Source organism: Shewanella sp. M16 (assembly GCF_018224605.1).
GTDB classification, from domain to species: Bacteria; Pseudomonadota; Gammaproteobacteria; order Enterobacterales; family Shewanellaceae; genus Shewanella; species Shewanella oncorhynchi.
Genome location: NZ_JAGTUL010000033.1, coordinates 1 through 49,317, shown reverse-complemented (window position 1 = coordinate 49,317; position 49,317 = coordinate 1). Strand labels below are relative to the sequence as shown.

At 44.3% G+C, this 49,317-nt stretch carries 35 protein-coding genes; 15 read left to right on the top strand and 20 right to left on the bottom strand.

Annotated elements, in window-relative coordinates; all coding sequences use genetic code 11:
- Positions 1-444 precede the first annotated feature (444 nt).
- Positions 445-1,212 (bottom strand): FKBP-type peptidyl-prolyl cis-trans isomerase, encoded by a 768-nt coding sequence (gene fkpA / locus KFE26_RS18535; protein ID WP_105250047.1) that lies wholly within the window; start codon positions 1,210-1,212, stop codon positions 445-447.
- Between the two features lie 154 nt (positions 1,213-1,366).
- Here fkpA and KFE26_RS18530 point away from each other — a divergent pair, with 154 nt between their 5' ends.
- The 7 genes from KFE26_RS18530 to KFE26_RS18500 all read left to right on the top strand — a co-directional run bounded on the left by KFE26_RS18530 (position 1,367) and on the right by KFE26_RS18500 (position 10,507).
- Positions 1,367-2,317: a WD40 repeat domain-containing protein gene (locus KFE26_RS18530; RefSeq protein ID WP_173246498.1), complete on the top strand. Its 951-nt coding sequence runs from the start codon at positions 1,367-1,369 to the stop codon at positions 2,315-2,317.
- Between the two features lie 9 nt (positions 2,318-2,326).
- The gene (locus tag KFE26_RS18525) at positions 2,327-2,539 is read left to right on the top strand and encodes a SlyX family protein (protein WP_006080410.1); all 213 of its coding nucleotides are present in this window, start codon (positions 2,327-2,329) and stop codon (positions 2,537-2,539) included.
- A gap of 64 nt (positions 2,540-2,603) precedes the next feature.
- Complete coding sequence (def, locus tag KFE26_RS18520) at positions 2,604-3,161, top strand: peptide deformylase (RefSeq protein WP_168824914.1); 558 nt, start codon at positions 2,604-2,606, stop codon at positions 3,159-3,161.
- The gene (locus KFE26_RS18515) at positions 3,161-4,564 is read left to right on the top strand and encodes a COG3014 family protein (RefSeq protein ID WP_113939848.1); all 1,404 of its coding nucleotides are present in this window, start codon (positions 3,161-3,163) and stop codon (positions 4,562-4,564) included. The genes def and KFE26_RS18515 overlap by 1 nt, the downstream gene beginning before the upstream one ends.
- Before the next feature lie 69 nt (positions 4,565-4,633).
- Positions 4,634-5,227, top strand: a complete 594-nt coding sequence (lpoB, locus tag KFE26_RS18510; RefSeq protein ID WP_173246506.1) for a penicillin-binding protein activator LpoB — start codon at positions 4,634-4,636, stop codon at positions 5,225-5,227.
- A 256-nt stretch (positions 5,228-5,483) separates the two neighbouring features.
- The gene (pepN, locus tag KFE26_RS18505; protein WP_105250049.1) at positions 5,484-8,117 is read left to right on the top strand and encodes an aminopeptidase N; all 2,634 of its coding nucleotides are present in this window, start codon (positions 5,484-5,486) and stop codon (positions 8,115-8,117) included.
- 497 nt (positions 8,118-8,614) lie between these two features.
- Positions 8,615-10,507 (top strand): methyl-accepting chemotaxis protein, encoded by a 1,893-nt coding sequence (locus KFE26_RS18500; RefSeq protein WP_212601311.1) that lies wholly within the window; start codon positions 8,615-8,617, stop codon positions 10,505-10,507.
- A 134-nt stretch (positions 10,508-10,641) separates the two neighbouring features.
- Here the strand turns inward: KFE26_RS18500 and KFE26_RS18495 are convergent, their stop codons facing one another.
- Complete coding sequence (locus KFE26_RS18495) at positions 10,642-12,069, bottom strand: GGDEF domain-containing protein (protein ID WP_212601310.1); 1,428 nt, start codon at positions 12,067-12,069, stop codon at positions 10,642-10,644.
- 291 nt (positions 12,070-12,360) lie between these two features.
- Here KFE26_RS18495 and KFE26_RS18490 point away from each other — a divergent pair, with 291 nt between their 5' ends.
- On the top strand, positions 12,361-13,314 hold the full coding sequence (locus KFE26_RS18490; RefSeq protein WP_212601309.1) for a DUF72 domain-containing protein: 954 nt from the start codon (positions 12,361-12,363) through the stop codon (positions 13,312-13,314).
- Positions 13,315-13,700: 386 nt separating this feature from the next.
- On the opposite strand, the gene KFE26_RS18485 is transcribed toward KFE26_RS18490, so the two are convergent.
- The 3 genes from KFE26_RS18485 to KFE26_RS18475 form a co-directional block, all read right to left on the bottom strand.
- Positions 13,701-14,549, bottom strand: coding sequence for an isocitrate lyase/phosphoenolpyruvate mutase family protein (locus KFE26_RS18485; RefSeq protein WP_212601308.1), 849 nt, complete (start codon positions 14,547-14,549; stop codon positions 13,701-13,703).
- 134 nt (positions 14,550-14,683) lie between these two features.
- Positions 14,684-16,153 carry an inorganic phosphate transporter gene (locus KFE26_RS18480; RefSeq protein ID WP_212601312.1) on the bottom strand — a complete coding sequence of 490 codons (1,470 nt, stop codon included), beginning with the start codon at positions 16,151-16,153 and terminating at the stop codon, positions 14,684-14,686.
- Positions 16,154-16,401: 248 nt separating this feature from the next.
- On the bottom strand, positions 16,402-17,217 hold the full coding sequence (locus KFE26_RS18475; protein WP_173248684.1) for a helix-turn-helix domain-containing protein: 816 nt from the start codon (positions 17,215-17,217) through the stop codon (positions 16,402-16,404).
- Between the two features lie 84 nt (positions 17,218-17,301).
- Here KFE26_RS18475 and KFE26_RS18470 point away from each other — a divergent pair, with 84 nt between their 5' ends.
- Positions 17,302-18,018, top strand: a complete 717-nt coding sequence (locus KFE26_RS18470; protein WP_212601307.1) for a type 1 glutamine amidotransferase — start codon at positions 17,302-17,304, stop codon at positions 18,016-18,018.
- 77 nt (positions 18,019-18,095) lie between these two features.
- Here KFE26_RS18470 and KFE26_RS18465 read toward each other — a convergent pair whose 3' ends face one another.
- The 4 genes from KFE26_RS18465 to KFE26_RS18450 form a co-directional block, all read right to left on the bottom strand.
- The gene (locus tag KFE26_RS18465; protein WP_212601306.1) at positions 18,096-19,784 is read right to left on the bottom strand and encodes a glucan biosynthesis protein; all 1,689 of its coding nucleotides are present in this window, start codon (positions 19,782-19,784) and stop codon (positions 18,096-18,098) included.
- Positions 19,785-20,154: 370 nt separating this feature from the next.
- Positions 20,155-20,589 carry a PaaI family thioesterase gene (locus KFE26_RS18460; protein WP_212601305.1) on the bottom strand — a complete coding sequence of 145 codons (435 nt, stop codon included), beginning with the start codon at positions 20,587-20,589 and terminating at the stop codon, positions 20,155-20,157.
- Between the two features lie 170 nt (positions 20,590-20,759).
- Complete coding sequence (gene katG, locus KFE26_RS18455; protein ID WP_212601304.1) at positions 20,760-22,925, bottom strand: catalase/peroxidase HPI; 2,166 nt, start codon at positions 22,923-22,925, stop codon at positions 20,760-20,762.
- A gap of 313 nt (positions 22,926-23,238) precedes the next feature.
- Complete coding sequence (locus KFE26_RS18450) at positions 23,239-24,711, bottom strand: carbon starvation protein A (protein WP_105250058.1); 1,473 nt, start codon at positions 24,709-24,711, stop codon at positions 23,239-23,241.
- Positions 24,712-25,672: 961 nt separating this feature from the next.
- Here KFE26_RS18450 and KFE26_RS18445 point away from each other — a divergent pair.
- Positions 25,673-26,113, top strand: a complete 441-nt coding sequence (locus KFE26_RS18445; RefSeq protein WP_105250059.1) for a DUF2846 domain-containing protein — start codon at positions 25,673-25,675, stop codon at positions 26,111-26,113.
- Positions 26,114-26,344: 231 nt separating this feature from the next.
- Here the strand turns inward: KFE26_RS18445 and lysS are convergent, their stop codons facing one another.
- Together lysS and prfB are read right to left on the bottom strand one after the other, a co-directional pair.
- Complete coding sequence (lysS, locus tag KFE26_RS18440) at positions 26,345-27,847, bottom strand: lysine--tRNA ligase (protein ID WP_212601303.1); 1,503 nt, start codon at positions 27,845-27,847, stop codon at positions 26,345-26,347.
- Between the two features lie 28 nt (positions 27,848-27,875).
- Positions 27,876-28,974, bottom strand: a protein-coding gene (gene prfB / locus KFE26_RS18435; protein WP_168824900.1) for a peptide chain release factor 2 whose coding sequence is annotated in 2 segments (ribosomal slippage) — positions 27,876-28,898 and positions 28,900-28,974 — 1,098 coding nt in all. Because the reading frame shifts where the segments join, the coding sequence is not laid out codon by codon here.
- 537 nt (positions 28,975-29,511) lie between these two features.
- On the opposite strand from prfB, the gene fdhF reads away from it, so the two are divergent.
- Positions 29,512-33,777 carry a formate dehydrogenase subunit alpha gene (gene fdhF / locus KFE26_RS18430; RefSeq protein ID WP_212601302.1) on the top strand — a complete coding sequence of 1,422 codons (4,266 nt, stop codon included), beginning with the start codon at positions 29,512-29,514 and terminating at the stop codon, positions 33,775-33,777.
- Between the two features lie 120 nt (positions 33,778-33,897).
- Here the strand turns inward: fdhF and KFE26_RS18425 are convergent, their stop codons facing one another.
- The 5 genes from KFE26_RS18425 to KFE26_RS18405 form a co-directional block, all read right to left on the bottom strand.
- Positions 33,898-35,562 (bottom strand): methyl-accepting chemotaxis protein, encoded by a 1,665-nt coding sequence (locus tag KFE26_RS18425; RefSeq protein WP_113939838.1) that lies wholly within the window; start codon positions 35,560-35,562, stop codon positions 33,898-33,900.
- A gap of 127 nt (positions 35,563-35,689) precedes the next feature.
- Positions 35,690-36,838, bottom strand: a complete 1,149-nt coding sequence (gene chrA, locus KFE26_RS18420) for a chromate efflux transporter (RefSeq protein WP_212601301.1) — start codon at positions 36,836-36,838, stop codon at positions 35,690-35,692.
- A gap of 200 nt (positions 36,839-37,038) precedes the next feature.
- Positions 37,039-38,211: a 23S rRNA (uracil(747)-C(5))-methyltransferase RlmC gene (gene rlmC, locus KFE26_RS18415; RefSeq protein ID WP_212601300.1), complete on the bottom strand. Its 1,173-nt coding sequence runs from the start codon at positions 38,209-38,211 to the stop codon at positions 37,039-37,041.
- 109 nt (positions 38,212-38,320) lie between these two features.
- A complete protein-coding gene (locus KFE26_RS18410; protein WP_212601299.1) occupies positions 38,321-39,496 on the bottom strand; it encodes a glycerol-3-phosphate dehydrogenase/oxidase in 1,176 nt (391 codons plus the stop codon).
- A 136-nt stretch (positions 39,497-39,632) separates the two neighbouring features.
- Positions 39,633-40,130: a MarR family winged helix-turn-helix transcriptional regulator gene (locus KFE26_RS18405; RefSeq protein WP_212601298.1), complete on the bottom strand. Its 498-nt coding sequence runs from the start codon at positions 40,128-40,130 to the stop codon at positions 39,633-39,635.
- A 139-nt stretch (positions 40,131-40,269) separates the two neighbouring features.
- Between KFE26_RS18405 and KFE26_RS18400 the strand changes: the two genes are divergently transcribed.
- Together KFE26_RS18400 and KFE26_RS18395 are read left to right on the top strand one after the other, a co-directional pair.
- On the top strand, positions 40,270-40,695 hold the full coding sequence (locus KFE26_RS18400; protein WP_212601297.1) for an organic hydroperoxide resistance protein: 426 nt from the start codon (positions 40,270-40,272) through the stop codon (positions 40,693-40,695).
- 275 nt (positions 40,696-40,970) lie between these two features.
- Positions 40,971-42,401, top strand: a complete 1,431-nt coding sequence (locus KFE26_RS18395; RefSeq protein ID WP_212601296.1) for a cytochrome C biosynthesis protein — start codon at positions 40,971-40,973, stop codon at positions 42,399-42,401.
- A 56-nt stretch (positions 42,402-42,457) separates the two neighbouring features.
- Here KFE26_RS18395 and KFE26_RS18390 read toward each other — a convergent pair whose 3' ends face one another.
- The gene (locus KFE26_RS18390) at positions 42,458-45,235 is read right to left on the bottom strand and encodes a TonB-dependent receptor domain-containing protein (RefSeq protein ID WP_198555537.1); all 2,778 of its coding nucleotides are present in this window, start codon (positions 45,233-45,235) and stop codon (positions 42,458-42,460) included.
- A 330-nt stretch (positions 45,236-45,565) separates the two neighbouring features.
- On the opposite strand from KFE26_RS18390, the gene KFE26_RS18385 reads away from it, so the two are divergent.
- Both KFE26_RS18385 and KFE26_RS18380 read left to right on the top strand, forming a co-directional pair.
- On the top strand, positions 45,566-47,542 hold the full coding sequence (locus tag KFE26_RS18385; protein ID WP_212601295.1) for a S9 family peptidase: 1,977 nt from the start codon (positions 45,566-45,568) through the stop codon (positions 47,540-47,542).
- A 173-nt stretch (positions 47,543-47,715) separates the two neighbouring features.
- Entirely contained in the window at positions 47,716-47,901 is a 186-nt protein-coding gene (locus tag KFE26_RS18380) for a hypothetical protein (RefSeq protein ID WP_028759392.1), read from the top strand.
- An 83-nt stretch (positions 47,902-47,984) separates the two neighbouring features.
- Here KFE26_RS18380 and KFE26_RS18375 read toward each other — a convergent pair whose 3' ends face one another.
- Genes KFE26_RS18375 through KFE26_RS18365 form a run of 3 tightly spaced genes read right to left on the bottom strand, consistent with a single transcriptional unit; the run spans position 47,985 to position 49,291 of the window.
- Positions 47,985-48,275, bottom strand: a complete 291-nt coding sequence (locus tag KFE26_RS18375; RefSeq protein ID WP_105250069.1) for a hypothetical protein — start codon at positions 48,273-48,275, stop codon at positions 47,985-47,987.
- Positions 48,276-48,305: 30 nt separating this feature from the next.
- A complete protein-coding gene (locus tag KFE26_RS18370; RefSeq protein ID WP_106651483.1) occupies positions 48,306-48,875 on the bottom strand; it encodes a class I SAM-dependent methyltransferase in 570 nt (189 codons plus the stop codon).
- Between the two features lie 5 nt (positions 48,876-48,880).
- Complete coding sequence (locus tag KFE26_RS18365; protein ID WP_113939830.1) at positions 48,881-49,291, bottom strand: hypothetical protein; 411 nt, start codon at positions 49,289-49,291, stop codon at positions 48,881-48,883.
- Positions 49,292-49,317 lie beyond the last annotated feature (26 nt).

Here is a 49,317-nt window from a genome sequence, read left to right as displayed (position 1 = left end):
AATCAAAAGTATTAGCCATGTAAAAACAAACAGTAAGAGCAATACACATAAGCTCAAAGCATTTGGCATCCTGCTTAAATAATAATCAATATTTTAATGTGATATTTTGATGATATTATTCGGTATGCGATACCCAATAAAATATAAGGAACACGGGTCCTTAAAAGGTAATGGATATAATTAAAACTTAATTTAGCATTCATTATTTTGAAATAAATATAACAGTCAAACTGCTAAAGTGGATGATTTATACCCTTGGTTATTGCAGCAGATTAATGTTGATGATGGGTATAAAAATGAAACACAGAGCCAGTCTGAGAACCAACGGCTGTAAGATAGTGAGCTAAATATTAAAACAATAATGCGAATTTACAGACAAAAAAATACCGCTCATTTAGGAGCGGTATTTTCAATTGCGGCGTATTACACGTCGCAGCTAATCAATTACTTTTTAGCAGGTTCAGCTACTGGCGCCGCAGAAGCTTTCTCGATTGATTTCAACTCAACTTCGAAAATCAACGTAGAGTTTGGTGGAATAGTACCAGTATCACGTACGCCATAGGCTAATTCTGATGGGATCACAAACTTGTACTTAGCGCCAACAGGCATTAATTGCACGCCTTCAGTCCAACCTGGAATAACGCGATTCAAAGGGAACTTAGCCGCTTCGCCGCGTTTATAAGAACTATCAAACTCAGTACCATCAAGTAAAGTACCGACATAATCCACTTCTACAGTGTCTTCTGCGGCAGGCTTTTCACCCGTGCCTGGAGTTAATACTTCATATTGTAAGCCAGACTCAGTTGTCACTACACCAGGCTTAACCTTGTTTTCTTCAAGGAATTTTTTACCATCTTCGATATTTTTCGCAGAAATCGCTGTTGCTTGTTCCTGACGTTTATCGTTTAACTTTTTATCTAGACCTTGAAGAATGGTTTGCATTTCTTCTTCGGTTAAACTTAATTGGTCATTCAGACCATTAGTGAAACCAGTGACGATCAGAGTGCGATCAACTGGCAGGCCTAATTCTTCTTGCTCTTTGATATGGCCAGACATATAACGACCGATTGAAGCGCCTACACTGTAAGCTTCTTTTTGAGCTTCAGTCGTTAATTCAACATTTGTACTCGTAGCTGCTTTTTCTTCTTGATTACAAGCAGATAGGCCAATAATAGCCAATGCAACTAACGATAATTTATAAATCGATTTCATTAAAGCTTCCTCAGCATCCTCAAGCGGTTACAATAACCTAAGCGTGACAACTTTATACTAGTTATCTCGGTTATACCAACTAGATTCTTTATGGGTTAACAGTGATTAATGTCACTTGATCAAGTCTAAAGACAACAACTTAGGGAGCAAGTTCATGAAGAAAAATCTACTGCTGGTAATTTGCACAGTTTTTCTAATCGCTTGCCACCCCAAAGCAGAAGATATCAGTGTTCTCACAACAGAGCCCAGCTATAGCGCGAGCCTATCAAGTAATGGGCAATTCGCCTTAGTTGCCACTCAAAGTAGTGGAGTTCAATGTTGGGATCTCAGCACCCATACCCTCAAATACCAATGGATACATGGCGATATTAATACTGGCGTCACAGGTACGGCGATTTCTCCCAACGGGATATTTGCAGCATCGTTAAGCCGAGATTCAGTTGCTATGTGGAAAATAGCCGACGGTAAGCCTTTGGGCTGGTGGTCCTTACCTTCATCCGGTGAAAGTGTCGCGGTAGCCGATAATGGCGCACTACTTATTGGTTTAAATGATGGTTCAGTCATGTCGCTTAATGCCGAAAAATCTGCCTTAATCAAGTTTCTTGGACATAAAGAGCGCGTCAATAGTGTAGCCCTCTCTGCTGATGGCCGATTAGCATTAACGGGGTCAAATGATATGCAGGCGATTCTCTGGCAGGCACAAACTGGCCAACCGCTTCATACGTGGACACTCGGCAGCCGTATAACCAAAGTGGCACTCAACGACAGTGGTAGTTTAAGTTTTACCAATGGCAGCACAGATGAAGCAAAAATCTGGGATAACACAAGCGGTAAGCTGTTAAATAAGCTGGATATTACCCGTCGCCAAATGAACTTTTCAGCGGTGAGGTTTATCAAACAAGACAGCCAGCTATTAACAGGTACGCCAGCGCGGGAAGTTATACTCTGGCAACGTGACTCGGGTAAACAAATTGAAAAATGGCAGGTTGCACTCACTAAAAACAGCCAAAATCGAGGAGCCGTTGTATACTCTGTGGCAATTCGAGATACCAATAAAGTCGTTAGTATCAGTAGCCAAGGCTTAGTTGAAACTTGGCAGAAATAGAGGTTAGCCATGCAAGGCGTACAAGCACAGATTGAAGATCTAGAAACCAAATTGGCTTTTCAAGAGCTCACAGTCGAAGAATTAAACCAAGAAGTCATCAAATTGAATCGACTGGTGGCTCACCAGCAACACCAAATTCACATGTTAATTGGTAAGTTGCAGGATATGGAACCGAGTAATATGGCGACTCAGGCTGAAGAAACGCCACCACCACATTATTAACACTGACGCTTTAGATGTTAACTTTGATTAAAAAACAGTTACTGCAAAATATCCAGGGAATGCGATGTTTAAACATTTAATGCCAAAAGAAACCCCAACTCTATTACCCATAGCGTTAGTGGGTGAACCCATTCTAAGGCAGACTGCAATCACAGTGCACCATTTCGATGCCGAGCTCGTGCATCTTGCCGAGCAAATGTCTGCCAGCATGGACGCTGCCAATGGCGTTGGTATCGCAGCCCCCCAAGTTCACAGCCCTTTAGCCTTATTTATTATGGCTTCTCGCCCTAATGAGCGTTATCCCGACGCGCCTAATATGGCGCCTGTGGTCGTGGTTAATCCGCAAATCATTAATGCATCAAGCGAGTTGGTCAGCGGAGAAGAAGGCTGCTTATCTGTACCGGGGCAAAGATTTACGATACAAAGACATCAAGCCATTGAAGTACGCTATCAAAATTTACAAGGCGAGTGGCAACAAACCGAATTAACGGGCTTTATTGCACGGATTTTTCAACATGAATTTGATCACCTTCAAGGGATCACATTACTCGAGCGTTCACTTATGCCAGAACAGACTCAGGCGATTTCAGCCCAATCCATCAAAAAAGGTGAAGCGCAATAATGAAACTGTCCTTCGTTACACCTTTTTCTCGCGCATTTATTGCACCAACCTTGGCAATGGGATTGGTTTTAAACTTATCGGGCTGCGCTTATAACAGTATTTTCATTAATTATCCTGCGCAGATCGAACCACTCAAACAAGAGCTTAATAGTGCGACTCCCATGGCCGATATCGACAAACTTGCCAGTAATATCAATGGCAATGACGGCTTACTCTATGCCCAAGAAGCGGGACGAATTGCTCAAGTCGCCGGCGATTTCGCTGCCAGTAAAAAATATTATCAGCAAGCAGTAGATGCTTATACCGCCTTTGATGATAAGGCCAAAGTCAGCGTTAGTGACATTGGCGCAACAGCCAGCAGCTTAGTGTTAAACGACAATGCGATTCCATACCGAGGCCCTGGGTATGAACGCATTATGCTGCACCAATACCAAGCTCTTAACTATTTGTTTAGTGGCGACTATCAGGGGGCTTTAGTCGAAGTTCGTCGCAGTAACGAACTACAGAGCAGCGAGCAAGAACGCTATCAAAAATCACAAAAGTCAGTTCAAGCCATGGCAAACGGCACCATAGATGCCGAGGTTAATAAACTAGGACAAGCCGCGGGCACAGTCACCAGTTCTTTCTTAAACGCTTACAGTTATTACACGACTGGTGTACTGCACGAAGTGCTGGGTGAGCCGAACGATGCCTATATCGATTATCGTAAAGCAGCACAAATCACTCCAGATAACACCTATTTACAGCAAGATCTGGTCCGCCTCGCCAAGCAACTCGGCATGCCACAATATGATGAGTTTAAGCGCCGTTGGGGCGATGCTAAGTTGCCCAATCCCAAAGATGGCCAAGTAATTTTGATGGTCGAGCGCGGCTTTGTGCCTGCAAAACAAGCTCTCACTGTACCTTTTACTATCCATGGTAACTGGCAGACAGTGTCACTCGCTACCTACATGCCAAACAATACTTTTGTGCCAGAGACGCAAGTGCAAGGTTTAGGTACAGTGCTGAAAACTGAACCTATTGCCAATATCGATGCCTTAGCCATCACAGCACTCAAGGAAGATCTGCCCGCGACGCTAGTTCGCCAAGTCGCTAGGGTCTATGCTAAATCTGAGATGGCCTATCAGATTGAGAAGAGTGGCAAACCAGGGAACAATGCTGCCGATATTGGCAGTATAGCGATGCAGATTTTTAACGTAGTAACAGAACAAGCGGATCGTCGTAGTTGGCTGACGCTCCCTAAACAAGCACAGATCGGGCGGCGTTATTTGAGTGCAGGTGAATACACTTTGCAGTTAGACAAAGCGCCACCGGCTAAAATTGATGTTGCAGCAGGCAAAACCACCTTAGTCTGGGCAATTGATACTGGTAATTACACCCGAATTTATTCAATAATCATTTAGCCTAGCGGTTGTGGTATTTGAATAAGACGTGTGTCATTAAGTTTATACAATCACAAAATGGAACTGACTATGAAACAATTTAAACTGATTTTTGTACTGGCTGCCGTTATGGGTCTAGCTGCATGTCAATCTAAAGTCGAATATGGCGATGCCACAGAAGTTGAAACCGTCAATGAGAACTTTGGCTCGACGGATCTACAAGCTATTGCAGCCAAGATGGTGGATAGCATGATGACTTTCCCTCCTATCGTGGCAATAACAGCCAATGACCGCCCGATTTTATTTGTTGATAGCATCAAAAACAAAACCTCAGAACATATCGACACTGAGTCTGTCACTGACTCTATCAGTAACAAATTATTGCGCTCAGGCAAGTTCCGTTTTATCGACATGACTAAAGTAGATTCAGTCCGTAAACAACTGGATTACCAAAACAACACTGGCATGGTTGACCCATCAACCGCCATCAAGTTTGGTCGTCAAATTGGCGCTCAATACATGTTATATGGCAATTTATCTAGCATAGTGAAGCAAGACGGTAGCACTAAAGACGTCTACTATAAGATGACAATGCGTTTAATGGATTTAGAAACAGGCCTTATCGAATGGTCTGATGAAAAAGAAATCCGTAAGATGAAGTCTAAGTCTTTCTTAGGCATGTAATTGTCCTATTGGCACTTAATTCTGCCAAACAGTAATCTCAAGAAGCCAGCGTTAACGCTGGCTTTTTTTTACATTTTTAACATTGGTAATCCAAGGTAAATAAGGTAGTGTACTCGGCCAAAATACACTGCGATGATGATGCTCAAAATTGGCGCTGGCGCGAGGGATAATTTGCCACAAAGGCAAACCTACACACACGATATTGAATGCAAACATCCAAGCAGAAAACAAAACAAATCGTTGAAGGATTTAAGTTGTGAACTTGTTTAAAGCCAGTCTCGTTGCCCTTACCTGCGGCACATTAATGTCGTGTGCAACCCAAAGTACACTCAATACGGGTCCACGTGATGCTAGCGCTTATATTAGCCAATATCAGGCTGCGCTTCGCTCGCAGGTCATCTCCGATATTCACTATGACTTGGATTTTCAGCTCACAGGGGACGCCGAGTTTTCAGCCACCTCCAAAGTGACATTTCAATTAAGTGAAGTGCCAAAACAACTGAGCTTAGATTTAAACAAGGCGCAGATAAAACGCTTTATCATCAACGGTACCGCCGTATACCCCAATTACAATGGCGCTTACATCAGCTTAAATACGCGTTTGCTCACCTCAGGTGAAAATACCATTGAAGTGCAATTTAGCCGTGCCCACAGCACCAATGGTGAAGGTTTACACCGTTTTAAAGATCCAATCGATGGCAAGGTCTACCTCTACTCTCATTTTGAACCCGCTGCTGCTCAGCAGATGTTCGCAGTATTCGACCAACCGGATCTCAAGGCTAACTATCAAATTACGGTAACAGCGCCCAAAGACTGGCAAGTCATTAGCTCGATGCGTGAAAGCCAAATCACCCCAGCGGGTGCTTACAATCGTTGGACTTTCCCACAAACTCCTAAGCTAAGCCCATATAACTTTTCGATGCACGCGGGCCCTTATCACATGTGGCAAGACAACTCAGGCCGCTATCCTATGCGCCTGTTCGCCCGTCAATCCGTTGCTAATCAAGTCACGGAGCAAGATTGGTTTACCTATACAAAACAAGGGTTAACTTTTTTCGATAATTACTTTGGTATTCCTTACCCCTTTAAGAAATACGATCAAATTCTAGTGCCAGACTTCCTTTATGGCGCAATGGAAAACGCGGGCGCAGTGACCTTTTCCGAAGATATCTTCCTTCATAAAGCGGCTATGACAGCGGATCAGAAGCAAAATCTTGCGGGCGTGATCATGCACGAAATGGCGCACCAGTGGTTTGGCGATCTCGTCACCATGAAATGGTGGAACGGCTTGTGGTTAAATGAAAGTTTTGCTTCATTTATGGGCACACTTGCGACTCAAGAAGCCACAGAGTTCACTAATGCTTGGCGTACCTTCTACGCTAAAGGTAAGCAAAAAGCCTATGAGCAAGACAGCTTAGTCACCACGCACCCCATTGAAGTACCCGTAGCAACGACTCAGAACGCCTTCGACAATATCGATGCTATCACTTACCAAAAAGGCGCATCAACGCTGAAACAATTACGCCATTTACTCGGCGACATGGTGTTTCGTCGTGGCGTCAGTAACTATTTAAAACAATATAGTTATCAAAATGCTGAGTTAGACGATTTTATCAATAGCCTAGGGAAAGCCGCTGGCCGCGATTTAAGTGCATGGACTCAAGAATGGCTCTACAGCGCTGGCGTTAACACCATCAAGGCGGAATATCGTTGTGAGGGCAACCGAATCAGCGAATTTAGCCTACGGCAGCTCCCTGCAAGCGCAGAGCTACCCACATTACGTGAACAAAAAGTCCAAGTGGCTTTATTTACCCAAGGTCGCTTTGATCTGCGAAATGACATTACAGTGCCAGTGACTTACAAAGGCGAGCGTACTGAAGTTAAACAACTGATTGGTGAGCGCTGCCCAGACCTAGTCTATCCAAACTTTGATGATTGGGGCTTTGTGAAAGTCGAGCTTGATGACAAGTCATTTAATACCGCAAAACAACAACTGAGTAATATTTCCGATCCACTACTGCGATCTATGCTGTGGCAAAGTCTGTGGGACAGCGTCCGCGAAGGTAAATTGAGCTTAGATCAATACCTAAGCACAGTGTTTGTTAACGCGCCTGCTGAGACGGACTACACAATTGTTGGTCAGATCATCGATAGCATGTTGCGCTCGAAGGAATATCTCGCGCAGATCGCCCCTATTCAGCAAAACTACGCTGAAAATGCAATTAAAGGCTTAAGCCAAATGAGTCTGAGAAAAGCAATGGAAAATAAAGGCGATAATGACTTCCAACGGATCTGGTTCAATGCCTATGTCAGTTTAGCAAGCGACAGAGATTCACTACGTCATTTAGCACAACTCATTGACGGTGAAACAAAAATTAAGGGATTAACCTTAGATCAAGATTTACGATGGGCAATCATCACCCAGCTTAATCGCTATGATTTTCCTAACGCGCTGCAGCGCTTAACCAAAGAAGCTGCCAAGGATAATTCAGACTCTGGCGAAAAAGCGGCACTTGCGGCACAAGTGATCCGCCCTGAAGCGGCCGCAAAACGTCGTTGGTTAAGTAAAGTCCATCTAGACAGCCTGCCTTTCTCCAAACAGCGGATTATTATGCAAAATCTTTATCCTGCTGAGCAAAAACTATTAAGCGCAGCTACAGCGGAAGAGCGTCTGGCGAGCTTAATGGATATGGACAAAAAAGGGCCAGTATTTATGCGTAATTATAGCCATTTCCTCATCCCAACCGATTGTAATTACACTAGCATAGCGGCATTGGACAAAGTACTTGATCGCCAAACTGGGCTATCTAACCTTACCCGCCGTAATCTACTGGAAACTCGTCAAATAGAGCAGCGTTGTGTGCTGATCAAAAATAAAATGACTCACTAATATTTAGGTCATTTAAAAATGAACAAGGGGCTCCTAGGAGTCCCTTTTTTATGTTCTGTTACAGATGAGTCTTAAACTTGAACCAGCACACAAGATGTTACCCGCGCGAAATTAAGCTCACTAACCTTTGATATAAACAAGCCAGCATTCTGAATAATGAATTAATCACACTCACAACCAGTGACATATTTAATTAAATTGTTAGCTTGAGCTTATGTGTTTTAACGGCTTACTGACGATAACCAATGTTATTTATCACCTGTAAAATATTATTCATCTCTTCAGTTTAGTCTACTAAGTTCCATCAGCTCATCAAATAAACAACCGCTGACGCAATCGTTATTGATATAAAAATCATGTAATTATTAAATTCATAAATTATGGGCGTCACTTCTAAATTTATTACTATAATTCTTCAATGATTTAATGTTTTGCCCCGTACTGCCGCTATACTAAAACAACGTTAGAGAGCTAACGGAATATAAAGGATATAGATTATGCGATCGACACTCAAAACGCGGCTGCTGTTTAGCAGTCTTTCCGCTGTACTGATCACTATTGCTGTACTCGTAAGTATCTCTAGTTATTTCATTAGAAATAATGCGTTAGAAAACACCCAACATGAAATTGACCAACTGGCGAATACCTTTTCATCCGGCATAGGTCAGTGGATGCAAGACAGAAAAATGGCCATTACGAGCCTAAAGCAAACAATTGAAGCCGATCCTAGTACCAACGTTACCCCTCATTTGTTGCAAGCGCATACTGCGGTTGACTTTGCCCTCACCTACTATGGTGACGAGCAAGGCAACATGTATCGCCAAGATCCGTCGCTGAATACCGCAAATTATGATCCCCGCGTTCGCCCTTGGTATATGGATGCTAAAACGGCGGGTAAAATGATCATGACGGCGCCCTACGTCAGCGCCACATTGAAAAAACAAGTCGTAACTATAGCAGAACCTGTGATGAGCTCAGGCCAGCTCATAGGCGTAGCGGCTGCAAACTTAACCATAGATCAGTTAACAGATGCAGTGCAGCGCCTCCAAGTACCTGGCAAAGGTTACACTCTGATGGTCGATAATGCAGGGCTCATTATTAGTCATCCCAATAGCCAACTAAATACTCAACAACTCACTAAAATCGATAGTAATTTTAGCAATAACTGGTTATCACAGCGCACTAATGCCAATACGATGGAAGAGCGAAACCTCGATGGTGCCACTAAATTAGTTTACGTTTCGGCAATTCCATCAACTGACTGGGCACTGATTTTCGTGATGGATAAGCAAGAAATCATGTCACAGGCAACCGATCTTGCTTGGTGGATGTCAGCCGTAGGTGTTGCACTATTGGTGCTGTTTGGTTTGATTTTAATCGCCATCTTTAAAATCCAATTTAAAGATCTCGAACGCGTTGCCCAAGCACTCAATGATATTGCCGAAGGCGATGGCGATCTCACTGTGCGCATTCATACTGCCAACAGTCACGATGAAATTGGTATGTTAGCTTCGGGTTTTAACCGCTTTGTAGAACGTCTACACGGTATGATTTCCCGCATGCACAAGATTGCGGGTCAATTGGAATATCAAGCCAAAGGAAGTAGTGCGTCGGCAACGGATAACAGTCAGCGCATTGAAGTACAGCAAGATGAAGTGACTATGGTTGCCACTGCGGTGACCGAAATGGCCAGCGCCACCGAGGAAATTGCCAGTAATGCTGAGCATACAGCGCAGACCGCTCAAAATGCGGTCGGACTTTCAAACCATGGCCATAAACAGGTAATGCAAAGCCAGCAATCTATCCGTAATTTAGCCAGTGAAGTCGAAACTGCAGGGCGAATTATCGGTGAACTGAACGAGCACTCACAAAAGATCAACAGCATTTTGTTGACAATTAGTGGCATCGCAGAGCAAACCAACTTACTTGCACTCAATGCAGCCATTGAGGCGGCACGTGCAGGAGAACAAGGTCGTGGCTTCGCTGTAGTTGCTGATGAGGTGCGTGTACTGTCACAACGTACGCATTCATCGACACAAGAAATTCAAGCGATGATCGAAACCCTACAACAAACCGCAGGCAAAGCCGTTAAGTCTATGACTCAAAGTCATGAAATGGCAGAAACCAGTGTGGCCGATGCTAATTCAGCCAGTGAAAGTCTGTTGCAAATCAGCAAAGCCATTAATGATATTTCAGATATGGCGAGCCAAATTGCCACTGCAGCCGAGGAGCAAACCTCAGTCACCAGCGAAATCAACCGTAATACAGAGTCGATTCGTGAAGTGTCAGAGAATCTCTCGATTGAGGCACAAACGTCTATGGTCCAAGCTCAAGAGCTCGCCCATTTAGCCGCATCATTGCAGCAGGAAGTTAATCGCTTCAAACTGTAATCAAAAGCCTTATTTTATATAAAGATTACATCAACAGTTCCATACAATAATGCCCGCAAGTGTCAGTGACATTTGCGGGCATTTCTTTACATATTATTTCTTCAAAGACTTACAATGGCTTACCTAAAGCAAGCTTAAATGATCTTCATCGCTTTATTTTCAGGAATATTGGCCTCAGGTCGAAGCTCAGCATGTACGTTTCTTAATCCTTGATAACCCATTTCAATTCGATTTCCGCCATTCTTTTTAGCTTTATACATAGCGGCATCGGCACAGGAAATAAGCTGTTTCTCATTTTCACCGTGCTCTGGATACAGAGCAATACCGATACTCGGCAGAATATGGATCTGCTGTTCGGCAAGCTCGAAGGGGTGCTCGAATACTTGCAATATTTTTTGCGCGGCCAGCAGGGTATTATGTGCTGAATCGACTCGTTCAAGTAAGATGACAAACTCATCCCCCCCAAAACGCGCAACGGTATCTGAGCCCCTCACACAACTGACTATTCGCTGCGCTGTCACTTGCAGTAATAAATCGCCCACGCTATGACCAAAAGTATCGTTAACCCACTTAAATTTATCTAAGTCTAAATAAAGCAAAGAGAAATAACTTGATTCCCTATGGGCTCGAGATAGCGCCTTTTGAAATCTATCGTAAAAAAGCTCACGATTGGGTAACAAGGTTAACTGATCATAAAGTGCAATATGCTCTAATCGCGCGAGCATTTGTCGACGCTCAATCGCAAAGGCTATTTGCGTAGAAACAAACTCCAATAACTCACGGTCTTGGTGTGTATATGAAGCCGAAGTGGGCAAGCTATGCATAATCAAAGCGCCGATAACGCCTTTCTGTAGCTTCAGCGGCACACCCAGCCAACTTAAACAGCCATTACCCAAATCTTCACGAATCGCTTGGGGATAATCAGTTAAGGTCACGGGACACAGGAGTAAAGACTCAGCACTGCGGATCACTTGGTCAGTGAACACACTGAAACTTGCAATATCGATAAGCGAATCCTCGCCAGTAGCGGCTTTATAAGGAAAACTTAATTCATTTAAATCTTGATCGTACAATGCTATAGCAAAGTTTGCTGCGGGCAGTAATTTAGCAATAATTTCATGAATTCGCCGATACAGGGCTAGCAAGTCCTCAGCGACATGCACAGCCTCTGAAATCTCATATAAGGCTGCTTGTCTACGTTCGGCATTTTTGCTCTTAGAAATATCTCTAGCGACTGCGACACGTTGTTGATAAGCATCGGACCAACGTGCAGACCAAAGAATATCGACGATAACACCATCTTTACGCACATAACGGTTTTCAAAATCGACTTTAAAGCGACCTGCCATAATTTCATTGGCCGTTGCGAGAGTGCGTTCCCTATCCTCTGGAATGACAAGATCTAGCATCTGCATACCCATCATTTCTTCTGGGGTATAGCCAAAAATACGTTCTGCCCCAGCACTCACAAATTCAAACCTCCCCGTTTTATCGACGACACAAATAGCATCCAAGAGAAGGTCGATAAAATTGCTTAAGGAAGTGTAGCCATCATTATTCACGTAATTCTCCAATAAACGTCCGTCTTTGGCTAAGTCCTAAGTTTGATCATAAGCATAAAAATAATAATAACGCACTATTAGAGTAGGTTAATTTTCAATGTCATTCCAGAGTTGGCTAAGTTAAGTCCGACTTTTACAGAGTTAAATTCAAACAAAATCAAACACAATACTTAAGGCCATCGGTGGCACTATTTGACTCTGGACGACAGATATCGGCACAATGCCCTAAAATGTTGGTCAACATCAGGGCGCTGCTTTGGTACGCGCAAATCGCATTAAAGGAATTTATTTTTGGACCGATTGTGCTCTCCGTTACATCAACCCAACCATTTTCGCCTTGGGCTTGCCATGTGGTCGCACTCGAATTGGCAAGAAAGTGTGTATGGTCACGGAACTAAACAAGCGGAGCGACTCGCCCGTTACGCGACAATATTCAATACTGTCGAAGGGAACACCAGCTTCTACGCAACGCCTGCACAGCAAACGGTAATGAATTGGCACAGTGCCACGCCCGATAGCTTTCGTTTTACCTTCAAACTACCGCAAACCATCACTCACCAAAGATTATTGCAACACTGCGGCCAAGAATTGAAAGATTTTTTCCAGATAATGGCACCATTAATCGATAAAACAGGGATCTGGAAAATTCAACTGCCTGCCCATTTCGGCCCAGAAAACTTGCCTGCGTTAGCGCAATTTCTAGATCAAATCCCCCAAGGGTTAACCTATGGCGTCGAAGTCAGGCATGCTGCGTTTTTTGCTAAGGGAGATGCCGAGCGTGCGCTTAATCGATTACTCATCGATAAAAAAGTGAATCGCATCATCATGGACAGCAGGCCCTTGTTTGCACTGCCGCCAAGCAATGTCGCGATTATCGACGCTCACAAGAAAAAACCTCGAGTACCAGTGCATGCGATTGCCACCGCCAATAATCCAGTGGTGCGCTTTATCGGCCAACCAGACGATGCCGTAACACAACTCGCACAGCAAGGCGTTACTGCTTTACCTAAGGATAACGATGCCTTTTTTGATAATTGGCTGACCCAACTCCCGCAATGGCTCGCAGAAGGTCGAGAGCCCTATCTATTTATTCATACTCCCGACAATGAAGCCGCGCCTGAACTGGCCATCCGTCTCTATCAAAAATTGCGCAGCCAAATTGCAGCGCACATTCAACTCGCCGAGCTATGCCTGCTTGATAAGAAACCTGAGGAGACAAGCACGCAGATGGGACTTTCTTGGTAAAACGGGCGCTAAGTAAAATGGACGTAAGAAGAAACCCACGGCAAACTCGCCGTGGGTATATACCCAAACAACCTGAAGATGCAGGATTCAGCGGAAATTTAACGCACTTTAGGCAAGGCCATTTATTGCTCCTGCATAAATGGCATTCACGCCATCCATGGCGATTGCGGTTATTTGCAGGCCTAGCGGGCTAAGTTAAAAATAACCAACGCAGCATAAAGTGCGTTAAAACCCGCCGGGACGGAGCGCCCAGGGCACTCCACTTCCGTGTTGCATCAATTCAAAAGGTGACCGACATTCTGTCATTAATGCGCCTTGAATTGAAGCACCCTGGGCGCTCTGAAACTCGTATCTTCAGGTAGCTTGGGTATAGATGAAAAACAGCTTTAACTCGGGATAAATAAGTTATTCATTTGCTCAAAACCAAGGGAAATGGCTTTAGGTATTGAATCCTTATCAACGGCAATAACCGCATTATTTGGCTCTCGTTGAAACGGTTTTGCCTTAATTGAATTTAACAAAATTGGATTAAGCAAAGTGCTATAGGCCTGTAAAAATGAAGCTGGGCCAGTGGAAAAACGCTGCACACCTGCGGCAAATAACTCGCCGATATCCATCAGCTCATTCAATAGCATAAAATTCAGTGGCATATCCACAGCGGCAGACAAGCGCTTAGCGGTCTCGACCTGATTCGCGCCAGGGATAAAGCCGCCATCCGCACCCGCAGCCTGATATTGAGTTAACCTATCGATAGTCATAACAACTGCGGCCTCACCACTGGCTAAACCCAGTAAATACACATCAGTTCGCGCATTAATAAATAATCCCTGGCAACGAGGATGGGCGCGAATAGCTTTAATTTTTGCCACCATCTCAGCAACACTTGCACTGCCATCCTCAATATTAATTCCTGCTACGCCAAGCTCAGCGAGCTGCGCAACAAAAGCAGCAACCTCATCGGGATCTTGGCTATAACCAGATTCAATATCTATCGTCACGGGCACTCGGCTCAGCCGTAGGATATTGTTCACTACGTCCAATAAAGCCACTTTAGGTAACGCTTGGCCATCGGGATAACCGAGCGACCAAGCCAGTGCCGCGCTACTGGTCGCAATCGCACGGGCGCCAGATGCTTGGATGATGGCCGCACTGGCGGCATCCCAAACGTTAGTTAATATCAGCGGCTCTGATTGTTGGTGTAGTGCTTTGAAAAGTATTCTAGATTGCTCAGCCATCTTATGTCCTTGTTGGTGTTGAAGGCTCAACTCTAACAAGATGGCTTAGGTAATTATCGCGGGAAACGGCACTGAACCGAAAAGCCAAGCCCTCAAGGCTTGGCTATGTGAGCATTCAACTTGAGTATTCTTGGCTAACCCCAAAGTGCATTGGCAAGGATAAACACACTCGCGGAGAGCAACATAGTAATAGGTAGTGTCAGCAGCCAAGCGAGCATGATTTGCTTAATAGTTTGGATCTGAAGCCCTGAACGATTAGCCACCATAGTACCCGCTACAGCGGAAGACAAAATATGAGTCGTCGATACCGGCATCCCCGTCATACTGGCAATCCCAATAGAGACGGCAGCGGTGACCTGCGCGGCAATGCCCTGGCTGTAAGTCATACTCGATGAACCAATTTTTTCCCCCACGGTATATACAATCCGTCGCCACCCCACCAACGTGCCGCAACCCAGCGCAGTAGCAATGGCAATAATCACCCAAATGGGCGCATACTCAGTCGTTCTAGTGAGATCTTTTCGCCATTTAGCCAATGAATTCAAATCCTTAGCAGGAAGATCCAATTTAGCCACTTGGCGAGCAGTATCATCGATGCACAACAATAAACGTCGCACCTCGCGTCGCTCTTCTACATCCATATCTTTGTAAGTTGAGACTTTTGCTAAGCGACGGTCAAGCAACGACATCGCCGGTAATACATTGGCAGATGAGCAATGGGCCAGCATATATTCTGGAACGTTGACTAAGGCTTTAAAGTCGATAACATCCGCGATAACGGCTTGGTTACGGTCATAAATCGCCATAATGCGACGATTAGCATCTTGAGTTCTTTCTAAATCATAGGGTTGACTGCCCATGTCCAAGGCAAAATAAGCCGGTGCCATACAAATCAGCACTAGCATCACTAAACCTATCCCCTTCTGTCCATCGTTAGAACCATGGGCGAAACTCACCCCCATAGCAGAGATAATTAAACTCGCCCTTGCCCAAAATGGAGGGTGTTTTTTACCATTAATCTGCATCTGCTCATCGGGGGTACGGTGAATTTTATGTTTCTGCCAAACGTATTTCATGATGAGCAAAAAAATCCCTGCCATCACAAACCCTAAGGTCGGCGAAATAATCAAGGACAGCATGATCTGCGTTGCTTTAGAGACATTAATGCCCTGCAAGATAGGCTGATGATTTATCCAAGCGAACGCGCCACCCACACCCATTATCGAACCAATCAAGGTATGGGAGCTCGATGCCGGAATACCAAAATACCAAGTACCTAAGTTCCAGATAATTGCCGAAAATAGCAGGGAAAACACCATCAGCAAGCCTTGGATTGAGTCCATACCGAGCAAGGAGTCTACGGGTAATAAATGCACTATCGCATAGGCCACCCCTAACCCCCCTAACAGCACACCCGCAAAATTAAATAGTGCAGAGGTAACGACCGCCAGATTTGCCGGCATAGCCTTGGTATAGATCACCGTCGCCACCGCATTTGCCGTGTCGTGGAAGCCATTAATAAATTCGTATGCCAGTACAAAAAGTACGGCAAGGACTAAACCCACCGACCACGCAAAGCCTAACGTTGTGAACATTTCAAACATAAAATACTTACCCATGGCGAGAACGCCCACAGGTTACGCCCAAGTTTGGGGTCTTTTACAGTGAAAAATTGTTTAGATTGTCAAAAAGTGAATTAGCCCCCAATAACTCAGTAGCATGCTTGCAATTACAACTGGCTTGATTTTATTCGGCCAAATGAATATTTGTGCTGCGAAAAGGGGCAAAACATTGATTCAATGTTAAATAATTCAACTAAAAGCAGTGTTAAACGCCATAAACCGTTACAGGGTTATATCCCATGATCGCCTAACCGAAATCGCTGTGGCGTCATCCCAAAACGCTCCTTGAAGGCTTTGATATAGGATGAATCATTTTGATAACCAATTTGGTGGGCCACATTCTGTATTGACAGATCTGTCGCCAATAACGACAGCGAATAGATCAGCCGTAAATGTTGACGCCATAATACGAATGAAGAACCAAACTCCCTCACAAATAGCCTCGACAATGTTCGTTCCGATGCCCCAACCATCTCACCCCATTTCACTAAAGAGAAATCTAAAGCTGGCGTTTGGGTTAAATGCTCAAAAATCAATTTTAGGCGCCTATCTTGCGGTATCAGTAACTTGAAAGTCTGTCCTTCCGCACTATTAATTTGATCATATAACACCTCAAGCAAACGCAGTATTGGCGCCTGAACCATTGGATCAACATTCGTTGGGGTATTAAAAGCACATTGTTTTCTGAGCGTTAACACTAACTCCCTTATAAAAGCACTCATGGCGACAGGCTTAACCATGGCACCATAATCTCGACCATACATAGGATTCAAATAGACACCAATAAAGCAGGTATCTGTAATCGCAACAGACTCATGCATGACACCTGCAGGCACAAAAAGCGCTGTGGTATGGGGGACCAAAAAAAGTGCCTCATTTGCCTCTGTCTGTAACAGGCCTTGAAGCGGAAAAATAAGCTGATGCCAACAGTGCTGGTGTAAAACATCCACATAACCCTTCTGCATCTCAATCGTTTTGACAAAAGAAGGCATATTAGGCGCTTGCTCAATAATGGCGTTAATCGAATCGAGTTGGCGACTTAGCATTATTACTTGTCCATATGACGTTATTCAGCCAAATAAAAAGGATTGTAGCATAGCGTTATCCCATAAAAGACACAGGAAAACTCGATGCGCATTCATTGCATTATCCATGAAAGCTATGAAGGTCCAGGCTATTTTAGCGATTGGGCTGCAAGCAAAAACTACAGTATGAGCTTTAGCAGAATCTATCTAGATGAAGCTTTACCCGACAATAGTGATGGTTTTGATCTATTAATTATCCTCGGTGGCCCTCAGTCTCCCGCGACATGCAAAAACGATTGTCCATATTTTGATAGCCAAGCAGAACAAAGGTTTATCAGACAAGCTATCCAAAAAAATAAAGCCGTTGTGGGGGTTTGTCTTGGGGCACAGTTAATCGGTGAGGCATTAGGTGCCCGTTATCAAAAGAGTCCACATGCCGAGATTGGTTACTTTCCTATTGAACTGACTGCGGCAGGAAAAAGTGATATTAACCTTAAGACATTTTCGACCACTGAAGTGGTCGGCCACTGGCATAACGACATGCCTGGCCTCACTCCCGATTGCGAAGTGCTCGCCACAAGTGCAGCCTGCCCGCGGCAAATTGTACGTTACACAAATTTAGTTTTTGGATTTCAATGCCATCTTGAATTTATTAGTAGCCAATTAGCGCCATTAATTGCTCAAGAAAATGCTTTTTCTAGCATACAGAAAATGCCATATATTCAAAGCCCTGAATTCATACTGGGGCAATCAACGGCTAGGATGAATCAGTTACTGGGGCATTTTTTAGATAATCTAGTCCTAACCTATCAAGCCGTATAAAGTAAAAAGTGGCTCAAGCTAAAACAAAAACGCCAGCTAAGTTAGCTGGCGTTTTAGATTAATGAATCACGAATCGCTTATTGCAGATGACCTGCATTGTGCAATTCACGATCATCCTTTGCAGGCGGATTCCACTGATACATCCAAGTCTCAGACAATGGCTGACCATCGACCTCCAAATAGACTCTCAGGTTAATCGGCTCAGTACCATCTCCCGGGGGCACTACGTCAAACATAGCGCGGTAACCATTAATCGAGGCTAGAGGACGGGCAGATTCAATTTCCACTTTGCCTTCAGATGCTGTGATCACGGCTTTAACTTGGGTGTCTTTACCTATCATAGGTAAAGTTCCGCCCGCGAAATCAACCACAAAACGCTTACTGTAGTATTTGCGTTTCTGGCCAACTACGCCGCCAATCCCGGTGAAGGTATCGACAACCCGAGCACGGGGTGATTGAACCGGTGGAATGCCACCCCAGTACATGTTGTAGCTGTACAGCAGCTCTTGACCAGGAACAATCGGCTCAGCAGGATTCCAGAAAGCCACTATGTTATCAAAGGTTTCATCCAGTGTTGGAATTTCAACCAACTGCACTGAACCTTTACCCCAACTGCTGGTTGGTTCAATCCATAGGCTTGGGCGTTTATCATAAAACACGCCGTCGTCCTGATAATGATCAAAGTTACGATCACGTTGCAGTAAGCCAAAACCTTTTGGATTTTCATCGCTATAGGCGTTGAATCGCAGGTTTTCAGGGTTACCTAGCGGACGCCAAATCCATTCACCATTCCCCGTGTGCATGGCTAAACCATCGGTATCATGGATTTCTGGACGCCAGTCATAACCGGTGCGGCGATCGTTCTCACCCACCATAAACATACTGGTCAGTGGCGCAACGCCTAAACGTTCAATCGCTTTACGTGGATAAACAGCCACATCCACCTTCATTTTTAAACGTTCACCCGGTTCGATATCAAAACGATAAGCCCCCGTGACACTCGGAGAGTCTAGCAAGGCATACACAGTGGTGATATTCGATCCTGGTTTAGGTTTTTCTAACCAGAAATTGGTGAACATTGGAAACTCTTCGGGTTTTGGCAGTGCAGTATCAACCGCTAAGCCGCGAGCCGACAAACCATACTGCATTTCTTGACCCACAGCGCGGAAATAACTGGCGCCAAGGAAGGCAACAATGTCACGCTGCCAATCGGTATTAAATTGCATACGGAAACCCGCAAAACCAAGATCCTTAGGCAACTGACTACCTTTGACCTTTGACTTGCCGTAATCGAACATTGAAGGTGAATATTCGATTAACTTAGCCTTACCCTCATTTAGCTCATAAATATGGATAGGGGTATCAAAAAACAGCCCAAGATGGAACAGTTCGGCACGAAACTCCGAATCTTGATCACGCCATAGCGCGGCTTTCTTCTTGAAGTGGAATTGTTGGTAATCATCCCAACTCATGCCCTGAAGGCTTTTAGGTAATTCGCCTTTATGACTCTCATAGGGTTGTGCAGCCATAGTACGGGCATAACCCTTAAGCCAAGCGTAACTAAACTCTTCACCTTCTTGTGGTGACGCCTGCTTACCTGCCGCACATGCTGAAAGACTCAGCAATACGCTACAGGTTAACAATACGCCACCGACCATACGCTGCAAACGGCCGCGACGAGAGGAAGATTGGGCTTCAATCGAGGGTTGTGTCGCCCTCGATTCTTGATAAACGTTTCTTTGTTCGGGAAATAAATTGGGTTGCATAAGCAGACTCTGAATTGGTGTAACTTCCTGACACTTCCCTGCAAATCTGACTCAATTGCAGCGATGGCCCTGTGGAGAACTGTTGATGACAGAGGTAACAATACAGCGATCAGCAACAATTCGCCAGAATCTAGCATACTTTCTGTCGAATGGAATATGGCATGCTAGCTATTTTCAATCTTGAGGCCTATTTATGAAAATATGATTAAAAAATTCCGTTATTTACTGAATTCACGCCCATAAAAACTTCACTGCCAGCAAGAAGGCCGTCGACTTAATATCTGAAGATAAAGTGCACCTTCGGCATAGGTTAATTATCTGCTCAGCGTGTTAACTCGAAGAGATAATATCGCCAGCCCGCAAAATCGGTTTATGGCCTTAAAATCATACAAGTCGCCGTAGCAGTGGCGAGCAGTTTTCCATCTTGCGTTTTTAGCGTACCTTCCGAAATACCTAAAGACTTAGATAAATTGATCACCTTACCCTCAGCCACTAACACTTGATGTTTAGGCACAGGTCGAATCATTTTAATATTCAAGTCGATAGTGCCGTAACCGACACCCGCTTCAAGCAATGTATGCACGGCGCAACCTGTAACAGAATCCAATACAGTCGCGGCAAAACCACCATGAACGCCGCCCAATGGGTTGAGGTGCTTATCATCGGCAGTCGCATGGAATGTCACCGTTCCTTCGTCGGCTTGAACCAGCGACATTGGCATAGTGAGAGAGATAGAAGGTGCAGGTAATTCACCCCTTGCCATCGCCTGTAAAATGACTAAACCCGACATTTGCTGAATATTCATATTCCACCTAAATTGCTGAGCGTCAAAGCACATGAATAAAAATGACCGCTTAACCACTTTGGATTAGGCGATCATTTAACTGAAAATCCACTTAAACGCTCGGTCTGCATTAACCCCAGCGGCGCCTAAATTGGATCCATATACCACTAAAAAGACTAATAAATATAAGCTCAGCGAAGATCGAATCTATCTAAGTTCATCACCTTAGTCCAAGCGTCGATAAAATCATCGACAAATCGCAGCTGTGCATCACTGCTCGCGTACACTTCTGCGAGTGCACGCAGCTGCGAATTAGAGCCAAAGATCAAATCAACACGACTTGCAGTCCACTTTTGCTGGCCACTGACGCGATCAACACCCACAAACATATCCTCCGCTTTAGAAGTGGGTTTCCACGTCGTCCCCATATCGAGCAAGTTAACAAAAAAGTCATTGGTCAAAAACTCAGGACGCGCAGTCAATATACCCGTTTTTGACTGATCAGAGTTCGTATCTAACACCCGCAGACCGCCAATAAGCACTGTCATTTCCGGCGCAGTTAAGGTCAGCAATTGTGCCCTATCGACCAATAACTCCTCCGCCGAAACAGAAAACGGAGTGGGATGATAATTTCTAAAGCCATCTGCGACAGGTTCAAGTACCGCAAAAGATTCCACATCAGTTTGTGCTTGCGTGGCATCCATACGACCTGGCGTAAATGGAATCGTCACTTCAACCCCCGCATTTCTAGCCGCTTGATCAATACCGACACAGCCTGCCAGCACAATCAAGTCAGCAAGGGAGATTGTCTTACCTCCTTGATTGAACTCAGACTGAATACTCTCAAGCACTTTGAGCACCTTAGCGAGTTGCTCAGGCTGATTCACTGGCCAATCTTTTTGCGGCGCGAGTCGAATTCGCGCACCGTTCGCACCACCGCGCATATCGGAACCCCGGAAGGTCGACGCCGAGGCCCAAGCGGTTGCAACGACTTCTGAAATCGTTAATCCAGAGCCAATAATCTTAAGTTTAAGATCCGTTACATCCTGCTCATTAACCAGAGGATGATCAACCGCTGGAATTGGGTCTTGCCAAAGAAACGTTTCTGCAGGCACTTCAGGACCCAAATAGCGTGTACATGGCCCCATATCTCTGTGTGTCAGCTTGTACCAAGCTTTTGCAAATACATAGGCAAACTCATCGGGATTTTCAAAGAATCGACGTGATATTTTCTCGTAATCAGGATCGAAGATCAGTGCAAGGTCGGTGGTCAACATGGTTGGCACATGACGTTTTGAGGCGTCGTGCGCATCGGGGATCACCCCTTTACCCGCGCCATTTTTAGGTATCCACTGATGGGCACCCGCAGGGCTCTTAGTCAGTTCCCATTCATATCCGAATAGATTTTCAAAAAAATTGTTACTCCATTGGGTTGGTGTTGAGGTCCAAGTCACTTCGAGGCCACTGGAAATAGTATCGCCACCTTTACCGCTTTTATAGCGACTCTGCCAGCCTAGGCCTTGCTGCTCAATACCTGCGGCTTCTGGCTCAGGTCCGACTAATGCTGCGTCACCTGCACCATGGGTTTTACCAAAAGTATGACCCCCAGCAATCAAGGCTACGGTTTCTTCATCATTCATCGCCATGCGGGCAAAGGTTTCGCGGATATCTACGGCGGCAGCGAAAGGATCAGGGTCGCCATTGGGTCCCTCAGGGTTAACATAAATCAACCCCATTTGGACTGCGGCGAGGGGATCTTCAAGGTCTCGCTCTCCCGAGTAACGCTTATCGTCTAACCATTTATTTTCCGCACCCCAGTAAATATCAGCTTCGGGTTCCCAAATATCGACTCGCCCACCAGCGAAACCTAAGGTTTTGAATCCCATAGATTCCAGCGCGACATTTCCTGTAAGGATCATCAAATCGGCCCAAGAGATTTTATTGCCATATTTTTGTTTAATCGGCCAAAGGAGCCGGCGTGCTTTATCGAGGTTTACGTTATCTGGCCAGCTGTTTAACGGTGCGAAACGTTGATTACCGCTGCCCGCACCACCGCGTCCATCACCGGTACGATAGGTGCCGGCACTGTGCCATGCCATACGAATAAATAGCGGCCCATAGTGGCCAAAATCTGCAGGCCACCAGTCCTGTGAATCCGTCATTAATGCGAGGAGATCTTGCTTTACAGCAGCTAAATTGAGGGATTTAAAGGCTTCAGCATAATTGAAGTCATCACCCAAAGGATTAGATAAGGAAGAGTGTTGGTGCAGAATATCGAGCCGGAGCTGTTTAGGCCACCAATCTCGATTCGAGGTGCCACCAGCAGAATGGTGCATAGGACATTTGTTCTCAGACATAACGTGCTCTCCTTCTGTTCGCAAAAAATATTCAAGTAAATAAAATCTAAATGACTTTTGCCGCAAGTTTGTACTGCTTAACGCTCTCTACCACAGACTAATCGTTTCAATAGAGAAATAAAAACCAGTCTAACGACCTTACCTTACCTCTAGATGAAACGCGATGAATCCGCTCATTAAAAAATATTCAGCAAAAATTACCCTTTCTAAAATAAGCTATTAAAGGATAGTAGAATGATACCAATCATAAAAAAACAAGGGCTGCAAAATGCAGCCCTTGTTTTTTTATTGGGTAAAACTATGGGGTAACTGACTACTTAACTTCTGCCACAGGTTTACGTCTATTGTGCGCAATGATCAGCGCAACTAAACAGATAACCCCGACAGCGATACCCACTGGCTGGCTCAAAGGTTGCGGTAAACCTAGGCCAATACCCGCAGTCATAATATAAGACACAGTAACGCTGGTGCCGCCAATTGCTGGTAAGCTAACAATCCAATGGAAGGTCCCGCGATCGAACAAATACTTAGTCGCTAACCACAACACACTGGTTGATAGCAGCATATTTGAGAAGGCAAAGTAACGCCAAATCAAAGAGAAATCGATCTTCGTCATAAAGTACGCAATGGTCAGAATAGGCACTGCAACCAATAAGCGATTACGCATACTTTGCGGAATATGGAAGGCATCGATAATCGTCAAACGCAGCGAACGAAATGCGGTATCGCCAGAGGTGATAGGGAAGATAGCCACGGCCACAATCGCCATAATACCGCCCGCAACACCTAAATACGTAGTTGCCACTTGGTTAACCACTAAACCTGGGCCACCTTGGTCGAGCAAACTCTTAAGCTCAACATAACCGCCAGGGAAAGCTGCAATACCCGCCGTTGCCCATACACAAGCAACGATACCTTCAGCAACCATAGCGCCATAATACACAGGGCGAACATATTTCTCATTCGTCAAGCAACGAGCCATGATAGGCGCTTGAGTTGAATGGAAACCGCTAATCGCACCACAGGTAATAGTCACAAATAACAGTGGCCAAACAGGTAGCCCATCAGGGTTTGGTTCGAGTAACTCATTGTTGTAATGGCTGTGGTCGAAATAGGCAAACACATCACCCATTTCAGGTAACTGCGGCGCATTGATCATTAGAGCAACGGCGATAGAAACTGTCATGACTATCATCAACAAACCAAATGCGGGATATAATTTAGTGATGATTTTATCAATCGGCAGCATAGTCGCTAAAAAGTAATAGACTAAAATCACTAACACCCAGAAGGTATTATTGCCAAAGATGGTGTCTTTAAAATAATCGAGATTACTCAGCAAACCTGCGGGGCTCATGATGAAGACCACGCCCACAAAAAACAGCAGCATAGCCGTAAACAGCAACATCACGCCTTTAAAGTAAATATTAAAGTAGTGGCCCGCAATCTCTGGCAGACTCTTACCGTCTTCTTTTATGCTGAGCACGCCAGAAAAATAATCATGTACTGCGCCGCCAATAATATTCCCCAGTACAATCCACACTAAGGCTATTGGGCCGTAAAGTGCACCGAGGATCGGGCCAAATATCGGCCCCACACCCGCGACATTGAGGAACTGGATCAAAAACGCTTTAGCCGGATGAACCGGAACGTAATCGACGCCATCTTCGAATCTCGCCTGTGGTGTTATCGCTTTAGGATCTATACCCGCTTGCCGCTCAACAAAGGGACTATAGAACTTGTATGCAAGCACTAAGAGTGCGATACAAATAAAGAAAATTAACATTATTTAATTATCCATACTTTAGTAGGAGGTGATTTAATGGAGAGTTTCATTGAGTTAGCGACTGAGGTCAAGCAACACACTATTAGACTAATGTCGGGTTGATTATCTGAAACAGCCGTACGAGTGGGTATAGATGAACAAACGCGTTTAAAAATAATCCCTATGAAGTATTCAATTTATCTGCAACAGTACTTATCATACTAAAACTGAGTTCCTCTCATCGTCCTTATTCCATTCCACTATTTAGTAGTACTAAGCTAGTCAGTCAACACCTACTAAGTTAACCATGGACATACAAGTAACCTTAAGTAGAATACTTAAATCATTGCTGATTTAAAACTTCTTTATAAATTGAGCTAAATATCAGACCACTTAACCCCTACCCAAGTAATAAACCTAATCCATTCTATAACTTCATATTACAATAGAGTCTAATTTAGTTAATCAGCAACATAAACAAAACTACCTTAAGCGCTAGCGACTTATTACTTAATCATTTTACGATTTATAAAAATCGTAAAACTGCAAGAAAAAACCAAAGACCAAAGACCAAAAATAAAATAATCACTCGCTTTTAAAAATAACAGCAAACAAAGCAGACTACTATTTGACATCACAAAATTTAAAATAAATCATTAGTAAACCAATAAAACTTAAGTTATATTTAGCAAAAATAAAAACACCATTAATCTGCCTCTTAATGACTTTATAATAACTTATTTTTGGCCAAGTGCTCTTGCGCAAAAATGATAATAGCTGACTTTACCAACATGACATTCCATACATTCTGCCAATGTTATGGCGTTCATGTTGAATGTTCAAACGAGCCCAAAGGAGATAACACATTTAAAAACTTTAAAAGCTCAATAAACTAAAGCGTTATAAATCAAGATAAATTTATCTAAATAACAAAAGCTTGTATTTTTACAATCAAAATAAGACACTTATTTAAGGACAAATCATGTTAAAAAAACTTCTAACGCCTATGCTGGCCATTTTCCTTCTACTCTCAGGTTGTGCCACAGTACCAATGGCTTCACAAGAGGAAGATGCAAAGCTTAAGACATTCCAGAAGCCAGCTGACAATAAAACAGGGATTTATATATACCGCAATAGTTTTGCGGGTCAGGCTCTAAAGAAAAATATCTATATTAATGGTGAGATGATTGGCGAATCTGCTAATAAAGTCTACTTCTACAAGGAAGTAGAACCAGGTGAGCAAACACTTTCTACCGAATCAGAATTCAGTGAAAATAATTTAAAACTATCGACAGAAGGTGGTAAAAACTACTTTATCGAGCAATATATAAAAATAGGTGTTTTTGTTGGCGGTGCGGGGTTGCAGTCAGTAACTGACGGTGAAGGCATGAAGAATGTTAAAGAATGTAAACTTGCCAAATAGTTTATAGCTAATTTTTGCTTTTATAAAAATTCAGCTGTAACAACATAGCTTATCCAGTTGTATCTTTAATAATCACACCTTTTAAAAAGTTCTAGAAAACAAAAAACCAGCCAAATGGCTGGTTTTTATCACTATGATTGTCAGCTAATGAGTAAACCTTTTACTGTTTAGCCAATTCCCACTCATTCATCGTCGATAAAATGACTAACCGAAATATCTTGTTCGACTGCATTACCCCTGTGGGCGCATAGCAGGGAACAGGATCACGTCACGGATAGTATGAGTATTAGTGAACAACATCACTAAACGGTCGATACCGATACCTTGACCTGCCGTTGGTGGCAAACCGTGTTCCAGTGCAGTGATATAGTCTGCATCGTAGAACATAGCTTCATCGTCACCTGCATCTTTCGCGTCAACCTGTGCTTTAAAGCGGTTGTCTTGATCTTCAGCATCGTTCAGCTCGCTAAAGCCGTTAGCCACTTCGCGGCCACCGATGAAGAATTCGAAACGGTCAGTGATGAAATGGTTGTCATCATTACGACGTGCCAATGGTGAAATATCCGCTGGGTAGCCAGTGATGAACGTTGGTTGCATCAATTGCCATTCAGCAGTTTCACCGAAGATTTCTTCAAGCAGCTGACCACAAGTCCAGAACTTCTCAATCTTCATGCCTAAGCTTCTCGCTAAATCGCGCATGAATTCAACATCTTTCACTTGCTCATAGGTCATAGCTTGGATAGTGGCGTTATCAGGATTGTACTTCTGAATCGCTTCTAACATGCTTAAACGTGCGTATGGGCCGCCGAAATCGACTGTGTGCTCACCGTATGGCATTTGCGCACTGCCGAGCAGTTCGATAGCAATCGAGCTGAGCATTTCTTCGGTGAGGTCCATCAGATCTTTGTAGTCAGCATAAGCCATATAGAATTCCATCATAGTGAATTCTGGGTTATGACGTGGCGACAGACCTTCGTTACGGAAGTTACGGTTGATTTCGAACACACGCTCAAAACCACCGACCACTAAACGCTTCAGATATAATTCTGGCGCGATACGCAGATACATTGGCATGTCTAAGGCGTTGTGATGAGTGATGAAAGGACGGGCCGAAGCACCACCTGGGATCACGTGCATCATAGGGGTTTCAACTTCCATGAACTCTTTTTTGATCATGAAGTTACGAATTGCAGAAACCACTTTAGAACGCATGATGAAGGCATTGCGTGAATCTTCGTTAACGATGAGATCCACGTAACGTTGACGGTAGCGCATTTCTTGATCGGCTAGACCATAATAGTCCGCAGGCAATGGACGCAGCGCCTTGGTCAGTAGCTCGTACTGTTCCATGTTGACGTATAAGTCGCCTTTGCCAGACAAATGCAGCTGACCGGTTACACCTATGATGTCACCGATATCCAGACCTTGAAAACGCTCTTTCAAATCAGCTTGTACGCTTTTTTCAGCGTAAGCTTGAATACGGCCAGACACGTCTTGGATCACTAAGAAAGGACCACGCTTTGCCATGATGCGGCCAGCGATGCTGGTCTTAAAACCTAAGGCTTCGAGTTCTTCTTTAGTGTTTTGACCATACTGTGCTTGTAATTCAGCCGCTTTATGGGTGCGACGGAAGGTATTTGGATGGGCATTAGCACTACAGTTTGGGCGAATGCTTTCTAGCTTGGCACGGCGCTCGGCGATCAGTTTGTTCTCATCAATTACTTGTTCAGTCATCTTATTTCTCGTCTATACCTTGAATTAATTACAGCCCAGATTTCAAACTGGCTTCGATAAACTTATCCAGATCGCCATCGAGTACCGCTTGAGTATTGCGGGTTTCAACGCCTGTGCGTAAGTCTTTAATGCGGGCATCGTCTAATACATAAGAGCGAATTTGACTGCCCCAGCCGATATCAGACTTAGCGTCTTCTGCGGCCTGTTTGTCGGCATTTTGCTTGAGCATTTCTAACTCAAACAGTTTTGCTTTCAGCTGCTTCATCGCAGCATCTTTATTTTTATGCTGTGAACGGTCGTTCTGGCACTGCACGACGGTATTCGTCGGTAAGTGGGTAATACGAATCGCCGATTCCGTTTTGTTAACGTGCTGACCACCCGCGCCAGATGCGCGATAAGTGTCAATACGCAGATCCGATGGGTTGATATCAATCGTGATATCGTCATCGATTTCTGGATAAACGAACACAGAGCAGAATGACGTATGACGACGACCCGATGAATCAAATGGCGACTTACGTACTAAACGGTGCACGCCAGTCTCAGTGCGTAACCAACCGAACGCATATTCGCCAGTAAACTTAATGGTCGCGCCTTTAATACCAGCCACGTCACCATCGGTCACTTCCATCAACTCAGGGCTAAAGCCATGGGCTTCGCCCCAACGTAGGTACATACGCAGCACCATGTTGGCCCAATCTTGGGCTTCGGTACCACCACTACCAGACTGAATGTCTAAATAACAGTTTGACGCATCTTGCGGGCCGGAGAACATACGACGGAATTCAAGATCGGCAAGGCGGCTTTCGAGATAATCCAGCTCTTTACTGGTTTCATTGAAGGTATCTTCGTCTTCCTCTTCAATAGCCAGCTCGAGTAAGCCTTCAACATCTTCAAGACCTGAGTCCATATCGTCTATGGTTTTGACCACAGCTTCTAGGCTGGCGCGCTCTTTGCCTAAGGCTTGGGCGCGCTCTGGGTCGTTCCACACTTCTGAACTTTCAAGCTCACGGGTAACTTCTTCTAGACGCTCATTTTTGGCATCGTAGTCAAAGATACCCCCTAAGAAGCTCCGTGCGCTCGGCAAGCTCCTTAATTTTGAATTTTACTGGATTAACTTCAAACATGAGTTTTCAACTTTCTTTATTTGGCCGCTTTAATTGATCTTCCACTAAAAGGGGCGGTGATTAACAGTATTTGCAACCGCGCATTTTAACCTAACCAGACTGGTAAACCTAGGGGTGCACTGTTCATTAAATGGGATAACAAGGATTATTTTCCAAGCTAAAAGACCACAGCACTAAAGCCGAGACTAACAAAAAGCAATGAGTTAAGACTGTGATCTTACTTAAATTTAGCCAAGATAGTGCTATGCGCGAGGCCAATGGCTGACACACAAGCGCTCTCCTGCCTAAAAAATCCCCATAATATCAAAGGAAACACAACTAAAAAGGCCTGATAACGCCAACCCCATCACGACTAAACTAGAACAAACATTCATCAGCGCACAGTCTGAGCGGGTTTGTGATTCAAGCTGCAATTTTGCAGCAAACTTCACTCGCCCATAAGCGTCTTCTAAAGCTGTCTAGGTATACTCGAAACAACCTAAGCCTGCAGCCCCGCGCTATAGCAGCTAAGCACCCTACATATAAAAAGGCCATGGGATGATAGAACTTCGAATTGATGACCAAGTGTTGTCGGTTAATCCGACCGATAACCTACTGCAAGTGGCGCATGCTGCTGGCATAGCAATACCCAGCTTATGTGATCCCAGCGCAGCCTCGCAGCAATTAGGCATTCACGAACATGCAGACAAGCAAGCCTGCAATTTGTGTGTCGTCCAAATTGAGAATTCCGACGCCAGTTTGCGCTGCGTACGCGCCTGTGAAACGTCCGCCACCGTCGGCATGCGAGTCATAACTCAGTCTGAATTCTTAAGCCAAAAACGCAAACAAGCGCTGACCGAAATCTTGAGCGATCATTTTGCCGATTGCGAAGCCCCCTGCCAACAAGCATGCCCTGCGGGCGTCGATGTGCAGAGTTACCTGTATCACATCGCCCAAGGCAACCATACTGAAGCCGTTAAAGTCATTAAACAAACTTTGCCGCTGCCACTCTCCATTGGCCGTGTCTGCCCTGCTTTTTGTGAAGCACAATGTCGCCGCGGGCTGGTCGATGAGCCCATTGCCATACGCCAATTAAAACGTCACGCCGCCGATCTCGACTTAGCTGATAGCGAAAATGGGGGCATGAGTTATGTGCCGTCACGCCAAGCCGACACGGGCAAAAAAGTCGCGATTATCGGTGCGGGTCCAGCAGGATTAAGTGCCGGATATTACTTATCAAACCAAGGCCATAGCGTTGAGATATTCGAATCTATGCCACAGGCGGGTGGCTGGCTGCGCTATGGCATTCCTGAATATCGCTTACCCAAGGTGATACTCGATAAAGAAATCGAACTCTTGTGCCATAACGGGTTAACCATCCACACAGAAACACGTCTCGGTCACGAGATACATTTAAATCAATTAGTTGAAGATTTTGATGCCGTCTGTCTCGCCATTGGCGCCCAAAAAGCTGTGCCTATGGATTATCCCGGCAGCACACTCGCGGGTTGCTACTTAGGTGTCGATTACTTAAAAGATCATTGTCTCGAAAAGACACTTGTTTTAGGTAAGAAAGTCGCCGTCATTGGCGGTGGCAATACCGCTATTGATTGCGCCCGCACAGCAGTGCGTGAAGGTTGCGATGTAACCCTAATTTACCGTCGTACCCGCGCAGAAATGCCCGCCGAAGCTTACGAGGTACATGAGGCCGAAGTCGAAGGAGTGAAGTTTCATTTTTTAACCAATCCGCTTGAAAACCATAGCGATGCGCAAGGTAGAGTACATTCTGTCACCTTCGCTAAGATGGCACTCGGCGAAGCCGATGCCTCTGGCAGACGCGCTCCCGTTGATACTGGTGAAACCTTTACCCAAGATTTTGATACTGTGATAGCCGCAGTATCACAAACTCCCGATATGAGTTTTATGCAAGATCCCGCGAGCCACTTAAGTAATGGTGAACTCGCTCTCAGCCGCTGGAATACCTTTATTGGCTGCGAGCACACTATGTCATCAGGGGTTGAAAAACTCTTCGTGGTGGGGGATGCGCGCCGCGGTCCTGCCACCGCAGTCGCCGCCATAGGCGATGGCCATAAAGCCGCCATCGCCATAGATAAATTACTCAAACAAGGCCTAAGCTGTGAGCTGCATGCCACTGAATTTAATTCATCAAAAGCAGTCGGTAACACAATAAAACAAGGCTTGCCAACTACCGAACTCTACCCCTCTGTCGCACGTAAAGCCCGTTTAACCATGCCCGAATTGAACGCGGTGCAACGTTTACTCAATTACGGCGAAGTCGAGCTAGGCTTTGCTCCCGATGCCGCCATGCAAGAAGCTGCTCGCTGCCTCGAATGCGCCTGCCAAGTCAATACGGATTGTAAATTAAGGGACTATGCGACCGACTACCATGTCGAACCTAAGTCACTCAACACTCAAAGCGTGCGTAAGTTTTCGGTCGATAAATCGAGTCCGTTCATTCAATTTGATGCTAATCGTTGTATTAGCTGTGGTAAGTGCGTCGATGTGTGCCAGTTGCAGAGTGGCCATTGTGCGATTCAATTTGCCCATGATTCCTATCAAGCACTGCCGCAAGGCATAAGCGAAACCGCCACGCGCCGCGCACCGAGAGTCGGCTTTAGCGCTAGCATGGCCGACAGCAAATGTGTGCAATGCGGCAACTGTGTGCAGGTTTGCCCAACGGGTGCACTCGTCGATGCGCGGGATAAACGCCAAGGCAATGAAACGCCACTCAAAACCGCATCAACGATTTGTACCTATTGCGGTGTAGGCTGTCGGCTTGACCTTAAAATCGATACCAGCACGAATCAGATCCGTCATATCGAGGGCAATCCAGACTCGCTAGTAAACCAAGGCATGCTCTGCGTCAAAGGGCGATTTGGTTTCGATTTTATTCACAATGAAAAACGCCTCACCACGCCACTCATTCGTAAAAATGGCCAGCTCACGCCAAGTAGTTGGCCTGAAGCCATCGCCTATGTGGCCAAACATTTACAGCAAATAAAACAGCAACATGGCAGCAATACACTGGCAAGCTTGGCCTCGGCAAAAGCCACCAATGAAGAAAACTTCCTCCTACAAAAATTTGTCAGAAGCATACTCGGCACCAATAACATCGACCATTGTGCCCGTCTGTGTCATTCATCTACAGTCACTGGGCTACAGCAAAGTATCGGCAGTGGCGCCATGACCAATGACATTCCGAGCATTCAAGCATCGGATGTGATTTTTATCATAGGCTCAGACACCAGCAGTGCTCACCCGATCATCGCCTCGAAAATTAAGCAAGCCGTGGCTTTGCATGGCGCAAGATTAATGGTGGCCGATCCTAAACGTGTCGCCATTGCCGACAGTGCACAGCTTTATGTCGCCCACAGACCCGGCACTGACGTCATGCTACTCAATGCGATTATGGCGGAAATTATCCGCAACGACTGGCAGGATAAAAGCTACATTGCCGCGCGCACCGAAGGCGTGGATGCTCTCTATGCTGAACTCAAAAAAGTAGATTACAGCCTAGAAAACGCAGCCTTGATAACAGGTGTTAAAGCCGAAGATATCGCCCGCATCGCCCAAACCATAGGCACTGCCGACAAAACCGCAGTCTACTATGCCATGGGCATTACCCAGCACACGACGGGACACGACAATGTTACCGCCATATCTAATCTACAACTTCTGTGCGGCAATATTGGGGTTGAAGGAGCGGGGATTAATCCACTGCGGGGACAAAGTAATGTGCAAGGTGCCTGTGACATGGGCGCACTGCCTAACTTCTTCAGTGGTTATCAAAAAGTCACCGACATTCACGCCAGAATGCGTTTCGAGGCACATTGGCAAACGCCGTTATCGGGAGAAATTGGCGTAACCGCCACCCATATGATGCATGATATTTCCAAAGGGAAAATCAAGGCGTTGTATGTGATGGGCGAAAACCCCGTATTAAGCGACCCAGATCAAGCCCATGTGCTTAGGGCGCTTAATGCAATCGACTTTTTAGTGGTGCAGGACATCTTCCTCACCGAAACCGCCGAGCTTGCCGATGTGGTTCTGCCCGCCGCAGCCTTTGTCGAAAAACGCGGTCATTTCACTAATACTGAACGACGAGTGCAGCGACTCGAACAAGCCCTGCTACCGCCAGGTGAAGCCCTGCCCGATTGGCAAATTGTCCAAGCCATTGCCAATGCGATGGGTGCCGCTTGGGATTACCCTAATGAAGAAGCGATTTGGCAGGAAATCAATGAGCTGACACCACAATATCGCGGCATTACTTGGCAACGATTAAGCACTGGAGTTGACGGTAAAATTCCCCAAGGTATTCAATGGCCTTGCCCAGATGAAACCCATCCGGGAACGCCCATCATGCACCAAGGTCAATTCACCCGCGGCTTAGGTAAGTTTACGCCAGTGAGTTATCGCTTACCCGCAGAAATGCCCTGCAGTGAGTACCCGCTCACTCTGTCGACCGGACGTTTACTGGAACAGTTCCACACAGGCACCTTAACCCGTAAAACGGCTGGACTCGACTTACTCGGCTCGCCTAAGGTAATGATTTCAGTCTATGACGCCGAGCAACTCGGCATAGGCAATGGCGATAAAATCAAACTTACTACCCGTCGCGGCGAAATTGAAATCGACGCCTTTGTGACGAAAAGAGCCCAAGCTGGCGTACTATTCCTGCCCTTCCACTTTGTGGAAGCTGCGGCGAATAAACTCACCATCAATGCACTCGATCCTGTCGCTTTTATCCCAGAATATAAGGTCTGCTCGGTAAGGGTTGAGCGGGTTGCCGAGAAAATTGATTAGAATGAACTGACTAGGCTGGATTGACTAAAGTAGATGGATTAAGTGCTCTTCAAAAAGGTAAATAAGCCAAATAAAAACGGGAGACTTTAAGTCTCCCGTTTTTAATCAAGATTGCTGCAATTAAATCTTAAACTGGCCCACTAACTTGCCCAAGTTAATGCCTTCTTCCGAGACTGTCATACTGATCCTAGCGGCATCTTCGCTGGAATGAAGCAGCTCGTTTACAATCTCTTGGATGGCATACACGTTACGGTTAATTTCTTCGGTTACTGAGCTTTGCTCTGTCGCCGCGGCCGCAATTTGGGTACTCATATCATTAATCGCCGTTACCGCTGAAGTGACTGAACCTAAACTATCGGAAATCGTGCGAGAAGAATCCACCGAACGTACACAGCTTTGCTGACTCTCTTCCATGGCTTTCACGGCTTGGGTCACTAGCTTATGCAGTGCCGATAACATCTCGTTGATTTCTAACGTGCTGGCTTGAGTTCGACTGGCTAAATTACGCACCTCGTCGGCGACCACAGCAAATCCACGACCCTGTTCACCAGCACGGGCCGCTTCGATGGCGGCGTTCAATGCCAATAGATTAGTTTGCTCGGCAATACCGCCAATGACAGAAAGCACGCTGTTGATCTTCTGTGATTGCTCGCTGAGTGATTTTATACTGCCTGCCGCATTGTTGATTTGCGACATTAAAGACGCAATCTCCTCAAGCGAAGCATCAACACAGCGCTGAGCATTTGCCACATCACCAGTAGCAGCGTGAGTCGCTTCGGCTACTTGAGTGGTATTCTTAGCCACTTCGTTCGCAGTGGAGGACATCTCAGTGATTGCAGTCACCACCTGATCGGTTTCATTGTTATGACTCACCAACTGGCTCGACATGACTTTAGTTTGATCATGAATCGCATTGGCTGCCGTTTTTACTTTTGCCGTCGCAGTCGCAACATCGCCGATAATATGCTGAAGTTTATCGACAAAGAGGTTAAAGGAGCGCCCAAGTTGGGCAATTTCGTCTTCACCTTTTACGGTAAGTCGCTTGGTTAAATCCCCTTCGCCCTTAGCAATATCATTTAAGTTATCGGCCATATTCTTGATTGGCACGACCATACGGTGGGCGGCAATCATAATGATAAAGCCAGTAATACCCGTAAGGAAAAGCGCTATCAGCAAAATCGCGAAGGATTTTTCTGCCATTTGCTCAGTCACTGTCTCGCGATAATCTTCAACAACAGCTTCAATATCATCGATATATGCCCCAGTACCTAACATCCAGTCAGTACCAGGGATCATCATGGCGTAACTGATTTTTTCAATCTGTTCATTAGTATTAGGTTTTTGATAGTAATAGGAAAAACTACCATCGCCACGTTTAGCGGCATCGAGCAGACCGACGATAATTTTAGTGCCGCGAGGATCTGTCATATCCATTTTATTTTGCCCTTCTAAACTCGGTATTAGGGCATGAAAAATATTTTTCCCTTGAGAGTCATACATGAAGAAATAACCCGCACTGCCAAAACGTATGTCTCTTAGCGCTTGATTCACATTCCCTTGTTCTTTTAACGATAATTGGTAATTCACTATACCAGCGGCAATTTCGGTAGCTTCTTTAATTTGTTGTTTACGTTCACCGACGAGCTTAGATCTAAAGGTAACCACCTCATCGGCAAGCGCATTTTGCTCGACATAATAAGAAACCGACATCAACACCAATAATGCGAGGATCAAAGGAAATAGCGATAGCAATAATAATTTATTGCGCAAACTCAACTTAGACATACTTGAATGCTCCAAAGGATTACAACTTGTATCTTCGGAGTATAGCTAAGATTGTTGTATTTCTATGCGCTTAAAGTAACAAAATCTTAATCTTGCTCAATAAACATTCGATTAATAACGACTCAGTTCAAAGCATATTAAGCAGCACACCACATACACTAAAGCCTAATACCAGTTGTAGCATGGGTGGTTTAAATAACTTTAATGCACCAAAACCGAGCAATACCAAGGCCATATCTTTACCTGAGAATACCGCCTGAGAAAACACGGGTTGATAAAGTGCTGCGGCAAGTAAGCCAACAACACAAGCATTCACTCCCGCTATCGCACCAGCAATTTTTGGTCTTGCGGCAATCGCATGCCAACTTTTCAACCCCACCAGCATGAGTAAAAAACCGGGTAAGAAAATGGCTGCTGTTGCGATGCAAGCCCCCATGAAGGGCTTATCTAACATCACTTCAGCGCCTAAAAAGGTCGCAAAGGTAAACATAGGTCCTGGCACTGCTTGGGCAAAGGCATAACCTGTCAGAAAACGATCGCCACCTATGGTATCGCCCACCGCTGTTTCTAGCAGAGGTAGTACGACATGACCACCACCAAATACTAAGCTCCCTACACGATAAAACTCACCGAAGATCCAAGCTTCAGAGCCTAAATCCACGATAAAAAAACTGCCGATGAGCAACACGAAAAAGAGCAACAAATAGAAGTAATTCAATCGAATCGGTGCCAGCGCTACTGTGTCATCTTGGCTCGCAGTCAATTTATAGATGCCGATAGTGGCGGCGCCAAGTAACAAAAGGATTTGCGTCCACATAGATGGCGCAATCAAAATTGCAGCAGTACTGACTAACATTAATAGGCGTGCGGATTTGCGTTGGCAGAACTGTTTAAACATGGCGAGAACAGCATCGGCAACCACAACGACGGCCATTAATTTAAGCCCATAAATCATCCCTTGAACATAATGATTGGCGAGCCAAGCCGACGTTGTTACCGCCAGTAAGTACATCAAAATAAAGGAAGGTAGTGTAAAACCGGCAAAAGCAGCAAGCGCGCCAACAAGCCCGCCTCTTTGATAACCAATGGCAAAACCCACTTGGCTCGACCCTGGCCCCGGCATAAATTGGCTTAAGGCAACCAGACTGGCGTAACGCTTATCATCGAGCCAACCGAGTTCATTTACGAAGGTCTGGCGAAAATAACCAATGTGCGCCGCAGGCCCGCCAAAACTCATCAAGCCCAAGGTAAAAAAGCGTAGGAAAATCTGTAGCATAAATCGCCGTCCATCAATGCATAAAGTGCTGAAGATTATGCCACTAAAAAGACACTTTGATGAAGTTTCACGCGAGCAGCGCAGATAAAAGTATTGCAAAGACTCTACATGGTAGAGTCCTTATGATTGTTTGAGCGGACTTCAAGAGTCGTAAAGCGAGTGAACACAAATGCTTAGTGATAAATTGATGAGCTAAAAAATTAATCCTTCACCAACATGACTAGTACTTCGAAGTGATCCGTGTGGGGGAATAAATCAAATAGCTGCACTTTGGTTAAGTGATAGCCTTGAATATGTTCGAGATCTTTCGCTAAGGTTTGCGGATTACAGCTTGAATAGAGAATGGCCTTAGGGGCAAACTCGCTTAATGACTGGCATAGCGCCTCGCCAATACCGCGCCTCGGCGGATTAACTATGATCAAATCCGGCTTATCGGCAGCGCTTTTACCCTTAGCAAAGTCGGTGGAATCGAGCGCCATAAATTGCACGTTTTCGAGCCCCATCATTTGCGCTGACATTTGCGCGCAGGCAATCGCTTCAGCTTCAATTTCAATCCCTGTGAGGGTAATGTCTTTGGATGCACAGTGCAGTCCGAAACCGCCTACACCACAGAAGAGATCCCATAACGAATGAGGTGAAAACTCGGCAACCCATTCACGGGCCGTTTGATATAACTGAGCCGCAACGTGTGGATTGGTTTGGAAAAAACTCTTAGGCCGAATGAACAAAGGCACATGATTAAAACGTTCTTCAAGCCTAGTATTCTCAGTTAAGAAAATCTCTTCATCCCCCTCAAGTATTGCCATATGAACCGGTTGGATATTGACTGACACCACTTTTATTTGCGGATATTCAGCTAATAATGCAGGTAATTCACGTTCGATACGTTCGATACTATTGGTGGACCGCAGTACAAACCGCAATAGATATTCACCACGCACTTGACTGCGGGTCAGCAGAATAAATTTAAGTTCACCCTTGGCTCTATCTACCCGATAAGGAGGAAGTCCTGCCTGCTGCACAAAGCGTGTTAAGCGATGTAATAAATCTTGCATATCAGATGGATATAAAAGGCAGTCACAAAGATCTACCGCCTCGCCACTTGGGCTCACAATCCCCAGCACAGGCGCATGGGCGGCGCCTAAGGCCACCATTTTAGCTTTATTACGAAAGCCGCTGTCCTCGCCAATTACCGGCGGCTGAAAAATATCGGGCAAATTAGCTGGGATAAAAGGCGCAAGTAGTTGCTGTAAAGTTTGAGTCTTAACCGCCACTTGCTGCACCATAGGCTGTTGTATATGCCGGCAAGAAAGGCACAAACCTTGGTTAAAATAACCACATTGCTTGATGGTATTTACAATAGCAGCACTCACGGCAGATCCTAGATATCAGTAAAAAAGCGCCACACTGTAGCGGTTTTACAGGTAAAAATCACCTTGAAGCATATTCAAATCAGCATCAAGTGCATAATTCTCGGCGCACTCAAGATAGGGTGAGTTTATCAACATCAGCAATAGACTGCCGCTTACCTATGGCCTTTTCAATCCATTCAAGCACTTCTGCCGAGGTACTGCGAAACGTCGTTAACTTACCGCCGTATAAACTGAGTATTCGCGGATGGGAAATTGATGTTTTCATCAAGGTATCCCGCGGTCGCTCAAAGGCTTGGCTATTTTGCTTAGGCAAGACCCGAATACCACAGAAAGTTTTGGTTATTAGCGCCTTGAGCTCATCAATATCCGGCGTTAGTGGGAAATAATGTTTGTAGATCCCCAGCAGATAATTAATTTCAGATTCGGTCGCCTCAGGCGGCTTATCTAAAGAAGTTAATTCAGTTTCTGTGGTGCCGACTAAGGTTTGACCATACCAAGGCATCACAAATATTACCCGTTTATCGAAGCATGACTCTAAGTACAAGATGCCATCGGGCGCAGGAATATCCAGTAACACATGGGCGCCTTGTACCCAATCGAGTTCAACACCCGCAAGTGGGGGCAAGACTTTGCTTAAAACAGCATTTACCCAAGGACCTGCAGCATTAATCACAAGCTTCGCTTCGGCTTTATGGATTTCGCCCCTGTGGCTAAAACTCAGCTCACAGGTCTCGCGCTTGTGTTCCAACTCAAGAAATTCAGCCTCGGCATAGACTTCAGCGCCCAGTGCCTGCGCGCTACGCGCCACCGCTTGAGTTAATAGTTTATCGTCGGTCTGCGCATCCCAGTACTGAAATACGGCTTTTAATCCAGAGAGTTTTAATCCCTTGAAACGATGCCAATGCACAGCAGGTACTGACACAAATTGGCCTAAAGGATCAAATTCACTCAGCAGTGCATACATACTCAGTCCAGCGCGAATGGTCCAAGGACTGCGCTGACTGTTGTCGTACACGGGAATATAAAAAGGCACAGCTTTAACAAGTGATGGCGCAAGATTGAGTAAATGTCGCCTTTCAAGCAATGACTTACGGACTAAATTAATTTGTCCGGTTTCTAAATAGCGTAAACCACCGTGGATAAGCTTGCTGGAATTAGCAGAGGTTTGGCCGCCAATTTCGCCCTTTTCAATCAGCAAGGTGGAATAGCCCGCTGCTGCAGCATATTGGGCAATGCCGACACCGCTGATCCCACCGCCAATAATGGCTACATCGAAACAGGCCATAACTTACTCTCGCTACCTTCAATAGACGACTGACCCGCTGAGCCTCAAGCATACAACCCATTACACTCAGTCGAACCGCTAATAAGCGTTAATATGTCAATAAGTTAATCTTAGATCAAATCTCGACGATAAGAGTTTAATCAATACTGGCATGTAATTGCTTAAGTGCTTGATCGCACATAGTCTTTAAGGCTTTTAGTTCGCTCGCCTCGCCGCCGACTTTGCAACGCATTAAATGAGGGATTTCACTGGCCTGCGTTTTAAGGGAAAGTCCTGCAGGCGTTAAGGCCAGCACTCTCACGCGTTCATCCTGCTCGCTACGACCGCGAGTCACTAATCCTTTAGATTCTAGTCGCTTCAGCAATGGCGTTAACGTGCCTGAATCGAGGAAAAGTTTATCGCCTAAGGTTTTGACACTAATCCCCTGCTCTTCCCATAGCACTAGCATGACTAAGTACTGCGGATAGGTTAGATCTAATTTGTCCAACAAAGGCCGATAGGCACGCACCATAGCATTTGCAGCACTATAAAGTGAGAAGCACACTTGATTCTCAAGACATAAAGCATTCTCTGTGCTGGCATTTTCGGCCATATCGACAGTATTAACACGGGTGTTGGGTTGAGTTGTTGCCATAGGAAGATCCGACAAATTAAATATATTGCGCACAATATACTTGCATTCACACCAAAGATCGAATTATAGTTTATCACAATTGAATTGTGCACAATTTAAATCGATTTACTTAATCCTTAACCTCAGAAGGTCTAATACTATGAAAACACTTTATGAAACACGTGCCACAGCAAAAGCGGGTCGTCAAGGTCAAGTCAGCACTGATGATGGTTTACTGAATGTCGCTTTAGCCTATCCAAAAGCCATGGGCGGTAGCGGTCTCGCCACGAATCCTGAACAACTGTTTGCCGCAGGTTATGCCGCCTGTTTCTCAAACGCCGTTTTGCATGTCGCAAAAATCGGCAAAGTGGATATTACCGAAGCGCCAGTCAGTGCGGTTGTCGGCATAGGTGCCAATGATGTCGGCGGTTTTGCATTAGCGGTTGCCTTAGAAGTTAGCTTAGATTTACCGCAAGAAGCCGCAGAAGCCCTAGTGCGTCATGCACATCAAGTTTGTCCGTACTCGAACGCCACGCGCAATAATATCGACGTGAAACTTAGCGTAAATGGCGTAACGTTAGGCTAACCATAACCCATCATCGACACCTGTTGATAACGTCAGAAATAGAGCACCCTCGGGTGCTTTATTCTTTATTAGCCAATAACGACTCAAGCTGAGAGTGAATGTGCATCACACCATTTCACAGGGAGATAAACTGGTTTCAGTTCCCAAAAAATTATTATTCGCGAGTTAACTAACACTTCTTAATATCTAATTTAATCAAAATGATTGATTTAAGTAGAGTAAGAGATAATCGAACCGTTTGACGATACTTAAACCCACTCTCTGTGGGAGGCGCTATGACAAAATATCTATCGAAATTATCTCTCTTTTGCTCGCTATTATTCCTCTTTGCCTTTTCTATCCCGAGCTGGGCCGAGACAACACCCTCAAGCTCAGCGGATCGAACGTGGCATTATGTGAATGATCAGGGTGAGCTCAAAATTAAGCTGTATTTCTTTTGGTCAAAAACCTGTCCGCACTGTGCAGAGGCCCATCCCTTCATTGATTCATTACCGCAAAAATACCCTTGGATAGAACTCGAATCCCATAGGGTGTCAGATCCTGGCGTACAGGATATTTGGCAAAATATCGCCTCCAAAACCAGTACAGAAGCACGCTCAGTACCCTATATGGCAAGTTGTGAAAAGGCCATTGTGGGATATTCAAGTGAAGCGGTAACGGGTGAGTTTTTAGTCAATCGACTGAAGAATTGTTATTTATCCCTTGGCGGTAAACTGAGCGACGCTGACCTCCCCACCAAAGGAGCCACCAGCACAACCACAAGCGCTCAAACAGATGCACCGCTCTTTGGCACTTGTGGCACAGATACTGGCGAAGGTACCTGTGATGCCACCAGCTTAAGCGAGCCCGTTGCAGAGCCAGAAGTTCAACCCGTTGAATTACCTTTAGTGGGAGTAGTGACACCTGAGACTATGTCTCTGCCGTTACTCACCTTAGTGCTCGCAGGTGTCGATGCTTTTAACCCTTGTGCCTTCTTTGTGTTGCTATTTTTACTGTCGATAATGGTTAATGCCAAGAGTCGCAGCCGCATGTTACTCGTCGGCGGGATTTTCGTATTCTTCTCCGGCTTTATCTATTTCCTGTTTATGACAGCATGGCTAAACATCTTCCAACTGCTGGGGGCAGGCAGTGATGGCGGTATGATCATTTTAGCAGCGGGTTGTTTAGCTTTGATCGCTGGTGTCATCAATATCAAAGATTACTTCTTTACTAAGGGAGAAGTGACACTATCGATGTCGGCAGAAAATCGTACGAGTCTGATAAAACGCATGGGGAAACTATCCAATTCCAGTAACTTAGGCGCGTTACTCATAGGTTCTACCGTATTAGCTATCCTCGCCAACGCCTATGAATTACTTTGCACCGCAGGCTTCCCAATGATCTACACCAGTGTGCTATCTATGCACAATCTGCCAGACATTGAACGCTATATGTATCTGGTTTTATACAATATTGTATATGTGATCCCGCTAGCTATTATTGTTATCGTTTTCAGTGCGACCTTAGGCAAACGTAAGTTGACCGAAAAAGAAGGCCAAACCCTGAAACTTATGTCAGGCGTGATGATGTTGGGTATGGGTATCGCACTGGTTATTGACCCAACAGCACTGCAAAATGTGAGCCTGGCACTTGGATTGATTTTAGGCTCGCTCATTGCCACAGCGATTATCGTTCTAAGTCGAAAATACCTCATGACCAAAAGCTGATAGACAAAAATACTTCTAAAAAAAGTGATAGCACAAGTGCTATCACTTTTTATTGTTTAGAATTTATAACTTATTTCTGCACGATAAGCAGAGCCAATCGCGGCACCAGGGTACGAGAAGCTGTTAAAGAATGGCCATTCATCATGGGTAACATCTACTTCAGGGCGTTGATTGAAAATATTCTCACCACTAATTAATACTTTCAAATTATCAGTAAAATCATAGCCAACACTCATGTTAACCGTGTAGTAAGGATTCAAACGGTCTACTTTAATGACATCGCCAGTTTCATCATCGTAGTTTTCGGCAGGTTGCTCCCAAAGTGGAATTTCACCAATTCTATCGCCACGAACAGCAACGGACCAGTCTTGGTATTGCCAAGTCAAGACTAAGTTAGTTTTAGATCTAGGCTCATAATTATCTTTATCATCACGCAACTCTTGAATAGAAGATGCAGAATCCACTTGATATTTTGTACTTAAAATATGAGTCCATCCTAATTGAACGCCAAAGTCTCCATACTCAGTATCTAAAGTATAAAATAACTTAGCATCTAAACCACTCTGTTCATAGAGTGCTTTGTTTTCAGGATTAACCACAATAGTTTCAATATCTCCAGCATTCGGAGCACCCGCTGCAGCCCTAACTACTTTTGCTGCATTGTTAGTACATTCACTGCTAGACGGGTCTTTACCATTTCGCCCATATTTACAATCATATTCAAGATCTAATATATCTTGTTCGCTTTCATCAGAAATAATATCTTTCAAACTGATATTATAATAATCAAAAGTTAAGCTAAGATCTTTCACTGGTTCAGCAATTACCCCCACGCCCCAGTTTGTTCCCTTCTCTTCTTCTAACGTTTTACTACCAGAACGATTACCTTTTAAAGATGTCGTTTCACAAGCACTTGGACTCGGTACAAAATTAGGGTCATCATCGTGATCGTTTACACGACAATCAATATAGTCATACGCAGTAGTGAAGTAGCCTGAATCACCAGCAAAGACATAGTGCATATCTGGAGCTCTAAAGCTTTGCCCCCAGTTTGCACGGAACTTTAACTCATCCATAGCTTTATATGTCATAGTAATTGATGGGGTTAAACGACCACCAACTTCGGTAGTGCCATCGTCATACTGATCGTAGCGGGCTGCAACACCAAGATCTAAGTCTTCAATCACAGGGATCAGAAGCTCAAGACCTGCAGCATAACGACTGCGATCGCCACCACCTTCCGTACCCGTTAAGCCTTGCCATCCGTTGCCTTCAGTATTTAATGTACGGTCATCCTGTTTAAGATCATAGCCTTGCTTGTTATATTCAATAAGAGCAGCAAATCCAATAGGACCGGATGGTAATTCGAATAAATCACCATTAATTTCAGCAGATAAAGTTCTAGCATACGAATCAGCTAAAATAACTTGTGTTCCAAGTAACTGGTCCCGAATCTCTGGTGTAATTTTGTCATACAATCCTACGGGAGCATCACCATTATAAAGACCATATGGATTATCTATTTCACCTAGAAATAGTTCGGTGACTTTTTCTTCCTTCATCCAATCTCGGCTACTCTCGTAATCATAACGACTCTCCGAGTAATACACTTGCCAGTTATAGGCTGTATCAATATCACCTTTAATACCAACAGTGACATTATAACTCTGCTCATCAAATAGAGTGTTACGTTGGCCTAACTCATCAAAACTAAAAATCCTCTGTGCCAATACATAATCTCGGGTTCCTCCGAAATTACCAGAACCATCAGGAGTATTTAATAGCAAATTCTCACTATAAAAGTGACGAGAACCATAAACTGCAGAATCTATTGTTGAATACATAGTATCAGCAAAGAGTTGCATATGATCGTTGATGTCGTATGTACCAAACAAATAACCGGTTAAGGTTTCACGTTCATTTCGAATCGTATTGTCACCTGTAGTATCAACACCACAATACTTACCAAAACCATTACGATCCGCATATTCATATCCAGAACCAGAATCTACACATCCTTGTTCGCCAGGATCTCTATACTTACCAGTAAAATTATCAAGCAATAAAATCCCTCGAGAAAGAGGAGTCGCACCGGCAGGGTTATCATCAACAGAATCCATATAATCCCGCTCATGAGAATAAATCGGATCTTGTTTATAATACTCAATGGTTCCCCCAATTGAATAATCAGACCCTGTACTGCCAGAGGTAAGACTAAACCGATTTTGAGCACCACCACCTTCTGGTGTAATACCATACATAGCAGTCACAGTTGTTGAATCTATATCCTTTTTCAAAATAATGTTTACAACACCAGCAACAGCATCTGAACCGTAAATAGCTGATGCACCTTGAGTCAGAATTTCAATTCGCTCTACCGCAGAAAATGGAATGCCACTTAAATTCACAAAATTACTTTGCCCATTATAGGGCGTAGGGTTTTCAGCAATACGTCGACCATTGAGAAGAACAAGGGTATAGCCAGGCCCAAAACCACGTAAATTGATTACATCAGCATTTGGTGTAAAACCACCTTGCGCCCCCCACTCGTTACCCTGTGCTGTTCCTGTATTTTGAGAAATACTTTGGATTGCATCGAACGCCGTTGTAAAACCCTCATTTTTCATATCTTCAGCGGTTAACACAACAACGGGCTGAGCATTTTCTAAATCAGTTCTATTAATTCGACTACCAGTAACCTCTACACGCTCAATTTTCTCATTTTTGGTTTGAGCATCTTTTTCTTCTGCAGCCCACGCGTGGCTGGCAATAGAAATCGAAGCGGTAAATAGGCCTAGTTGTATTGCTTTACAAAGCAGTGTTGTCTTATACATACATTCTCCAAAACGGCTGTTAATAACACGTAAAAATGTTACCAGACGGATGATTTTATGTGAAAATTGCATATTCCTTGCAATCATATGTAAGGTATAGCAAAGACCACCTCATGTAAATATTTTGAACTTAATGTTTAAAATATGTTGCCATTAAGTGTGTTTTAAGGCAAAAAAAACAAATGAAGTTATAGTAAGCTGTTGAGACGTAACAGTTCAAACAGCTGATTAATGAGTAATACTCTGTTCGTCTGTCAATGTAATTGCGCGAGAGTACTGCCAGTTATCAAACGAAGTAAGTAGAAATAGATTCTATCGATGGAGATCCATATGATTAACATGACAAAAATACTGATTTTTCTTGGTTTAATATTAGGAAGTGGGCTTAATGCATTAGCCGCGACAAACGCACACGATCTCGCCAAGCACAGTATGTTTAATGCGATTAAAATATCTCCTAAAGGTGATTTCTTAGCCGCGACTTATCCGTATAAAAATCATAAAAGATTAGCGATTATCAATAAAAGCAATCAAAAAGTAGTTTGTAACTTTTTTTTTGGTGAAGAAGAGTCAGTCATGGAGTTTTGGTGGGCAAATGAAGAACGAGTAGTAATGACAATCTCAACCCAATCAGGACAGTATGCGACTCCATTTTTGACTGGTGAGCTATTTTCAGGCAATGCAGACTGTTCAAGTAAAATACAATTATTTGGAGTGAGGAATAAAGATTACTCAGGTGCGCAGGTTGAGAGCCTACTAATGGATGAACGCGATAACATTTTGATATCGTCTAATTTAGAAAAAAAACAATACTCTAACCTTTATAAAGTGAATATCTATACTGGGAAACGTCAATTAATTGAAAAAGCTAAATTTGAAAATGCATCGATTTTTTTAGATAATAATGATCAATGGCGAGTGAGCCAGTCCATGAAAACAGAAAGAAAAGGACTGTTAAAATCGGAGGGTGCTGGAGAAATAATTACCTATATTCGAGAAAGCAATGTTGATCAAAATGCATGGAAAGCTTTATCGTTGTCAAATATGGTTAGAACCAGCTCGACAGGGTCCAGTAATGTTATTGGATTTAGTGCAGATAACCAGTTCATATTTACCTCTGATAACATAGAGAAAAGTACTTTAGGCATATATAGAATCAAGTTAAGTACAGGTGAACGAGAGTTAATGTACCGAAATGATATAGTTGATGCTCAACCATTTATAAATGTATATACATCTGAAACAGGTAAACGTATAAGAGAAGTGGTAGGGGCCATTATTCATAATGGAAGACCTGAAGTTATATTTTTTGATGAAAATTCAGAACTAGCCAAAGAGTATCGCGGGCTACAACGAGCATTTCCAAATGATTATTTACATATTACCTCTAAGACAGCTGATAACAAAAGCTGGGTGATTGAAAGTTACTCCGATGTTAATCCAGGTAAATTTTATCTTTACGATAGAGAGACTAAAAAAGTGTCTTTCCTCACAGCCTCTCGCCCTTGGATAGATGAGCAAAAAATGTCTCATAAAACTCCGATAAATTTTGTTACTCGTGATGGCTTAACAATTCATGGTTATTTAACCATACCACTGGGTGCCAAAGCTGAAAATTTGCCTTTAATTATCCATCCACATGGGGGCCCACATGGTCCTCGTGACTATTGGTTTTTTGATGATGAAGTACAGGTATATGCGAGTGCAGGATACAGTGTACTTCAGGTAAATTTTCGAGGTTCTGGCGGATATGGACGTGAGTTTGAAGATAGTGGTTACGGACAATGGGGTGGTGCAATGCAAGATGACCTGACCGATGCAACACTATGGGCAATTAAAGAAGGCTTCGCTAATAAGGATAAAATTTGTATCTCCGGATCAAGTTACGGCGGATATGCCGCTCTCATGGGTGTGGTTAAAGAACCCGACCTTTATAAGTGCGCAATTGGATATGTTGGGGTATACGATCTACCACTCATGTTCAATAAAGGCAATGTTGCTGAACGATTGGGTTGGGGTAAACGCTATATGGAACAAGCTTTTGGGGGTTCAGAAGAAACAATGAAAAAACATTCTCCCGCCTATAATGCAAGCAAAATTAAAGCCGGAGTATTCATTGTGCATGGCGGCCGTGATGAGCAGGCACATTATGAAAACGCTCATGTGATGCGAGATGCCCTAGTAAAAACAGGAAATGAACCGAAATGGTTATGGAAAAAAACAGAAGGGCATGGATTCTATAACGAAGAAAACCGCAAAGAATTATACACTGAGATGCTTGACTTTTTAAAAAAATATTTAAACTAAAAATATGTTAGCAAGTTTACGCGAACTAACTCAACATATTGAAATCATTTAAAGTATTAAAAATTAACATGCAAAAATAGATAGTACGATAGGATTGGCAAATTCATGTGTAACGACTAAAGTTAACGGTGGGTTTGCCGATAAAGGGATCCAGCTTACAATCGAGGTTAGTTATGTCAATTTCACTGAATACCCAAGCTATCGCACCAAATCTAGAAAATGGTGCAATTGGCGTTAAGGTTGCTCAGTTAGCAAAAGAGCAGCAAAAAGCCGAAGGTAAAATCGCGGTAGATTTAATTGCAGCTGCGGCGCCAAAACCCGTAGGCAATGCAGGCCACAACATCAACACCACGGCCTAATTGTTAGCAATACAAAATCAAAAAAAGCGCTCTGATTATCAGGGCGCTTTTTTTTGTTATTTTCTCTAAAACGTCAGGCGAATTTAAGAAAAAGCGTTACCATTCACGTGCATAATAGTGAATGTCCACACCACAAACGCCAGTGGGATATGCACTAAGGCATAGAAACACTGATCGAGTCGCCCCATTCCTTTTGCTAACAAAATCAAATATAAGTGTAATCCAATCACCAAGGGAAATAGCGCTAACAGCGGATAGAGTGCGACAGGGTTTGCATCGGAAAATAAGCTGTGACTGAATAAAGCCCACGCCACCATAAAGGCGGTCGTCAACGGCGGCGTTGCAATGCGATATTGCTCTGGATAGGGAAACATCCTACGACCTCTGAGTCTCAATCAATAAATTTACGTTGTAGGTTTTCGCGCAATCAACTGGGCTTTATAACTGCTTTGAGTGGACTGCGGATCACATAATCGACCTTCAAAGTAATGTAAAGATTGCCAGTTAGCAAACACTGATTTGAGTTCATTTTCAGTAAGTAAGAAATCTGGGTTGCGTGGCCGACCTATCTGCGCCTGTTGCGTTGTAAAGGTTTCATAGACAATAAGGCCTGTGCTCTTAACCGCCTTAGCAATTTGTGGCAGTAATGGGCGATGCAGATAATTAAATACTAAGACAATATCGTACTCTTCAACCGGTAATAATGGTCCAGCCTCAGCTTCTAAATCCCTTTGTAATTTGTAAGCATTAGCTTGATCAATGTGTGACATGGCTGACAAATCTCGATCGATAAAAGTCACTTCAGCCCCTCGCGCTAAAAACCACAAACCATTACGCCCAGAACCGCAAGCGAGATCGAGTACCTTAAGTCCATCGAAACAACTCAAGGCTAAGTTAGACACAGATGGATTAGGCCAAGCGAACTCTGTGATTAACGCGGCAGGCGTTAAAGTTGACGTATGGGTTACAGACATATCAATTAGCCCTTAATTTCTTTTTTCGAGTCAATTTGCCGACGATGCACAATAGAATAATGCCTGAGCCCTGCAGGACCATGGGACACGATCACTGACAAAAAAAGTATCACGATTAACAGCTCAGGTTTGTAATGAGCCAGCGGCACAAACAGGCCAAGCAAGCCTATTTTTACTAAAGTTAACACTCCCTTAAGCTGGATCAGCCAGCGCCAATCCCTTACGATTTCCCATAACATTAATATGCTGCCCGTCGTCATCGCGAGATACCAATAACTCAACCATTGCACTTTATTTACATCTAATAAAATGCCACCACCAACACCAACGATCCCTAAAATATGTAATGCTCTTAAACTGGTTTTACTCAAACGTTGAAACCAAAAACGTTTTTCTGATATGCCTTGTTTGTGCATTACAACCCCTTAAGAATCAATTTCGT

Coding starts and splice junctions, on each gene's coding strand:
- KFE26_RS18370 (WP_106651483.1), bottom strand. CDS start 48,875: ATGTCTGTAACCCATACGTCAACTTTAACGCCTGCCGCGTTAATCACA.
- KFE26_RS18410 (WP_212601299.1), bottom strand. CDS start 39,496: ATGGCCTGTTTCGATGTAGCCATTATTGGCGGTGGGATCAGCGGTGTC.
- KFE26_RS18390 (WP_198555537.1), bottom strand. CDS start 45,235: ATGTATAAGACAACACTGCTTTGTAAAGCAATACAACTAGGCCTATTT.
- KFE26_RS18465 (WP_212601306.1), bottom strand. CDS start 19,784: ATGCAACCCAATTTATTTCCCGAACAAAGAAACGTTTATCAAGAATCG.
- lpoB (WP_173246506.1), top strand. CDS start 4,634: ATGAAACAATTTAAACTGATTTTTGTACTGGCTGCCGTTATGGGTCTA.
- KFE26_RS18450 (WP_105250058.1), bottom strand. CDS start 24,711: ATGTTAATTTTCTTTATTTGTATCGCACTCTTAGTGCTTGCATACAAG.
- fdhF (WP_212601302.1), top strand. CDS start 29,512: ATGATAGAACTTCGAATTGATGACCAAGTGTTGTCGGTTAATCCGACC.
- KFE26_RS18400 (WP_212601297.1), top strand. CDS start 40,270: ATGAAAACACTTTATGAAACACGTGCCACAGCAAAAGCGGGTCGTCAA.
- KFE26_RS18480 (WP_212601312.1), bottom strand. CDS start 16,153: ATGTTTGAAATGTTCACAACGTTAGGCTTTGCGTGGTCGGTGGGTTTA.
- KFE26_RS18380 (WP_028759392.1), top strand. CDS start 47,716: ATGTCAATTTCACTGAATACCCAAGCTATCGCACCAAATCTAGAAAAT.
- KFE26_RS18445 (WP_105250059.1), top strand. CDS start 25,673: ATGTTAAAAAAACTTCTAACGCCTATGCTGGCCATTTTCCTTCTACTC.
- KFE26_RS18375 (WP_105250069.1), bottom strand. CDS start 48,275: ATGTTTCCCTATCCAGAGCAATATCGCATTGCAACGCCGCCGTTGACG.
- KFE26_RS18475 (WP_173248684.1), bottom strand. CDS start 17,217: ATGCTAAGTCGCCAACTCGATTCGATTAACGCCATTATTGAGCAAGCG.
- KFE26_RS18405 (WP_212601298.1), bottom strand. CDS start 40,130: ATGGCAACAACTCAACCCAACACCCGTGTTAATACTGTCGATATGGCC.
- KFE26_RS18530 (WP_173246498.1), top strand. CDS start 1,367: ATGAAGAAAAATCTACTGCTGGTAATTTGCACAGTTTTTCTAATCGCT.
- KFE26_RS18365 (WP_113939830.1), bottom strand. CDS start 49,291: ATGCACAAACAAGGCATATCAGAAAAACGTTTTTGGTTTCAACGTTTG.
- lysS (WP_212601303.1), bottom strand. CDS start 27,847: ATGACTGAACAAGTAATTGATGAGAACAAACTGATCGCCGAGCGCCGT.
- KFE26_RS18385 (WP_212601295.1), top strand. CDS start 45,566: ATGATTAACATGACAAAAATACTGATTTTTCTTGGTTTAATATTAGGA.
- chrA (WP_212601301.1), bottom strand. CDS start 36,838: ATGCTACAGATTTTCCTACGCTTTTTTACCTTGGGCTTGATGAGTTTT.
- KFE26_RS18515 (WP_113939848.1), top strand. CDS start 3,161: ATGAAACTGTCCTTCGTTACACCTTTTTCTCGCGCATTTATTGCACCA.
- KFE26_RS18425 (WP_113939838.1), bottom strand. CDS start 35,562: ATGTCTAAGTTGAGTTTGCGCAATAAATTATTATTGCTATCGCTATTT.
- KFE26_RS18395 (WP_212601296.1), top strand. CDS start 40,971: ATGACAAAATATCTATCGAAATTATCTCTCTTTTGCTCGCTATTATTC.
- katG (WP_212601304.1), bottom strand. CDS start 22,925: ATGTCTGAGAACAAATGTCCTATGCACCATTCTGCTGGTGGCACCTCG.
- KFE26_RS18460 (WP_212601305.1), bottom strand. CDS start 20,589: ATGAATATTCAGCAAATGTCGGGTTTAGTCATTTTACAGGCGATGGCA.
- def (WP_168824914.1), top strand. CDS start 2,604: ATGTTTAAACATTTAATGCCAAAAGAAACCCCAACTCTATTACCCATA.
- KFE26_RS18525 (WP_006080410.1), top strand. CDS start 2,327: ATGCAAGGCGTACAAGCACAGATTGAAGATCTAGAAACCAAATTGGCT.
- KFE26_RS18470 (WP_212601307.1), top strand. CDS start 17,302: ATGCGCATTCATTGCATTATCCATGAAAGCTATGAAGGTCCAGGCTAT.
- KFE26_RS18485 (WP_212601308.1), bottom strand. CDS start 14,549: ATGGCTGAGCAATCTAGAATACTTTTCAAAGCACTACACCAACAATCA.
- KFE26_RS18500 (WP_212601311.1), top strand. CDS start 8,615: ATGCGATCGACACTCAAAACGCGGCTGCTGTTTAGCAGTCTTTCCGCT.
- fkpA (WP_105250047.1), bottom strand. CDS start 1,212: ATGAAATCGATTTATAAATTATCGTTAGTTGCATTGGCTATTATTGGC.